62 protein-coding genes (1 of these 62 only partly in view) are annotated in these 55,500 nt (G+C 60.2%); 34 read left to right on the forward strand and 28 right to left on the reverse strand.

The window, feature by feature from the left end:
* Positions 1-75 precede the first annotated feature (75 nt).
* From ACIQJ2_RS33835 to ACIQJ2_RS33845, 3 genes are all read left to right on the forward strand, one after another.
* Entirely contained in the window at positions 76-1,401 is a 1,326-nt protein-coding gene (locus ACIQJ2_RS33835; RefSeq protein WP_006472530.1) for an FAD-binding oxidoreductase, read from the forward strand.
* A gap of 51 nt (positions 1,402-1,452) precedes the next feature.
* Positions 1,453-1,869: a RidA family protein gene (locus tag ACIQJ2_RS33840; protein WP_006472531.1), complete on the forward strand. Its 417-nt coding sequence runs from the start codon at positions 1,453-1,455 to the stop codon at positions 1,867-1,869.
* A gap of 100 nt (positions 1,870-1,969) precedes the next feature.
* A complete protein-coding gene (locus ACIQJ2_RS33845; protein ID WP_113731366.1) occupies positions 1,970-2,191 on the forward strand; it encodes a hypothetical protein in 222 nt (73 codons plus the stop codon).
* Between the two features lie 797 nt (positions 2,192-2,988).
* Here the strand turns inward: ACIQJ2_RS33845 and virB11 are convergent.
* From virB11 to ACIQJ2_RS33910, 13 genes are read right to left on the reverse strand one after another with little or no spacing between them, the layout of a single operon-like run.
* On the reverse strand, positions 2,989-4,008 hold the full coding sequence (gene virB11, locus ACIQJ2_RS33850) for a P-type DNA transfer ATPase VirB11 (RefSeq protein WP_006472532.1): 1,020 nt from the start codon (positions 4,006-4,008) through the stop codon (positions 2,989-2,991).
* Between the two features lie 7 nt (positions 4,009-4,015).
* Entirely contained in the window at positions 4,016-5,188 is a 1,173-nt protein-coding gene (gene virB10 / locus ACIQJ2_RS33855) for a type IV secretion system protein VirB10 (protein ID WP_006472533.1), read from the reverse strand.
* Between the two features lie 13 nt (positions 5,189-5,201).
* Complete coding sequence (gene virB9 / locus ACIQJ2_RS33860; protein ID WP_006472534.1) at positions 5,202-6,056, reverse strand: P-type conjugative transfer protein VirB9; 855 nt, start codon at positions 6,054-6,056, stop codon at positions 5,202-5,204.
* Entirely contained in the window at positions 6,053-6,724 is a 672-nt protein-coding gene (locus ACIQJ2_RS33865; RefSeq protein WP_006472535.1) for a virB8 family protein, read from the reverse strand. The genes virB9 and ACIQJ2_RS33865 overlap by 4 nt, the downstream gene beginning before the upstream one ends.
* Positions 6,725-6,728: 4 nt before the next feature.
* Positions 6,729-6,995, reverse strand: a complete 267-nt coding sequence (locus ACIQJ2_RS33870; protein ID WP_006472536.1) for a hypothetical protein — start codon at positions 6,993-6,995, stop codon at positions 6,729-6,731.
* Between the two features lie 34 nt (positions 6,996-7,029).
* Positions 7,030-7,965 carry a type IV secretion system protein gene (locus tag ACIQJ2_RS33875; RefSeq protein ID WP_006472537.1) on the reverse strand — a complete coding sequence of 312 codons (936 nt, stop codon included), beginning with the start codon at positions 7,963-7,965 and terminating at the stop codon, positions 7,030-7,032.
* Positions 7,966-7,971: 6 nt separating this feature from the next.
* Entirely contained in the window at positions 7,972-8,205 is a 234-nt protein-coding gene (locus ACIQJ2_RS33880) for an EexN family lipoprotein (RefSeq protein WP_006472538.1), read from the reverse strand.
* Complete coding sequence (gene virB5, locus ACIQJ2_RS33885; RefSeq protein WP_151577070.1) at positions 8,202-8,900, reverse strand: P-type DNA transfer protein VirB5; 699 nt, start codon at positions 8,898-8,900, stop codon at positions 8,202-8,204. Before virB5 ends, ACIQJ2_RS33880 begins: the two co-directional genes overlap by 4 nt.
* A complete protein-coding gene (locus ACIQJ2_RS33890; protein WP_151577069.1) occupies positions 8,900-11,281 on the reverse strand; it encodes a VirB4 family type IV secretion/conjugal transfer ATPase in 2,382 nt (793 codons plus the stop codon). The genes virB5 and ACIQJ2_RS33890 overlap by 1 nt, the downstream gene beginning before the upstream one ends.
* A complete protein-coding gene (locus tag ACIQJ2_RS33895; protein WP_151577068.1) occupies positions 11,274-11,615 on the reverse strand; it encodes a type IV secretion system protein VirB3 in 342 nt (113 codons plus the stop codon). Before ACIQJ2_RS33895 ends, ACIQJ2_RS33890 begins: the two co-directional genes overlap by 8 nt.
* A 4-nt stretch (positions 11,616-11,619) precedes the next feature.
* Entirely contained in the window at positions 11,620-11,919 is a 300-nt protein-coding gene (locus ACIQJ2_RS33900) for a TrbC/VirB2 family protein (RefSeq protein WP_006472542.1), read from the reverse strand.
* A complete protein-coding gene (locus ACIQJ2_RS33905; protein WP_006472543.1) occupies positions 11,916-12,602 on the reverse strand; it encodes a hypothetical protein in 687 nt (228 codons plus the stop codon). The genes ACIQJ2_RS33900 and ACIQJ2_RS33905 overlap by 4 nt, the downstream gene beginning before the upstream one ends.
* A 2-nt stretch (positions 12,603-12,604) precedes the next feature.
* A complete protein-coding gene (locus ACIQJ2_RS33910) occupies positions 12,605-13,144 on the reverse strand; it encodes a hypothetical protein (RefSeq protein WP_151577067.1) in 540 nt (179 codons plus the stop codon).
* 95 nt (positions 13,145-13,239) lie between these two features.
* Here ACIQJ2_RS33910 and ACIQJ2_RS33915 point away from each other — a divergent pair, with 95 nt between their 5' ends.
* From ACIQJ2_RS33915 to repC (ACIQJ2_RS33935), 5 genes are all read left to right on the forward strand, one after another.
* Positions 13,240-13,584: a hypothetical protein gene (locus tag ACIQJ2_RS33915; RefSeq protein ID WP_006472545.1), complete on the forward strand. Its 345-nt coding sequence runs from the start codon at positions 13,240-13,242 to the stop codon at positions 13,582-13,584.
* Between the two features lie 616 nt (positions 13,585-14,200).
* The gene (gene repA, locus ACIQJ2_RS33920) at positions 14,201-15,433 is read left to right on the forward strand and encodes a plasmid partitioning protein RepA (protein ID WP_036565655.1); all 1,233 of its coding nucleotides are present in this window, start codon (positions 14,201-14,203) and stop codon (positions 15,431-15,433) included.
* The gene (gene repB, locus ACIQJ2_RS33925; RefSeq protein WP_036565643.1) at positions 15,430-16,425 is read left to right on the forward strand and encodes a plasmid partitioning protein RepB; all 996 of its coding nucleotides are present in this window, start codon (positions 15,430-15,432) and stop codon (positions 16,423-16,425) included. Before repA ends, repB begins: the two co-directional genes overlap by 4 nt.
* 157 nt (positions 16,426-16,582) lie before the next feature.
* Positions 16,583-17,800: a plasmid replication protein RepC gene (repC, locus tag ACIQJ2_RS33930; protein ID WP_151577075.1), complete on the forward strand. Its 1,218-nt coding sequence runs from the start codon at positions 16,583-16,585 to the stop codon at positions 17,798-17,800.
* 150 nt (positions 17,801-17,950) lie between these two features.
* Positions 17,951-18,241, forward strand: a complete 291-nt coding sequence (gene repC / locus ACIQJ2_RS33935) for a replication initiation protein RepC (RefSeq protein ID WP_369523079.1) — start codon at positions 17,951-17,953, stop codon at positions 18,239-18,241.
* Positions 18,242-18,293: 52 nt separating this feature from the next.
* Here the strand turns inward: repC (ACIQJ2_RS33935) and ACIQJ2_RS33940 are convergent, their stop codons facing one another.
* The 3 genes from ACIQJ2_RS33940 to fic are packed head-to-tail and all read right to left on the reverse strand — an operon-like array spanning position 18,294 to position 20,557.
* Complete coding sequence (locus ACIQJ2_RS33940) at positions 18,294-18,503, reverse strand: hypothetical protein (RefSeq protein WP_151577066.1); 210 nt, start codon at positions 18,501-18,503, stop codon at positions 18,294-18,296.
* Between the two features lie 60 nt (positions 18,504-18,563).
* Entirely contained in the window at positions 18,564-19,469 is a 906-nt protein-coding gene (locus tag ACIQJ2_RS33945; protein ID WP_006472549.1) for a recombinase family protein, read from the reverse strand.
* The gene (gene fic / locus ACIQJ2_RS33950; protein WP_400676533.1) at positions 19,466-20,557 is read right to left on the reverse strand and encodes a protein adenylyltransferase Fic; all 1,092 of its coding nucleotides are present in this window, start codon (positions 20,555-20,557) and stop codon (positions 19,466-19,468) included. The genes ACIQJ2_RS33945 and fic overlap by 4 nt, the downstream gene beginning before the upstream one ends.
* A 369-nt stretch (positions 20,558-20,926) precedes the next feature.
* Between fic and ACIQJ2_RS33955 the strand changes: the two genes are divergently transcribed.
* Positions 20,927-22,051 carry an RHE_PE00001 family protein gene (locus tag ACIQJ2_RS33955; protein WP_400676531.1) on the forward strand — a complete coding sequence of 375 codons (1,125 nt, stop codon included), beginning with the start codon at positions 20,927-20,929 and terminating at the stop codon, positions 22,049-22,051.
* A 16-nt stretch (positions 22,052-22,067) separates the two neighbouring features.
* A complete protein-coding gene (locus ACIQJ2_RS33960) occupies positions 22,068-22,310 on the forward strand; it encodes a hypothetical protein (protein ID WP_151577064.1) in 243 nt (80 codons plus the stop codon).
* 51 nt (positions 22,311-22,361) lie between these two features.
* Here ACIQJ2_RS33960 and ACIQJ2_RS33965 read toward each other — a convergent pair whose 3' ends face one another.
* From ACIQJ2_RS33965 to ACIQJ2_RS33995, 7 genes are all read right to left on the reverse strand, one after another.
* Complete coding sequence (locus tag ACIQJ2_RS33965; RefSeq protein ID WP_151577063.1) at positions 22,362-25,340, reverse strand: TrlF family AAA-like ATPase; 2,979 nt, start codon at positions 25,338-25,340, stop codon at positions 22,362-22,364.
* A gap of 81 nt (positions 25,341-25,421) precedes the next feature.
* On the reverse strand, positions 25,422-26,387 hold the full coding sequence (locus ACIQJ2_RS33970; protein WP_151577062.1) for a DUF2971 domain-containing protein: 966 nt from the start codon (positions 26,385-26,387) through the stop codon (positions 25,422-25,424).
* Between the two features lie 20 nt (positions 26,388-26,407).
* Entirely contained in the window at positions 26,408-26,824 is a 417-nt protein-coding gene (locus tag ACIQJ2_RS33975; protein ID WP_192800572.1) for a DUF5615 family PIN-like protein, read from the reverse strand.
* Complete coding sequence (locus ACIQJ2_RS33980) at positions 26,821-27,474, reverse strand: DUF433 domain-containing protein (protein WP_006472561.1); 654 nt, start codon at positions 27,472-27,474, stop codon at positions 26,821-26,823. The genes ACIQJ2_RS33975 and ACIQJ2_RS33980 overlap by 4 nt, the downstream gene beginning before the upstream one ends.
* Positions 27,475-27,665: 191 nt before the next feature.
* Complete coding sequence (locus ACIQJ2_RS33985; RefSeq protein WP_151577061.1) at positions 27,666-30,923, reverse strand: error-prone DNA polymerase; 3,258 nt, start codon at positions 30,921-30,923, stop codon at positions 27,666-27,668.
* Positions 30,920-32,431 carry a DNA polymerase Y family protein gene (locus ACIQJ2_RS33990; RefSeq protein ID WP_192800571.1) on the reverse strand — a complete coding sequence of 504 codons (1,512 nt, stop codon included), beginning with the start codon at positions 32,429-32,431 and terminating at the stop codon, positions 30,920-30,922. The genes ACIQJ2_RS33985 and ACIQJ2_RS33990 overlap by 4 nt, the downstream gene beginning before the upstream one ends.
* Positions 32,352-33,104, reverse strand: coding sequence for an ImuA family protein (locus ACIQJ2_RS33995; protein WP_151577060.1), 753 nt, complete (start codon positions 33,102-33,104; stop codon positions 32,352-32,354). The genes ACIQJ2_RS33990 and ACIQJ2_RS33995 overlap by 80 nt, the downstream gene beginning before the upstream one ends.
* A gap of 283 nt (positions 33,105-33,387) precedes the next feature.
* Between ACIQJ2_RS33995 and ACIQJ2_RS34000 the strand changes: the two genes are divergently transcribed.
* The 3 genes from ACIQJ2_RS34000 to ACIQJ2_RS34010 all read left to right on the forward strand — a co-directional run bounded on the left by ACIQJ2_RS34000 (position 33,388) and on the right by ACIQJ2_RS34010 (position 36,114).
* Positions 33,388-34,053 carry an SOS response-associated peptidase family protein gene (locus ACIQJ2_RS34000; RefSeq protein ID WP_151577059.1) on the forward strand — a complete coding sequence of 222 codons (666 nt, stop codon included), beginning with the start codon at positions 33,388-33,390 and terminating at the stop codon, positions 34,051-34,053.
* A gap of 111 nt (positions 34,054-34,164) precedes the next feature.
* Complete coding sequence (locus ACIQJ2_RS34005; protein WP_400676526.1) at positions 34,165-35,202, forward strand: IS110 family transposase; 1,038 nt, start codon at positions 34,165-34,167, stop codon at positions 35,200-35,202.
* Between the two features lie 222 nt (positions 35,203-35,424).
* Positions 35,425-36,114, forward strand: coding sequence for an SOS response-associated peptidase (locus tag ACIQJ2_RS34010; protein WP_400676524.1), 690 nt, complete (start codon positions 35,425-35,427; stop codon positions 36,112-36,114).
* A gap of 42 nt (positions 36,115-36,156) precedes the next feature.
* Here the strand turns inward: ACIQJ2_RS34010 and ACIQJ2_RS34015 are convergent, their stop codons facing one another.
* Both ACIQJ2_RS34015 and ACIQJ2_RS34020 read right to left on the reverse strand, forming a co-directional pair.
* On the reverse strand, positions 36,157-36,360 hold the full coding sequence (locus tag ACIQJ2_RS34015; RefSeq protein ID WP_006472567.1) for a CsbD family protein: 204 nt from the start codon (positions 36,358-36,360) through the stop codon (positions 36,157-36,159).
* Positions 36,361-36,652: 292 nt separating this feature from the next.
* Entirely contained in the window at positions 36,653-36,910 is a 258-nt protein-coding gene (locus tag ACIQJ2_RS34020) for a hypothetical protein (RefSeq protein ID WP_151577057.1), read from the reverse strand.
* Positions 36,911-37,029: 119 nt separating this feature from the next.
* Here ACIQJ2_RS34020 and ACIQJ2_RS34025 point away from each other — a divergent pair, with 119 nt between their 5' ends.
* On the forward strand, positions 37,030-37,308 hold the full coding sequence (locus ACIQJ2_RS34025) for a hypothetical protein (protein WP_151577056.1): 279 nt from the start codon (positions 37,030-37,032) through the stop codon (positions 37,306-37,308).
* A gap of 57 nt (positions 37,309-37,365) precedes the next feature.
* Here the strand turns inward: ACIQJ2_RS34025 and ACIQJ2_RS34030 are convergent, their stop codons facing one another.
* Positions 37,366-37,677 (reverse strand): hypothetical protein, encoded by a 312-nt coding sequence (locus ACIQJ2_RS34030; protein ID WP_151577055.1) that lies wholly within the window; start codon positions 37,675-37,677, stop codon positions 37,366-37,368.
* A gap of 437 nt (positions 37,678-38,114) precedes the next feature.
* Between ACIQJ2_RS34030 and ACIQJ2_RS34035 the strand changes: the two genes are divergently transcribed.
* The 10 genes from ACIQJ2_RS34035 to ACIQJ2_RS34080 all read left to right on the forward strand — a co-directional run bounded on the left by ACIQJ2_RS34035 (position 38,115) and on the right by ACIQJ2_RS34080 (position 47,950).
* Positions 38,115-39,101, forward strand: coding sequence for a phosphoadenosine phosphosulfate reductase family protein (locus ACIQJ2_RS34035; RefSeq protein ID WP_235924430.1), 987 nt, complete (start codon positions 38,115-38,117; stop codon positions 39,099-39,101).
* Between the two features lie 161 nt (positions 39,102-39,262).
* Complete coding sequence (locus tag ACIQJ2_RS34040) at positions 39,263-39,841, forward strand: hypothetical protein (RefSeq protein ID WP_151577054.1); 579 nt, start codon at positions 39,263-39,265, stop codon at positions 39,839-39,841.
* Positions 39,842-39,941: 100 nt separating this feature from the next.
* Positions 39,942-42,086 carry a ParB/RepB/Spo0J family partition protein gene (locus ACIQJ2_RS34045; protein WP_151577053.1) on the forward strand — a complete coding sequence of 715 codons (2,145 nt, stop codon included), beginning with the start codon at positions 39,942-39,944 and terminating at the stop codon, positions 42,084-42,086.
* A 79-nt stretch (positions 42,087-42,165) separates the two neighbouring features.
* A complete protein-coding gene (locus ACIQJ2_RS34050) occupies positions 42,166-42,639 on the forward strand; it encodes a hypothetical protein (protein ID WP_151577052.1) in 474 nt (157 codons plus the stop codon).
* Entirely contained in the window at positions 42,639-43,052 is a 414-nt protein-coding gene (locus ACIQJ2_RS34055) for an antirestriction protein (protein WP_151577071.1), read from the forward strand. Before ACIQJ2_RS34050 ends, ACIQJ2_RS34055 begins: the two co-directional genes overlap by 1 nt.
* Before the next feature lie 126 nt (positions 43,053-43,178).
* Complete coding sequence (locus ACIQJ2_RS34060) at positions 43,179-43,601, forward strand: hypothetical protein (protein WP_151577051.1); 423 nt, start codon at positions 43,179-43,181, stop codon at positions 43,599-43,601.
* A 107-nt stretch (positions 43,602-43,708) separates the two neighbouring features.
* Entirely contained in the window at positions 43,709-43,870 is a 162-nt protein-coding gene (locus tag ACIQJ2_RS34065; RefSeq protein ID WP_235924429.1) for a hypothetical protein, read from the forward strand.
* Positions 43,871-43,937: 67 nt separating this feature from the next.
* The gene (locus tag ACIQJ2_RS34070) at positions 43,938-45,128 is read left to right on the forward strand and encodes a DUF932 domain-containing protein (protein ID WP_151577050.1); all 1,191 of its coding nucleotides are present in this window, start codon (positions 43,938-43,940) and stop codon (positions 45,126-45,128) included.
* An 84-nt stretch (positions 45,129-45,212) separates the two neighbouring features.
* On the forward strand, positions 45,213-46,892 hold the full coding sequence (locus ACIQJ2_RS34075) for a hypothetical protein (protein WP_151577049.1): 1,680 nt from the start codon (positions 45,213-45,215) through the stop codon (positions 46,890-46,892).
* Positions 46,893-46,972: 80 nt separating this feature from the next.
* Positions 46,973-47,950 carry a hypothetical protein gene (locus ACIQJ2_RS34080; RefSeq protein ID WP_151577048.1) on the forward strand — a complete coding sequence of 326 codons (978 nt, stop codon included), beginning with the start codon at positions 46,973-46,975 and terminating at the stop codon, positions 47,948-47,950.
* 18 nt (positions 47,951-47,968) lie between these two features.
* Here ACIQJ2_RS34080 and ACIQJ2_RS34085 read toward each other — a convergent pair whose 3' ends face one another.
* Both ACIQJ2_RS34085 and ACIQJ2_RS34090 read right to left on the reverse strand, forming a co-directional pair.
* Positions 47,969-48,190 carry a hypothetical protein gene (locus ACIQJ2_RS34085; RefSeq protein ID WP_006472581.1) on the reverse strand — a complete coding sequence of 74 codons (222 nt, stop codon included), beginning with the start codon at positions 48,188-48,190 and terminating at the stop codon, positions 47,969-47,971.
* Between the two features lie 92 nt (positions 48,191-48,282).
* Complete coding sequence (locus ACIQJ2_RS34090; protein ID WP_151577047.1) at positions 48,283-49,473, reverse strand: DUF1173 domain-containing protein; 1,191 nt, start codon at positions 49,471-49,473, stop codon at positions 48,283-48,285.
* A gap of 312 nt (positions 49,474-49,785) precedes the next feature.
* Between ACIQJ2_RS34090 and ACIQJ2_RS34095 the strand changes: the two genes are divergently transcribed.
* The 10 genes from ACIQJ2_RS34095 to ACIQJ2_RS34140 all read left to right on the forward strand — a co-directional run.
* Positions 49,786-50,430, forward strand: a complete 645-nt coding sequence (locus ACIQJ2_RS34095; RefSeq protein WP_151577046.1) for an antitoxin of toxin-antitoxin stability system — start codon at positions 49,786-49,788, stop codon at positions 50,428-50,430.
* A 181-nt stretch (positions 50,431-50,611) separates the two neighbouring features.
* A complete protein-coding gene (locus tag ACIQJ2_RS34100) occupies positions 50,612-50,830 on the forward strand; it encodes a hypothetical protein (RefSeq protein ID WP_400676516.1) in 219 nt (72 codons plus the stop codon).
* 104 nt (positions 50,831-50,934) lie between these two features.
* Positions 50,935-51,981, forward strand: coding sequence for a hypothetical protein (locus tag ACIQJ2_RS34105; protein WP_151577044.1), 1,047 nt, complete (start codon positions 50,935-50,937; stop codon positions 51,979-51,981).
* A 92-nt stretch (positions 51,982-52,073) separates the two neighbouring features.
* Positions 52,074-52,274, forward strand: a complete 201-nt coding sequence (locus ACIQJ2_RS34110) for a hypothetical protein (protein WP_151577043.1) — start codon at positions 52,074-52,076, stop codon at positions 52,272-52,274.
* Between the two features lie 125 nt (positions 52,275-52,399).
* The gene (locus ACIQJ2_RS34115; protein ID WP_151577042.1) at positions 52,400-53,194 is read left to right on the forward strand and encodes a methyltransferase; all 795 of its coding nucleotides are present in this window, start codon (positions 52,400-52,402) and stop codon (positions 53,192-53,194) included.
* Complete coding sequence (locus tag ACIQJ2_RS34120; protein WP_151577041.1) at positions 53,178-53,591, forward strand: hypothetical protein; 414 nt, start codon at positions 53,178-53,180, stop codon at positions 53,589-53,591. Before ACIQJ2_RS34115 ends, ACIQJ2_RS34120 begins: the two co-directional genes overlap by 17 nt.
* Positions 53,578-53,799 (forward strand): hypothetical protein, encoded by a 222-nt coding sequence (locus ACIQJ2_RS34125; RefSeq protein ID WP_151577040.1) that lies wholly within the window; start codon positions 53,578-53,580, stop codon positions 53,797-53,799. Before ACIQJ2_RS34120 ends, ACIQJ2_RS34125 begins: the two co-directional genes overlap by 14 nt.
* Before the next feature lie 196 nt (positions 53,800-53,995).
* A complete protein-coding gene (locus ACIQJ2_RS34130; protein ID WP_400676513.1) occupies positions 53,996-54,766 on the forward strand; it encodes a hypothetical protein in 771 nt (256 codons plus the stop codon).
* 157 nt (positions 54,767-54,923) lie between these two features.
* Positions 54,924-55,235 carry a hypothetical protein gene (locus ACIQJ2_RS34135; RefSeq protein WP_400676511.1) on the forward strand — a complete coding sequence of 104 codons (312 nt, stop codon included), beginning with the start codon at positions 54,924-54,926 and terminating at the stop codon, positions 55,233-55,235.
* Positions 55,236-55,352: 117 nt separating this feature from the next.
* A protein-coding gene (locus ACIQJ2_RS34140) for a strawberry notch family protein (protein WP_151577037.1) crosses the window boundary here: on the forward strand, positions 55,353-55,500 show its start. The gene runs 4,325 nt beyond the window's last position; 148 of the gene's 4,473 nt are visible here — the first part of the coding sequence; it begins with the start codon at positions 55,353-55,355; the stop codon falls past the right edge of the window.

Raw genomic sequence — 55,500 nt, forward strand, 5'->3', positions numbered from 1 at the left:
CCCCCCCCCCCGCCGATAATGCATAAGGCCAAAAGGTCGAATAGGCCGAAGGCTCACTTGATGGAGAGATAACTCATGATGCCCCCCATGGATAGCGTCGCGTCGAACCCTGATCGACCGGCCGAGGTTGATGTCGTTATCATCGGAGGCGGCATTGTGGGTGCTGCGACGGCATTCTTTCTCCGTAGACAAGGTCGTTCCGTCCTGCTGTGCGAAAAGGGGATCATCGGAGGAGAGCAATCGGGGAGAAATCTTGGCTGGTGCAGGACGTTGGGCCGCGATCTTCGTGAGCTTCCGCTCATGCTGGAAGCAATGGAAATCTGGGATCGCTCCGAGGAACTCCTTGGCGCAGACGTCGGATTCCGGCGCAACGGGGTCGTTTACTTGTGCAACAATGAGCAGGAACTGGCCAAGAACTCGGAGTGGTTGAAATCGGCGGAGCCTCTTGGCGCAAAAGCCGAGGTGCTGGATTCCGCCGAGGTTGCCGCGTTGCTGCCAGGTGCCGCGCGCTCTTGGCAAGGCGCCGTCTACGCCAAAGCCGATGGCTGCGCCGAGCCGCAACTGGCTGCGCCGGCATTCGCACGCGCGGCCCAGCGCGCTGGCGCCTTCATCTCGATCGGAGATGCGGTCCGGGGCATCGAGACAAGCGCCGGCCGGGTTTCCGCGGTGGTGACGGAGAAGGGCACGGTGAAATGCGGCGCCGTCGTCGTCGCAGGCGGCGTGTGGAGCAGCCAATTCCTTGGGAACTTGCGGGTGCGGTTTCCGCAGCTGGCAGTCGTCACCTCCGCGCAATGCACGCAGCCCGGCGAGACACCGCTCACGCCATCGCTGACCGGATCGGGTTTCATCACGCGCAAGCGGGTGGATGGCGGCTACAACGTGCTGCGCTATGGCGGCGAAATCCATACAATCACACCCAGCAGCTTCCGCTTCCTGTGGGATTTCCGTCACCTCGCCTTCGCCGATACCGGCGTGAAGCTGCGGGTGTCCGGCGCCTCGTTCAAGGGATTCCAGTGGAAGCGATCGTGGAGAAACGATCAGAAAAGCCCATTTGAGTCGGTCCGCATGTGGGACCCGCCGGTCGACGAGGCCAATCTCGAGGCCGGGCTCAAGATCGCATCGGCGGCCTTGCCGATGTTTGCAAAGGCCAAGGTGGCTCATAAATGGGCGGGCGTCATCGATGTCACCCCCGACGCCGTGCCCGTCATATCGCCCATAGCAGCCATTCCGGGACTCTTCCTGTCATCAGGCTATTCCGGCCATGGTTTCGGTATCGGCCCGGCGGCGGGCCGCCTGACTGCCGACATGGTCGCCGGCACGGCGCGGCCGGACGAACTGGCCCCGTACCGGCTGGAGCGCTTCTCCGACGGCAGCATCAAGCCCGGACCTGCCGTGCGGTAAGACCGACGGCTCGCATTCTGATCAATTTCGGTCAAACCAGTGGAGATCATGATGGAACATACCCGAATCCGTACGTTCAATACCAAGGATACCTATCCCGAGCAGAAGCTCGACAACGATCTGTGCCAGGCGGTCGTTACCCGCGGTGGCAGGACGATCTATCTACGCGGGCAGTGCCCGCAGGATCTGGATACGGCCCGCAACATCGGCAGCCATGACCCCGTCGAACAGACTCGCAAAGTGATGCAGAACATCAGGCAGCTCATCGAGGAATGCGGCGGCACGATGGATCACCTCGTAAAGGTCGTCGTCTACATTACAGATGTCCGGCACCGTGAGGCGGTGTATCGGACCATGGGCGAATATATAAAAGGAGTTCATCCCGTTTCCACAGGCCTGGTTGTGAGCGCCCTGGCCCGTCCAGACTGGCTGGTTGAGATTGACGGCACGGCAGTTATCCCTGATTAAAGTCTCGAGTTCTCGCTCTCCGCAGCAACCGCGGTGATGAAGGCAGCACGAACTGCCAAGGGACCGTGCTACGATCAACTGCTGTAAATGATATCGCTTTGTGGAACTCAACGAAGCTTTCACCGCACAGGATCTCGCCTGCCTACCGGAACTCGGCTTGCCCTACGATGCTCCCCATGTGAACCCGGAGGACGGGCGCCATCCGCTCGGCTTAACCGGTGCGCGGCTCGTCTTTATGGCTTCACAGGAGGAGCAACGGTACGCCCGCCAAACGCTTGCGACGATGTGCATCAGGTTCGGGCAACGCATATCGCTTTGTTAACACCTCGCGGAATCAGTGGTATAAAAAGCTTGGTTTACCAGCGCCTAGTCAGGCTCGTTTGCAATATATTTCTGAGTTACCGTAGATCAAACTAAGTTAGCTGATAATAAAGGCTATGAACATCTAAGGATGTGGAGGATTTAGTATGGAAGCTGGACAAAACAGATATGCGGAGCGATTTATATTAGCGATCGATGGGCAGACATATGTTTCACATGAAGAAAACTATGCATCGCCCTGTAAATTCGTTTTGCCATCATTTCTGTTCAAAAGGCTGAGATTACTTACAAGGTGGTGGGGCGGTCGCATTCCCACTCTTGCATCAGTCTATAATTCGCTAACGCCGAATATAGGATTGGTCCAATTCGGGGACGAATGTATTTCTAAAAGCAAGTAAAATCCTCTGTTTTGCGTCGTAGTTTAGGTGATCTACTGCTTCACTAAGCTGTAGACGTGTCTTCTCAAGTTTGCCATCTCAAACGAGGTGGCTGAACGCAAGACGATCTGTTGTTGGGGGGAATCGCTTTGTGTGTCGGAGCCACCGAGATGCTGTTCCTTCGCTTTCGACAAGCCCCATACGGATTCCCGCCATCTGGCTAAGCGCAGGAGGCAAGGTCATCACTCTAGCCGCCTCAAAGCAGCACAATAGTGACGATCAAAAGGAGGCGATCAAGTGTAATGAGAAACCAGAGGGCTCGAAAGAAAATCCCCTCGGGGACAGAATTCCTCTGATTCATGCTACACAATTCATAGTTTGAAGGCGAACAGCCTTTAGAAGGCGCCGCAAAAATTAGCAACTATTGTGTAGGATGCTGTAAGAGTAAATTGTGCTGGCGGAAATATACCTCGGATGCTCGAAATGCGCCAGCTAGACGTCTGCATTGCACGACTACGTCGATAGAAGCATGAAGCAAATTCAATATTTCAACGCGTCCAAGGTCGCGCGCGGCCTCGGATTCCTTGATTAAGAGCATTAACTGTTCGAATGCGAGAGCGACAGAATCCGCATGAACTGTAGTAATCGAGCCTGGATGACCCGAGTTCACGTTCCTAATGTAGTAGAATGCGGTGCCATCACGTAGCTCCTGCAGAAGAATGCGATCTGGTCGCATTCGCAGGCTCGACTCAAGAAGCTGTTTCGGCCCCGCCTGAGAGAGTCCTTGCCGGTCTTTCGAGTAAAAAAGTCGGACATTGTTTTTTTGGGGAATTACGAGTTCAGCAGTATCCTCTATCGAAATAATCCGCTCGTCGCCAGGAATGTGTTTGATCAGAGCTTTCGAGAGCGTCGTTTTGGCCGATCCAGTCGCTCCCGAAATTATGATGTTCTTCCGGGACAAGACCGCCTGACGCAAGAATTCCTTAATCTGACCGGCGCGATATAGATTACGCAACTCGTCATCGTTGCCTGGTGCGTCGGCCTCAATGGTTCGTGTGCCTTCAAAGAAGAGCCTTTCGTCTAAATCATCGAGCGTAAAATCGACCGATGACGGCTTGCGTATTGTAATGCTCACCGTCTCTTTCAGCGTCGCTGGAGGAATGACGACCTGGATGCGCTCGTCTCCTGGAAGCGTCGCTGAGAGTATCGGGCGCGTCTCATCGATGGACTGGTGCGAAAAGCTGGCAACGGCCCGGGCAAGGCGCATGAGCTTTTCGAAGGTCAGACCCGGAAGATCATGGGTCCGCCACCCGCCGGGTCCTTCCGTCAGCACCTGCCCGGGCCGATTGACGATCACCTCATAGAGTGAGGGATCCTGCAGGAACGCCGAGAACGGCTTCAGCAACTCACGAACAACGGCCGCATCCTGCGCTTCTGTCATCGCCGCGTTACTTCGTTACCAGCTTCGAGTCCGGCGCGAAATCCCCCAGCACCGCTCGATCGAGGATGCGGTTCCGTGGTTCCGTCACACGTAGCCGATAGATCCCCGAAAAATCCAGATCGCGGGCTACGTAGATCGAAACCAGTTCGCCCTGATGCTTGTTCAGCGTCGGTGGGATGTTGATCGATTGCTCGACAGCGATCGCGGCCGCCTGCTGGCCAGCGCTCGTCGTGTTTTGCGCATCAACATCACTATCCTGCAGCCTGCTGTTGGCGTAGCTGGTCGCATCGCCGACAATGGAAAGAAGCAAGGCACTTCCAAACCGCTCCCACCAATGCGTATCAACATAGCCATCGACACCGGCGCGGCCGAGCGCATCGGTCGCCGGAGATGCAAGGGTGACAATTACCCCCTTCGGCGTTTTGGCCCGGTTCCACAAGACGAACAGGCGCTTCTGCCCCCGTTGCAGTCCACCACGATATTCACCAACGACCTGTGTGCCCTTCTCCATGAGGACGACCCTGCCGTTGTCAGAGAGAACGTCTCGATTGATCACGCAGCTGCTGAAGCCGGGCTGGTCCGACGCGAGCGCGGTTTCCAGCACGCAAGGGATCGACGTCCCCATTGCGACGATGAAGTCACGATTGCCAAGGGTCCCGGCCCTTGAACCTTCGAGCTTCGTCGGCCGCAACAGGCCATCGAAACGCTGCTGGTCGCTGTTCTGCTGGTTCTGGCCCATCATGTTGTTGTCGAGCGGCAGGAAATTGCTGTTCACAGCAGTATCTGAACTATCCGCCTCGCGTCGCTGCGTGGCATTCTTCTGCCCACCGCTGAAGGCCATCACCGGTGCCCTGCGTGCGGAATCGAGCAGTTCGTCCTTCTCCTCGGCGATAGGTTCGACCACCGGGGTTGGCAGCTTCACCTCCGGGACCACCTCCTTCGGCTCGACCTTCTCCTTCGCCGCCTCGAATGGGTTGGTCTGGCGAATGACGACGCGCTCCGGCTGTGCGTTCTCATCCTTCGACTTCTTGCCTGTCGTCGACCAGAGAGCAAATCCGATGAACGCCACGACGGCGAGCGCAACCGCTCCTCGTTTCAGGACTGGGCTGTTGTCGATGCGCCGGCCGGTGACGGTTTCGGCGCGCTCGCCGGGAATCCGGGTTTCGTCTTCCTGGGCCATGGTCTCCCCTTCCCTACTGAGCCGCGGCATCGCCCTTGACGATGCGTTCTACCGACGGTGAGGTCGTGTTGGTGTCCGGATTGATGCCGACGCGGTCGTAAGCCTCGTTGAAGACGCACAGCACGTCCTTGCCGCGGCGCAGGATGAACTTGCGGCTGATGGCGTGAACCATCACCAGGTTGCCATCGACGGATTTCGGAACCAGGCTCTCGGAGCCGTCGGAATTCTCGACATAGATGGCGGGCATTTCCTGATTGCCGACAAAAGCGAATGTCGTAACCTTGCCGTTGTCGTAGACGCTCTGCGGTTCCAGCGCCCGCGATCCCTGCGCCGAATAGCGCCAGTTGCGCGGTCCATAGGCTTCGTGAAGCGCCAGCACGTTGTCGGCTTCCTTCGCCTGGTTGGCCAAAGCGCGAGCAGCGGCCTGTTGACGGCGAAGTTCCGCTTCATCACCGGGATAGCGGAATTTCACATAGAAATAGGTGTTCTGCCCGACCGCGACGGAGCCGTCGCGAACGGTGAGCTCCATCTGGTAGCTGCGCGTCGATCCGTCCCGCCGCGTCGTCACCACGGAGATGTTCGTCACCGGCTGGTTCTCGCGCGGCTTCAGGAACAGGATGTTACCGGCCGGGGCCACTTCCCACGCGACGCTGTTGCCGAGCGCGACATGCGCGATCTCCTCGTCGGCCGCGAATTCGACTTGCACCGATGAGCGCAAAGTGCCGACGATCCTGGTGATGTTGAACGGCTGGTAGTTCACGAACCGGACTCGGCTGTCCTGTGACGCGCCGCGTGGAATTTCGAGCGCGGTAGCCGTCGAGGCGGCTCCGGCAAGTAGGGCCGTAGCGAGGATGATCTTTCTTATCAATTGATTGCCTCCGGATCGGCGCGGTACTCGCTGACCGCAAAGCCGAGGGGGTTGACCAGCCGGTCCGTCGACGACATCGGGGCGTTGGCATAGGAGTAGGTAAGGGTCGCAACCCAGTGGCTCGTGCGAACCTCGTCTCCGCGCGTTATCGTCCGCATATAGCGAACCGAGACCACGTTCTGATTGATCAGCGAGATCGAGGCGATGTTGATCCTTGCGGTCGCGGCGCGGCCGTAGGTGTTCTGCGGCGATTCCGGATTGCTTCCGCGATAGATCGCCGAGAACCGCGCCTGCTCGGCCTGGGTCGACAGCAGCGCAATTGATCGGAAGTTCTCCTGCGCCTCGCTCCAAACATAGCCTTCTCGAGCGCGGACATATTTGGCAGCAAAGTACTTGGTCACGGCTTCATCATAGGTGCCCGCCGTGGAGGTCAGCGCCGAGACGACATCGACGATGCCCGTCGAATTATCGACGCGTACGACAAAAGGCTCGACGGTCTTCAATGGGGTCAGGCCTGCGACCGCGAAGACGGAAACGCCGGCGATGACGCTGGCGACGATCGCGATCGACCAGGCGATCCGGTTCGAGCGCTCGATCTGCATCATGCGATCCTGATCGAACCGCCGGGCCTTTTCGAAGTAGCTCTTGAGATTGTCAGTCGAGACCATGCCGTCACTCCGCGCAACGGCGATGCGAGCCGTCGATATCAAGATGGGCGAAAGCGGCCGGTTCCCTGCCCTCCTCGGCATAAGGCGTGGCCGAGGTCGAAGATCGCCGATCCGACGGCTGGCGCTTCAACGTGCTGTCGCCTTCCCATTCCCACATCGCGCGGTTTAGCGGCCGGCGGGAATAGCCGTCACATTTGGGAAGCGGATAGGTCAGCGAAGCGCAGCCTCCGATGGCGATCAGCATGACAAGAGAAACAGTGGTCTTGATCATATGGGAAAGGCCTTTTCTTATTATTGAGATGCGCTCATGCACCGGCGCTTTTCGAGCCGAACGCACTGCCTGCGAAGCGTGCGCCGCGACCGATCATCTGGCCTGTGTATCGGGTTCCCCTGGCAAGCATCCCCTCATGCGCATCCCGCGCCGTGGTGTAGCCGTAGGCGAGGGATGCGCCACCAGACGCCAGCGCCGATGCAATCGTCGGAAGCTGATAGAAGACATAGAGCGCAGCGATACCGATGGCGCAAAGAGCGATCGGGCGCATGAGGACGTCGGTATAGGCGTCGATCGCCGTGAAGGTGGAATCGAGGCACGAGATCAGCAGCGCGCCGACGGCGACGACGAGAACCTGAAGGATGACGAAGTTGGCGAGCTGCCCGATCCAGGCCTCGGTGAAGCGGCGCGTCGATTGGAACATAGCGAGCGCGATGAAGATCGGGCCGATGGCCAGCACGATCGCGAGTGCCAGCCGGGCGTAGAGCGAAACGACATAGCCGATGCCGGCGACCAGAAAGCTGACGCCGATCACCATCATGCCGCCGATACCGGTGACGATATCGACCGGCCAGGAGGCGCGAGACCAGATGTCGGTGGCTGAAGCCTGTCCCTTGTCGAGCAGACTGTCGAACGTGCTGGCGCTGGGCGTCGTGCCGGTGTTAAGTGCCTGGGCAATCTCGCGCGGAAGGATATCGAAAAAGACGTTCGTGACGTAGGTCTGATATTCCCCGGCGTTTTTCACCAGCATGACGATGATCGCCAGCTTCATCGCCCGAAAAGCAAATTCCAGAACCGGATCCTGTACGGAGCCGCGCAGCACAAGGTAGCCATACAACACAACATAAAGCGTCACCGCTGCCGTCAGCGGACCGGTGACCCATTCGGCGATGTTCGAAGTCCCGTCGGAGACGAACATTTCGAGCGGTCGTTTGAATTGGCCGTCGATGAACTCGAACACATTATACATGGCGCCCTACTTCCCCAGCGCCTTGCGCATGTTCTGGAGGCGGAGCTTGCCGTCGGCCGCTTCCGCGTTCTGGCAGTTGACCGTTGCGCGCAGCTCGCCCGGATTGTTCCGGCACTCGGCCAGGATACGAGACAGCAAGCCCTCGTCGGTGGTCAGCTGGTCGACGGTATAGGTCTGGTCTGTCTTCTCGGAGCAGGCCGCGAGGAGAAGGAGCGTCAAAATGAGCAGAGATCGTCTCATTGCAGCGCCGCCTTCATCGCATCCATGCGCTGGCGCCAGTCTTCGGCCTTGCGCTGTTCGTCGACCTGGTTCTGCGCCTGCTGCACCATGCGCAGCCCTTCCATCCGCAGCACGTCGGTCTGCAGAAACGCCTGTTCCGCTTGCAACCGAGCCTGAAGGTCGGCGATTTCCTTGGCATCGCTTGCGGTCGAAATCTTCTCACGAAGCTGGTCGATCCCGTCGATGCGCTTGGTGGCAGCGTCGTAAATCTGCTGCCCGAGGCTCATCTGCCCCGCATTCTTGTTCTGCACGCGTGCGAGTTCCTTTGCGTAGAAATCATCGGCGTCGGTGCGATAGGTGGAATTGCCTTCCAGGAACTTCGACGCGGAATCCTTGAACACGCCGGTTCCCTCGCCCTTCAAAAGCCCCTCGATCGCTGAGAAATCCGATGGTAGCGCCTTGCGGATCGCCGGATCGTTGAGCACGCTCGCCACGTCAGCCATGTCGGTCAGCTTGTTGAGCGAACCGTAGAGCTGCTGGGCCTGCTCGATCTGCTGGTGAAGGGCGTCGAGCTGCGACTTTAGCTGCGCGATGCTTTCGATGTGTTTGAGGATCGCCGTCTGGTCGATCACCGGAATCCCCTGCCCTGCCGCGCCGCCGGCGGACAGGACAATCGCAGCTGCGAGCGCCGCAGCATGAAGTCGATAGGAAGCCATCAGCTTGCACTCCTTCTTTCCTGGAAAACGGGAAGCCAGTCCTTGGGGTCGTTGCCGACTTCGGCGCGGATCGCGTCGAGCAGCTCGACATTGGCCGTTCGGCCGGAGAGGATCGCGAGTTCGTCGTCGAAGCCATTGAGATTCAGTTCGGCGACGACGCTGTTGTGCCCCTGCTTCAACACGAACCGCCGGCTTTCGACGGAGAGTTCGCGGGCGATCAATTCGTATTCGCGCTCCGTGAGCTTGAACCCCTCCACATAGTCGGCATGGTTGCCGCGGGAATTCGGCAGGAATATCTGCGTCGGGCATTGCTCGATGATCGTGTGCGCGATCGGCGAGATCAGCGCGTCGCGCGGGCTCTGCGTGGCAAACAGCATCAGCCCGTTCTGCTTGCGGATCGTCTTCAACTTGTTCTGTGCGAGGTCGCGGAAACCTTCGTCCTGCAGCGCTTTCCAGAATTCGTCGATGACGATGATGATGCGCCGACCGTCGATCAGCTGCTCGACGCGGTGGAAGAGATACGCCATCAATGGGGTGCGGATTTCCTCATTGTCGAGGAAGTCGGTCATGTCGTAGCCGATGAACTTGCCGTTGCCGCCCAGATCGCCGAAGCCGATATCCTCGATGACGTTGTCGAAGACCCAGCCGAGCGGCCCTCCCCTCTCCCAGCGCCGCAACCGGGCCGCAATCCCTTCCAGGTCCGTGTTGTTGAGGAAGGTGCGAAGCGCGCCGATCGTCCGCTGCTCTGTCGGCAGATCGGCAAGCCCGTCGATGGCGCCGGCGATATCGCGAAGTTCGGTGACGCTCAGCTCCCGCGTGCCGGACCCGACAAGCTTGCCGACCCAACGGGTAAGGAAGACCTTGTTCTCCGGTGTGAGGTCGAGGGCCTTGAGGGGAGCGCAGCCGGTGGGCGTGCCATTCTTGAGGGGGAGATAGGTGCCGCCGGCGGCGCGGACATAAAGGTCCGCGCCGCGGTCCTTGTCGAAGAACACGACATGCGGATCGTGTTTTTCAAGCTGCGACAGCATGAAGTTGACGATCACCGTCTTGCCGGCGCCGGAGGGGCCGCACATGAACGTGTTGCCGAGATCGCCATAGTGGAGATTGAAGTAGTAGGGCGAGCCGGATGCCGTCTTGAGCAGGGCGACGGCCGGTCCCCACTCGTTGCCGTCTTTCTGCCCGATCGGATAGGAATGGAATGGCGACAACGCCGCGAAGTTGCGTGAGGTGATTGCTCCCGATCGCGCGCGATAGCGGAAATTGCCCGGCAACTGTGCCCACCAGGCGGCCTCGAGCCCGAGATCCTCGCGCGCAACGACCGCGCCGCCGTTCGTCAGGCTGGCGCGAGCCTTCGCAAGATTATCCGTCAATTCCTTGACGGAAGTGGCGAAGACGGCGAGCGTCAGGTGATGCTCTCCGAGTACGAACCGGTTCGATTCCAGATCGTCCATCGCGTCATCAAGCTCGCCGATCTGCGAGGCGGCCTTGTCGCCGGCGCTGACGAGCTGGTTCTGCTTGCGGCCCATAATGACGCGGGCGTCGGCCTTCGAGGCGAAGCAGAAGGATTGCGAGAGGATCAGTTCGAAGGGACTGGTCAGAACGCCGTCCAACATCCCCGTTCTGGTGCGGGCAGGATATTCCTTGATGCTCAACATGCCGGAAAAGCGGCTTTCCGCTTCATGGCGGATTTCGATCGTCTCGCGGCCGATGATGACACGATCGGAATAGATGGCCGAGGAGATCCGGCCCTCGGTCAATGGGACCGGCTCGCGGCGGCCGCCCACCAACTGGTGAAGCACCTCGCTCGGCTCGGAAAACAGCACCCCGTCATGCTCGTAAAGGGAGAGCACGCGTGGTTCGAAGCGTTTCAAGCCGGCAACGACGTCGACGACCTTGTCCTGAAGGTGCTTCAGTGCCTCCTCGTCCAGTTCGGCGCCTGAACGGTATCGCTGCCGCAAGCGGGATAGCAGCTTCGCGGCCTTGTCGGCCGGATCGCGCGCCGGCGACCAGAGGACGGTAAGGTACAGGTCGTTGCGGAACAGGTCCTCGCGCACCATGCGCTCGCGATACTTTTCGTTGAGCGCGGCCGAGAAGGGCGTTGCGAATATCCCGTCCGGATAGTCGCGATCGCGGCGACGAATAAGATGAGACCACAAGGCGAGCCGCTCGTCTGCGATATTGCGATAGAGCGTATTCAGGTCACGATGCAGTTCGTTGAGGTCGAGAACGTCGGCGGTCTCGAAGGACACGCCCTCGAGCGCCACCATCACCATCAAGGTGCGAGAGTCGAGTGCGACGGTGGTTTCGTCGACATGCCGCACATAGGGGATGAAGGTTTCCGGTGTGAGCTCGCGGGACTTCAGGGTGGCGACACTAGGCATATCCGAGGTCCCTTTCGTCAAAGCGCCGGACAAGTTTCAGCGGCGAAAGCGTGGCTCCGCCCCAGTAGGCGCCGTTCCGAGTCCGGCCGCGCGTCTCCACCCAGGCCACGAGGATCCGGAACATGTTGTGGTCGTGCTTGACCAGCGCCCGGAAGACGAAATGGAAGACGATGCCCACGAGCGCATAGGCGACCGAGCCCGCAGCGAGGTAGAAGATCGTGGTCGCCATGACGTTGATGCCCATGGCCTCCATCGTGACGCCCGCGACCATTGCCGGGCGCGTGCAGGCGATGAACAGCGTGTCTTCCTCAAGCTCGGGTCGCGCGGCTGCCATATGGTCAGCTCCCGATGATCGTGCTGACGAGCTCCGACGAGCCGGCGATCACGCCGATGCCGACGATCCAGTAGCCTGCGCGGCGCAGGTCCATGTAGCCGAACATCCAGGCGAGCGCGATCAGGATCACTGCGATGGTGGCGAAAAGCCTGAAGATGTTGCCCTGCAAAAGGTCGACGACATTCTGCAGGATCGTCTCGATGCCGGCCGCCTGCGCAAACGCCGGCTCGACCAGCATCGCCACCACAGCGAATGCCATTGCAGACGGGGCCGCAAACGCGCGGATACGGGAACTGAAAATCATTCACTCTGCTCCATTTGATTGTTCTGAAACACCAGGACGGAAGACCCGCGCCGGCTGTTGAAAACGTCCCATGTGGGCGCGGAAGCGATCGAGGTGGATTTCGGCTCGGAGTTCTCCGCAACTACTTCTGCGACCACGTCGACCTGGGCGGAGGCGGCACTTTCGTCGTTCCCCCTCCCCTCCCCCGTATCCGTGATCGTCAGCCGGCCGATGGTCGGACCGAGCCGCTTGATCTCCCGGCGGACCTGATCGTCGTAGTTGACCATCGCGCCAACCGAGGGATCATCGCGCCCGTAATAGGACTGGAGCATCACCTGCTCCGCCCTGGCAGTATCCGCGCCCGCCTTGACGGCAAGGCGGTAGTAGCCGTCCAGCAGCGTGGCCGTGGCTTGCAGGTTCAGGCAGGGATCGAAGGCGTCGGAAATTGAGAGCTTCTGCTTTTGGAGCTCCTCCACCCCGATGCCGCCAAGACCGAGCTGGATATCGTGATGCTCGGCCACCAGCGATGTGGCGATCTCGATCGCCTCGGCCTTTGAACCAGGCTGTGTCTTGAGCGGCCGGCTGCTGTTGATGCGAATGTTGAAGGGCGCGAACCGGCTCTCGAGACTGACAACGCCGGCGAGAGTTTCGGACGCAACAAAGGGTGCGCAGGTCTGCGCGAGGTCGACGAAAACGATGGGCATGTTTAGAACCAGACCCTCTGCTTGCCGACGCCGTCGATCGTCACATCGATGTATCGCGGTTTCTCGCGGACCAGGGGACGGCTCAGGGTGTAGGCCATGCACTGGTAGCGGCCATCGGTTTGCTGCCAGCGTGGCGAGATCACGGAGCCATTGCTCCGGCCGGCATTATCCCGGTCGCGACGGCAATGACTGTCGCTCACCGGCTGCATCGACGTCGACACGCAGGTTCCGTCGCGCCCGGTCGGGCCATAGCCCGCTGACAGACGGTAACCGTCGTTGCAATAGTAGGGTTCGTATCGAGGGCGGGAGCTTTGGAAGCCGACGCCGCTGCATGTCGGGAAGGAACGTCCCTTGGCGAGCCATCTCCAGAGTTTCTGGATAGGCGGGCGGCACTCAGCGTATTGTGTCGGGCCACCAGGATTGGATAGGCACAGGATAACCTGGCAACCCCACTCGTCGGCACGCGCGCTTTGCCCGGAACTGAGATATAGTGAACCGAACCCTAACGCCGCTATGACCGTTCGAAAGAAAAGGCTCTTCATGCCCCCTACCCTCCGATTGAAATTTCGTTGGACGGGATACGAAGAATCGTCTCGCCCTAACGCGCATACTATGCAAATAATAGATAGTTAAATCGATGGCAAGCAAATTGAGTGACCGATGGCAAACACAAGCACTGTCTGTCTTCGCCGTGCGTGAAATCCTCGACAAACCCCTTGAGGACGAGAGCGCGCAATCGCGCATCAAACAGATCGGGATGATCAATATCCTCTATATGATGCACCAGGCGCACGAGAAGCTAACGCTCTCAAATATCATACAGTTTACGGGGATGACACGTAGCGGCGTTATCGAAACGATCGACATCCTCGTTAGGCGGGGAATTCTGACGGAGTCTCTCGGCAAGAATTCTCAAGGGCGAGGAGTTGCGAGACAATTCGAGCTTTCGTCGCGTTTGCTCGACAATCTCCGTGCCACGTGACCGTGCGAACGAAGCGATAAACTATAAGAAAGATCGCTAGTATGCTTTCTAGGCACACACACTCGCGTCGCACTTAAGGAGATTGTCTAGTCTGTCGGGGATGGCTTGCTGTTGGCGGAGACCATCCTCCTTGCCGCGGCGTGCAGCGGACATTCCTCGTCACGAATCGCATGGCGAACGGTTCGTAGCCTATCCACTCACCGGGAGAAGGACAGGGACGCCGCATCTTCGGCGCGTATCGTCTACGACGTGATACCACCGAGACTACCCGCTACAATCGCACTGAGGAATGGATGTGATTCCCCTGAAGGCACCTTGAGTCGCATATAGAGGTTGATTTGGCGCCAAACCTGGGGCGAAGAATGTCAACCGGCCCCCTTTATCGACTCTTTTTTGTCTATGTTCGACGGCAGCGGAGAAAGTTGCCAATGGCTTGTTTTGATAGGGGAATTTCGATGGGTTGCTTGAATTAGTTGCTGGACTCAGCAATGCATTAAGGTTCTGTTAACCTTAAATATCTTGCTGATCGATCGAAATCGGGCATTAGTGTTCATCTGCGGAGTTTGGTCAAATGGCGGCCTTCAGCCGCATATCAGACCCGACAGGCGAGAAAACGATGAACACCGCAAAGGCCAAGGCAAGCCGCAGTTACCCGCTCCGTTCGAAAATCCGTGAGCAAGCGGCATCCCTTTCGACCAAGCTGCAAGAGCATCAGACGAATATTTTTCCGCCGCACGCGCGGAAAGGAATTCGTGCGTTCAATCCATCAGAGGCGGCGAAGCTTTTAGGAGTTGCCGAAGGCTATCTACGTACGATCGCAGTTGAACTCGAGCGAAAAGCCTCCGACAGTGGTGAACTGAAGTTTAGCCCAACGATTGCGGGCGGACGACGCATGTATTCTGTCGAGGAGATCTCGGCGATTCGCGCTTACCTCGATAAGCCCACCAGGTCGACAGGACGGTATTTGCCTCATCGTCGGGCGGATGAGGAGCTTCAGATCATCTCGGTGATGAACTTCAAGGGAGGATCCGGTAAGACCACGACTTCGGCCCACCTTGCGCAATACCTTGCCTTGAGGGGCTATAGAGTGCTGGCCATTGACCTGGACCCGCAAGCTAGCCTTTCCGCGCTGTTTGGGAACCAACCAGAAACCGACGTTGGCCCAAATGAGACGATCTACGGTGCCATTCGATACGACGAGGAGCGTCGTCCCATTCAAGAGATCATTCGGGGAACCTACATCCCTGATCTTCATCTCATCCCCGGCAATCTCGAACTCATGGAGTTTGAGCACGATACGCCGAAGGCTCTCCTGCAACGTAAGCCAGACGACGTCCTTTTCTTTGCCCGGCTGCAGGCCGTCATTCAAGAGGTGGAAGACGCGTACGATGTTGTCGTAATAGACTGCCCACCTCAACTAGGCTTTTTAACGCTCTCCGCCCTTACGGCTGCGACGTCGGCACTCATAACGATCCACCCTCAAATGCTTGATGTGATGTCGATGAACCAATTCCTCTCTATGATGAGTGCCCTACTTGACGAGATCGCTGAGGCCGGCGCGGAAGATCGAAGCAATTGGATGCGCTATCTCATCACGCGGTTCGAACCTACTGACGGCCCGCAGAATCAAATGGTCGCATTTCTTCGCTCGATGTTTGGTGAAGACGTGCTTGTCAATCCAATGCTGAAAAGTACGGCCGTTTCAGATGCAGGCATTACAAACCAGACTCTGTTCGAGATCGACCGTAGCCAATTCCACAGGGCGACCTATGACCGCGCGCTGGAATCGATGAATAACGTCAATGCCGAAATCGAATCACTGATTAAGTCGACATGGGGTAGATCATGAGCCGGAAAAACCTCCTCTCATCTCTGCATACCGAGAGCAAGCAAGAAGCAAGCGCCGCGCCGCCCCCTCACCCGAGACCATTTTTGGATGCCGGGAAATCGAAACCAATGGCTGCGGTCACGAAGACGCTTGGCGATCTCAACGATAGGAGTCGCCGCGCAAATGAAATTGAACGGAAGCTGGCAGAGGGCCAGTCTGTCGTTGAGCTGGAGGCCGACCTGATCGAGCCCTCATTTGTTCAAGACCGCATGGAAGGTGATATCGACGGGTTAAAGGCTTCCATCAGAGAGCAAGGACAGCAAGTCCCGATTCTCGTACGACCGCATCCCGATCAGGCCGGACGATATCAGGTCGCGTTCGGTCATCGACGCCATCGCGCACTCCGTGAACTTGAACTGCCAGTGAAGGCTGTGGTGCGCGCTCTTTCCGACGAGGAGTTGGTAATTGCGCAAGGACAGGAAAACAATGAGCGCGAAGATCTCTCATTTATCGAGAAAGCCCGCTTTGCGGGACGCCTGAGGGAGAGGTTTTCACGTGAGATTATCATGTCGTCCCTGTCGATCGACAAGAGTACCCTCTCGATCATGCTACAACTCGTCGACGCTCTTCCGCTTGAACTCATCGAAGCGATTGGCCCGGCGCCAGGCGTCGGGCGGCCCAGTTGGCAACAGCTAAGTGACTTGGTTGCTAAGACGCAAGATGGTGGGGTCGATTTGGTCAATCATGCCCGCTCGCTCGCAGGCTTGTCCTCTGAAGAACGCTTCAAGCAGACTTTGGCCCACCTGAGGCCCCGTCGCGTTGAACGTGGCCTTCCCGATGTCATGTCGACCTCCGATGGTGGCCGACTGGCTCAGGTGAAGAATAGTAAGTCAAAACTCGAGATCACGATCGACAAGAAGGCGACGCCAGCATTCGCGGCCTTCGTGCTCAACCAGTTGCCGGCGCTCTTTGAGGCGCATGAAGCTGCAAATCAGAGGAAGAAGGAAGCTTAAACCGCAAAAGAAAAGAGCCCCAAAACGTCGCCGTCTCGGAAGCCCTGTTCTGTTCTCTAAGCAAGCTCAGAATCGCATTTCCGGGAATCTCCGTCAAGAGTCTTAGGCGCCTTTTTTGGCGAACAAATTTCTTTTGCCTGCTGACAGGTGAAGAATGATGGAAACCGGGAATATTTCAACGCCGTTTGGACGGCGATCGGTATCGCTTGCCGAAATTCGACGACAGCGAGCTGTGTCCGAGAGTAAGGCAGCAGAGAGGTCGGTCGACAAGTGGAAGGTGCTTCGAGACGCGTCGGCAGCAATGACGCTCCTTGGCATTCACTCAAACAGTGTAGCAGTCCTTGATGCACTGATAAGCTTCTATCCGGAGAGTGAATTCCGCCCGGATGCGCAATTGATCGTATTTCCCTCAAACATGCAGCTATCCCTGCGTGCTCACGGTATGCCGAACTCAACAATGCGCCGACATCTGGCTTTGCTTGTGGACGCAGGTTTGATCATTCGGAAAGATAGCGCCAATGGAAAGCGCTACGCTAGGAAGGACAAATCTGGGTCCGTTGAATCGGCGTTTGGCTTCGACCTTTCTCCTTTGCTCGTCCGCGCCGGCGAACTGGCCACAATGGCGCAAGAAGTCATGGCTGAGCGGGCTGCATTGAGGAGAGCCAAGGAAAGCCTGACGATTTGCCGACGCGACGTGAGGAAGCTTATCACAGCAGCATTGGAGGAGGAGGCACCAGGAAATTGGTCGTTGATTGAGGGTACGTACTTAGCGCTGGTCCAGCGAATTCCGAGATCCCCGACGGTGACCGAAGTCAGGGAACTCTTGGAGGAGATGCGAATGCTGAAGGAGGAAGCTCTCAATCTCTTGGAAGATAATGAGAATAACGCGAATCCTAGCATCAATCATGCTCCTATTGAGCAGCACATACAGAATTCAAAAACCGAATCCCTTTTTGAATTTGAACCTCGCTCAGGAAAAGAGCGGGGCGGCAATCTCAGCGATAATATTGAGCCGCAGCGCTCGCAATTGAAGTCGTTTCCACTTGGCTTGGTGTTAAGGGCTTGCCCAGAAATTTGCGACTATGGTCCAAATGGCGCTATTTCCAGCTGGCGTGATCTTATGTCGGCTGCTGTGGTAGTTCGCTCGATGATGGGGGTGAGTCCGTCGGCGTACCAAGATGCGTGCGAGATAATGGGGGCAGAGAACGCGGCAGTAGCTGTCGCGTGCATCTTGGAGCGAAACAACATGATTAATTCCGCGGGTGGATATTTGCGAAATCTGACACATCGGTGTGAGATTGGCGAATTCTCTATCGGTCCGATGCTTATGGCATTGCTGAATGCGAGGAGCGACGGCCAGCGTAGAGCCGGTTAACGGTGTTTGCAGCTGCAAACTGCACTAAACTATTGATCGTAAAGAATTATTCTCTCGCGACCTTTGGGGAACCGTCAAAGTGATCGGACTTGACGACGGGGAACGATATCTCGGCTTGCTTGGTTTTGGCGCGATAGCTCGGCCTATTTGGTGGAGTTGGCGGCCAGATGGAGCTGCGGGAATGTCATAGACGCGACGGTCGTGGTGCGGGCGACGCTTTGCGCTAATCCCTCAGGATTTCAGGACGTCTGCGTTCTGTTGAAGTTGAGAACATCGCCACTGCTGTCTCGTGCATCCTTAAAAAGTGTAGGGCACATCACACCCTCCGGCGGCGACCTCCGTGATTTTACGCGCAAGGCGACGTCCGGCGAATTCAACCTCGGGCCGATGATCATGGCGTCGACGCGTGCGAATGCTGGCCCGGACATGAAAACGGCGTAGCGTGAAGTTCGGAGTGAGAACCACGCCGAATGCCGAAGACCCCGTTGCTGATTTACTCCTGCGGAACGAGGCCGTCGAAGACTTCAAGCAGAGCATAGACGATTGCCTGGCCGAGCGCGTTGGCGCTTTCCGCGACCCTGCTATCATCGCCCCCGCGAGCAGCCATAGCAAGATTGCCGCCTTGTTCAGCTATGATGGCGGTGGCGCGTTCGATCGCCCATTGCGCGAAATCGGAGCGGCTTTCGATCGTGACGGTTTCCACGGTTTCATCTTCCCTTGGACGGCGCTTGCGGTTGACCAGTGTGAGGCCGAGCTTTGCCCGCTACTCAATGCCAGTGTCAACGAGGCCAATCCGCTTTGCGCGGTCGAGAAGATTTTTTACGGAGGATGGCGCCCATCTCGTCCCGCCGCGGGGCGTCCGCTCATGGAGCCGTTCAAGCTGGGTGGCGATCTCTCTAATCGTCAGGTCTGGATTTGACGAATGGATTCCGGCGACGAGGCTCATCAAGCGATCTTCTGGCGGCCGGGCAGGGGACTTCTTGAGCAGCCCTGGATCAGCAAGGTGCTCCGTGACCAACCATTTCACCGCGCGACGGAGGCGCTCAGCTGTCCAGTCGCTCCCTCGCTGCTTCAGCACGCGGGCGATCTCGTCCCAGGTATGATCCGGCCGCATACGCTTTACCGTCGGAAGCCACTGGTTGAGCGACACTTGGATACGTTTTCCGTAGGCCTCCTTCTGGGCCGCGGTCACCTTGGCGAGCATCTCGGGCTGGCGTTCACGAATGCCGGGGTTGCCCGGCCGCTTGCCCTTCGATTTCGCCGCACGGATGCCCGCCTTGGTTCGCTCGGAAATCAAAGCGCGTTCGAGCTGCGCGACAGCGCCGAGGACCTGGAGAGAAAACATGCCTTGCGGCGTGGTCGTGTCGATAGGGTCGCGTAAAGAACGGAAATGCGCATTCCGCTCGCCCAGCTCCTCTATCACCGCGAGAAGATGGCTGACGGAGCGAGCTAGACGGTCGAGGCGGACGACGACGAGCGTGTCGTCGGCGGAGATCTCGCGGAGGAGCTTCGCCAGCGCCGGCCGAGCGCGCGATGCGCCGGATCCATGCTCCTGAACGATGATGCTGCAGCCGGCCGAACGCAATTCGATTTCCTGCGCTTCTGTCGCCTGCTCGTCCGTCGAAACGCGGGCATATCCAATCAGGCGACCGGAGGGAGAGCGGGTCATTGCCTACGATCCGCCGTCAGCAGGTCGATCAGCGCGGGATTGATGTAGAGATTCTCCCGCCCGGCCTTTACCTCTCTCAGAAGACCGTCATCGACGAGAGCCTTGAGATAGACCGACGCGGCCTGGCGCTTTGCGATGCCGGCCGAGACGAGGTCGCCAATCCGGCAATAGGGGTTGACGAAAATCACCTCGGCGAGTTCCCGCGAATAGATCTTGGGGAGATCGCGCCGGATACGAGCGCCGGTTTCATCGAGAAGGTCACGGATCGCGTGGATCTTCGCGCTCGACCACAAAGCGGTCTCGCGGATGCCCTCAAGCATATAGAGGATCCAGTCCTCCCACGCGGCGCCGGTCGTAACCCGCAGCAGCCGGTCATAGTAGGCGCGCTTGTTGCCGATGATGTATCGGCTCAGATAGAGGACCGGAATGTCGAGGAGCCCCTTGTCGACGAGATAGAGTAGGTTGAGCACCCTGCCGGTGCGGCCGTTGCCATCGGTGAATGGATGGATCGCCTCGAACTGGTAATGCATGACGGCGAGCCGGACGTGCGGATCGATGTCCTCGGCCTCGTGAATGTATCGCTCCCAGTTGGAAAGCTTGTCGAGGAGCACAGCGCGGCCTTCCGGCGGCGTGTAGATGACCTCTCCGGTCGCGTCGTTGAGCAGGGCGGTCCCAGGCGTTGCCCTGATGTCGAGATCGACGCCCTTGATGGTCCGGCAGACTGCCACGGCCATCGCGGTCGACACCGGCCGCTCGTTCAGCATTGCGAAACCCTGGTGGAGGGCGGTTCGATAGCGCAGCGCCTCCTTCGTCGCTGAGTCCGGAGAATTCCCGGCCTCGTTGGCGAACCGGAACAGACGATCGGTCGTCGTGACGATGTTCTCGATCTCCGAGCTCGCCTGCGCCTCGAGGAGCGGGATCGAGTTGATCAGCACCGATTGGTTCGGAATAAGCCGACCGGAGGCCTTCAATTCGGCCAGCGCCGCGCGTGCCTCGATGCAGGCTTTCAGGACAGCCTTGGTTTCGATATCCTGCGCGGGCGGGAGTGCCGGCAGATCGTTAAAAGCGCGATCAGGTTGAAACGCCATGCGGAAACAGCCTTTTCCGGCTGATCTTGGCGCCGGATATGTCGATGGCGACGACATGTCGCCGGAATGTGTCGATGGAATCGGAATCTATCGACATATGAGGCCGCCGGCAAGACCTCTGTTCAAGTCCACCGCGCGAGGATAACCGATCGTTTGTAAACGTCTCTAGGCCTCAATTTTTCTGTGGCGGCGAAGCGAACGCCCCGGAAATCCAATGGTTTCGGCCATCATAGGCAGCGCCGTCCGCGCTCTGTTCAATCGCGAATGCCATTGAAACCCATATCGCACGCGCGCTCCGAAAGATTGCCTCTGTAACGGAAGCGAAAAGCGTGTTAGCTTCCGTATCAACAGAAAATTAACTATAACACAATGACTTATGAAATTGGCGATTTGCCTCTGGCAGACCTGTTGGAGGCCATAGGGAGGGCGGAAGACCGCCTTGCCCGACTTGATGAAGCTGTCCGACGAAGCCAAGTCGGCCCGGGGTTTGTCGAACGAGGCCATTTCTTCGATTCCGCGGCCAGTATGTGGATCTCGGGCGAGCTTGTCCATGTCGAGGACCTGGTTCTCCACGATGCACACACGGGTGTGAGGACCCCTACGCACGAATTGACTATCGCGCACGCCGTTTTGCGTTCTCGACGTCGTATAGCCGGGGCAGATCCCGACTGGGCTGTAAGCGCTGCAGGGATTTCCAAACTTGCGGGCATAAAGGCCGAAGGCACTGACGATGGCTTTGGCGATGGGGCGTCGAACGGGGAAGGGGAGGGCGCCCCATGCGCCGAGGAAGTGGGCGATGGTGATCAGCGAGATGATTTTGCCGCGATTGATGCGCTGCTCGACCGGTCAGAACGCCTGCTGGATCAGGTCGCGCAGAGGCGTGAGCCGGTCTCGGCGAAGACGACGTCGCTCATGGTCGGCGAACTCGTCGTTCGCGATGCCGATTGGGATGAACGCGACAGGGTAAGATCCTGGAGTGAGCTATTGCCGAAAGTCGAGCGGTTCCCGCCGGCTCTTGGCGCAGCGCTACTATACGATGCCTGGGAGGCAATCGAGCCGATGCAGCGGCAGAACTGGCTGGGCGGCCAGCTTGCCAGCGCCTATCTCCGCACACGGGGCAAGATGACCTCGCATCTCCCAGCCTTCAATATCGGATTAAAGGCGATTCCGCGCGAGCGCCGGCGTGCCTCGTCACGCGCAACCAGATTGGTCGCATTCCTCGATGCTATGTCCGCGGCGGCAGATGCTGGTACAAAAGAACTCGCCCGGCTTGGGCTTGCCCGAGAGCAGATGGAGCGCACTCTGCGGGGACGACGATCTTCCAGCAATCTGTCCGTCGTCATCGATCTGGTTCTTTCCCAGCCGATGGTCTCGACGGAGATGATCGCCAGGGCCGCAGGTGTCACGCCCCGCGGCGCGCTGAACCTCATAGCTGAGCTTCGCGTGCGCGAGATGACAGGGAGAGGGCGTTATCGGGCATGGGGCGTGCTCTAATTGAAGAGGGTTGCTGATGCCAGTTGGAAAAATCGAACGGATTGAGCATGGGGCCGTGATCGGACGGGTGGAAAGAGGAGGCAGGCACGGTCAATTCGCCTGTCATGATTTCGGATCGAATGTCGCGCCGCGTCTCTTCGCCAACCTCGACGACGTCGCGGACTTCCTTCGTACTCACCCGCGCAGCGGGGTCCGAATGAACCCGGATTGGAAAAAGATCGTGTGCAATATTTACATCGACGGCGTCTTATTGCGATGACCGTAACGGTAGCGTGAAAATCGAGACAGCCGTCCAGCCGAGTGGCGATCGCTATCGCTCGAGCCTCACACGCAAACGCCGTGCTCGCTCGCGGAATGCCTCCTCGCCACCCTCCAGAATATCGCAGACTGCTTTCCGGATTTCCGCGTTCTCCAAGCCTCCTGCCTTGTAGGTGATCGGGGGAAGTCCACCGGAGGGATGCGGTCCTGCATCGGCTACGATTATTTGGTCAGCATCGGTGTTGATGACGAGGTTTGCGTTATGTGTGACCATGATGACCTGTCGCTTCGATTTCGCAGCGATGAACAGCGCGACCAATTCCTCGAATACCGATTTGGGGTCGAGATTCTCCTCCGGCTGGTCGATGATGAGAGGCCTGTCATCCGCATCGTCGAGCGCCAGATACAGTAGAAGCAACACGATTCCCCGCGTCCCGGGCGATAGCTTTCGGATGTCTATGCCGTCGTACACAATCTCGTAGCGAACCGAGATGTGGCTCGTGTCGAACAGCCAGTGCGCGAATTGCTTCAGCCAGCCTCGAAACTCCGCCTGCTGGTTCTGACCGTAGGGTGCTTGGCTGATGAGGTCGCGCATATATTGCGCGATAAAGGTTCCCATTGCGGCCTGAACGTCAGCCGCCGATCCCGTTTCCCACGCCGGGCGTAGAGTTGTTTCCGCTAGAGCGATGAGCGCGCCACGGCCTTGGAAAGGACCGGCTTTGCGTCGATCGAGAAGATTTTCCTCGGCGATCGTTCCCCAAGCGGCCACATCGACGACGCGCCTCACAGAAAAGCCGAGCTTTCGAAGTGTTCCGCTTGAGGCAGCCAAACGCGCCAATAGCGGCGCGTACAGTTCGGCCAATGCCGTCTGCTCGTTTACAATAGCCTGGAACACACGGCCATAGGCCCCGTCGCGCTCTGTTTGCAGGTCTTTTCTGCGTCCAGCGGCTCCTTGAGCATCGTTCAGACGGGTTTGAAGGGTCTGCAGCGCAGCGTTTTCTTGAGCGATACGCTGAGAGAGGGTGGCGTATTGGTTCCGAACGATATTGTCCGCACTGACCAACGCCTCCAGTCGCGTCATCTCAGCTACCAGTGTGTTCAGCGTCAACTTGGTCAGATCGGCGTTGTCAGCGAAGAGGGGTGTGTTCGGGTCTGCTGGGACAACAGCCGTCCCGGTTAGGGCGGCGATTTGCTGGTCGGCCCAGGTAACATAGCCGATAAGGCTGGTATCGACCGGCCCCTTGTAGGTTAACAGGAACTCGTCCCATTGCTGTGAATTGAGGCCACTTAACTGATGCCGCTCCATAGCTTGGCGCAGCAACTCCGGCGCCTTGGTGGCACGAGTGCTTGCCACCTCGTCCTGGAGCGCGAGAAACGTTCGGCGCTGGTTTCCGTAGGCCTGAATCGTGCCTCGAAGCGATTGGACAGCCTGACCGAGTTGTGTGTGCCGATTAGCCTGGGCCTCCGTACCCTTCACGACGAGTTTCGCAAGATCCTCGCCATAGCTTTTGATTTGCCCCGACTTTTGCGTGACCTGAAGCGTAAGGCCGACGACCGAAGCTTCTTTCTCGATTTCGGTTGCAATGCGCTCGGATATGTCAGCGATCGCATCGGCCTCTCGCTCACGCGCCTGTTGAAAACGCGCAGTGCGGAAACCTCGCAACTCATGGAAATCGATCGCGCCGCCTCGACTGTCCTGAGTATGAGCATCGAAGATTACGCGCTCGATCTCTGCGATAAGGCCGTCCGACACGCCGGCGGACGAACAAAGCTCCTCCACGAACTGCTGGGAGAGGTATCGCGCGCGAGGAAACGCCAAGTGTCCGTTCGCGTCTCGGCCGTCGAGAAACCGCGTCACTGTCGCCCCGCCGCCCCAAGTTAGGGTCGTCGTCGCGCTTCCTAGAAGCCTGCGCGCTCGCACGAGAAAGGAGGGGCTGATACTTTCGCTGGCTTTCCAAGCCGCCGGCGTGATCGCATCGCACCCCGCGGCAATCACGTCGGCAAGCGCGGTCTTTCCCGACCCCCGCGCTCCTATGATCGCAACGAGGCCAGGATTGAGCGGTATCACGGGCGTCGCCAACCATTCGCCGTTCTCAACTTCTACTCGCGAGATCACCTGGGACGGCATCGCAGTGCGGGGCGGCTCGCTGCCAACGTAGGCGCGACCCTCCGGGTCTATGCAAGCCTGACGTAGAGCATCAAATTCCAGTCCACCCTTGATCCACGAGAAGCGATCCTCAACCGGTTGGCCAACGCTCTTCTGATCGTGAGCATCACTGCCATGAAGGCAAGGCTTGCAACCTTCGTAACGCTCCTTGAGCTCTTCGAGCGTCACTCCACGGCGCCCGGCCCAAAACTCCCGCTGTGCCGGGCTGCTCGAGAAGATGATGTGGGCAAACTTTTCTATCTCCTGACGCATGGTCGCATCCGCAGCCTGCCGCAGACCAGAAGTGCCGTCGCCAGCTGCACCAGCGACCGCAATGAGGATGTTGTTCTTCGCCCAAATACTTTCTCGGATGACGCGGCGGAGCTGGTCGAAGTTCACCTTGAATTGCGTAGCACCATGAGCAAGGGCCGCGCGATCGTCGATGATGGTGGTATCGGCTTTCTTGCCGAGCGAAATCAGGTCTGTGCGCGTGCAATTGAATGTGTCGCCATGCGCCTGAAATTGAAGGCGTTGTAGGATACGGTGCAACTCAGGGATGTGGTTCGGATCCTCGGGACTTACAAGCAGGTGGAGATTGACGAAACCGGTCTTCGCGGCGACATCCAATCGCAGTTCGACGTTGGGGAAGATCAGTTGGACGCCGGGTAGTCGCCCGATCGCCTTGTGCTTCAGAACCGCCTCATAGGTATCGGTCAGGTAGTAGTCCGTAACGGCGAAGGCCTCGATCGTCGGCGACGCTGCCTCAAGCGAAGACAGATAAGCGTTCCACGCTACATCACCTCCACCGAATTGGTTGTTCAAGATGGTGCCAGGCGCATGCATATGCGGTTCCCAACGTCGCCACTGTGAGCCTCTGCCGATCATTGCCCCTCGCTCCCCGCCGACGGATTGAATCTTCCGCTTTCTGGCGAATGTGCCTACTGAACGTAGTTTATTGCCAGTTGATTATTGCTTCGGCAACACCTCGGCGCCCGTCTCATCGAGGTCTTCGAACATCTCGAAGACCGTGCGAGACCTGCGCGGCAATGACGCTGATAATTCATCTGTGTTGAGCGCGTACTTCTTGAGACGAAAGGTCCCGAACAGTTCGCGCATCTCGTAAAATCGGACAGGGCGACTTCTGTTTGCCAAGGCCTGCACGATGGAGAACTTAACGGTTGCCCTGCAGCGGATACCGAAAATCACCTCTTCCAGTTCGAGCGGAGAATCTTGAACTCCTCTTTTGCCGATAAGCCGCCATTCGCGTTCGTAGCGCCAGCTGGCGGCCTTGCGAAGCAGCACCGCTTCGTCGACTCTCTGTCTCGCAGCAACATCATTTTCCATCACCGCAACGTCACTGGCCAAAACTTTGCGGCTGCCGCCATAGGCGATTTTATGCAAGTGCGGCACGGCGTCAGGTGGAACTGAGTAGGCGGCGCAGATTCCGTGATGCTGGTCGCCATAGTGGCTCCACATCAACGGGCATGTCGCCCGCACTCCGAAGGAAACGATTCCACGATCATAGCGACGCAAAAGCTCTCCCTCGAGATATCCTCGCAAGATCGATTTCAACGGATCGTCGACCTCATAGCTGGGATCAGTCGCATGGTAGCGGATATCCTCGAGGAGGCGCGCGGCCTCCTTATGACTATGCCTTGCGATATGCTCGATCGTCTTCGGACCACGATACTTGAGCGATTTCGCCGCCGCCTGCATTTCGGCGAGCGCTCGCTGCTCGCGCATACGGCTGAGGATAGATTCCAGTTCATGGTTCGGCAGATTTGCGTCGAAGGAAGGTCGGCAATCAAGAGGATCGTTGAAATCGCCGGGGTCCGAATAATACAGTTCATCGGCGACGAGCATGTCAAGAAGGCGAGGGCTGAAAGCTCGGTACTTATAGAGGAGCTTTGGAGGTTTGTTCGCATCGGCCATTCTCGTCCCACCCCTTCAATTTATTCCGTTGGAAGGGCGTAGCGAAGCACGCGCAATTCGTCTTCATCCTCAAGTGAAACCTCCAGCACCTGGTTGATCAAATCCGGCTCCGCTTCCAACTCCACAAGTGCCTGCTCGAAGAGTTCCATTTGCATCTCCAGATCCATGCCGGGCGGGCCGTTCAGGCAGATCAGCCCGGCATGGATGGCTACGTCCGCATACTGGCCCCTGGAACCAGGGGTTTCCTTCGGACCCCGAAAATCCACGGAGTTCTTGGTTACGAATGTCCAGTCACCCTGGAGGATGATCGGCTTCAGCTCCCAATCCTTGCGGCCGGCCAAACCTATCCAGACGATGTGGGTCGTTTCCCCATGCCCCTTGTCTATGGCGAGTTTCGCAAGTGCGGGACTGAGGCATTCATCGATCAGAAATTTCATCCCGCCTTCCTGCGACGGGCGACACGGCGGTCGACGATGATAGTTGCGCCCTCGGGCAGATCGGACGAGACGCGCGGCCGCCCGCGAAGGGGGTTTGCCTCCGCATAGATCGCAGCGAGACGCACCTTCTCCGCGTCAAGGCTTGGCCAAGCGTCAAGGATCTGCTCGATCGGGAGGCCAGCCGCGACGGAAGCGGCGACATCATAGACAGGAACACGCGTGCCATTGATGACCGGCGTGCCCCCCAAGATATCCGGCGATACCGCGACGAGTTCGCGAGCGGCCGCAAGATCGTCCAACCGCTTGCTTGTCTCCCGGACAAATGGAAGCAGGTCGATGGTCAGGAATTCGTCGCGCACAGTCCAATCCTCGCGCAGCAGCGCCGCCCAGGCGAGCGCCCGCGAGCGCGTGAGGCGCGGACCGACGGTCTTGATCGCAAAGAGCCGCTCCTCTGAGGTCAGGCGTCTGGCGCTCTCGAAGTAAAAGGCTATGAATGAGCACGCGCCGGCGAGAACGTGCCGGCCATTGTCAAGCGAGACGAACGCCTCTGGCAGGATATGTTCGTCGATGGCGCGGTTAACGTCGCGCAGGCTCACGCGCGAAACGACAGCGGCCTCGCTCGCCTTCAGCATTTCCGCAACTGCGGGCATGTGGGCCTCCTGATTAATTCTTCCGATCGGTCGGAATATATATTCTTGGCGTTCCAATTGCAAGATTGCGGCACTGGCGCCAGCTGAAATCCTTTCCGACGGAGGAGAACCAGAGTCACTGAGGCGCAAGCAAAATGAATCTGTCGGCCTGGTGGCCCAACTCCATCACCTCAGCAGACCGCATCCTCTACCTAATGGAAATTCCTTGATCGCACTTTCAGCGTGTCGATATGAAGATCGGGCGTGAACATGTCCCGAGGGCGCACGCCTTGCGCTTGCCGAACACGCGGGTCCGGTCCGCCGCCATGCGTGAACTCATCGCCCCGCCCGGAAGGAAGCCGGAAAGCAGTGTCGCGCTCCGACAGGCTCGATAGGTCGACGGAGAGATCGAACACCTGCTGGGCGATGAGGTGCACGACCTCGCCTTCCCGCTGAATCCGGCCGTTAATCGCCATCATCGACGAGCCGAGCACCACGCGCCGCCGGCGCTCAAAGAGCTTCGGCCAGACGACGATGTTCGCAGGGCCGGTCTCGTCCTCTATGGTGATGAACATCACCCCCTTCGCGCTACCCGGCATTTGCCGGACAAGAACGAGGCCCGCTGTCATCAGCCAACGGCCGTCACGCGCGGACATCGCCTCCTGGCAGGTGACGATGCTCCGCTCCGCGAGATCACGCCGGAGGAAAGAAACGGGGTGCTCGCGCAGGGTCAATCCCGTGTGGCTATAGTCCTCGACGACATTGTGCCCTTCCGACATCTGCCGCAGTTCGACATCCGGCTCCTGTTGCTCGGCGATAGCGCGCGCCTCGCGTTCGGCTGCGGCGGCAAACAGCGGGAGAGGTTCGTCGCGCAGCGCTTTGATCGCCCAGAGCGCGTCGCGCCGCTCAAGCTGAAGGGAAGGCAGAAAGGCATCGGCTTCAGCCAGTTCCACAAGCGAAGCCGCTGGCACGCCGGAGCGGCGCCACATATCGTCGACACTCTCGAACGGTTGATCGGCACGCGCTGCGACGATCTTCGCCGCGTCGGCAGTTGCCAGTCCCCGGACCAGACGCATGCCGAGACGGACGGCATGGCGCTCGCCATCACCGACCGGTTCCAATGTGCAGTCCCAGCGCGAATGGTTGACGCAGACCGGCCGTACCTCCACGCCGTGCCGGCGACAATCACCAACGATCTGGGCGGGCGCATAAAATCCCATCGGCTGGGAATTCAGCAATGCCGCGCAAAAAGCATCCGGATAGTGGCATTTCACGAAGCTGCTGGCATAGGCAACGAGCGCGAACGACGCCGCGTGCGATTCCGGGAAACCGTAGGAGCCGAAGCCCTCAAGCTGGCTGAAGGTCTTCTCGGAGAATTCCGCGGAATATCCGTTGGCGACCATCCCGTTGATGAGCTTGTCCTTGAAACGACTGACCCCTCCGGTGAACTTGAAAGTGGCCATGCTCTTCCTGAGTTGGTCCGCCTCACCCCCGGTAAAGCCGGCGCAGACCATTGCGACCCGCATCGCCGACTCCTGAAACAGCGGCACGCCGAGCGTCTTGCTCAACACCGCCTCCAGCTCAGGTGTCGGATATTCCGGCTGCTCCTTGCCTTCGCGCCTGCGCAAATAGGGATGGACCATGTCGCCCTGGATCGGCCCGGGCCGGACAATCGCCACCTGGATGACCAGATCATAAAACGTCCGCGGCTTCATCCGTGGCAGCATGGACATCTGCGCGCGGCTTTCGATCTGGAACGTGCCGAGCGTATCAGCCCGCCGGATCATCTCATAGGTCTTCGCGTCCTCCGGCTCTATCTTCGCGAGATCGAGATCGCGGCCCTTGTGCTCACGGATCAGGTCGAAGGCTTTGCTCATGCAGGTCAACATGCCGAGCGCCAGCACATCGACCTTCATCATTTTGAGCGCCTCGACGTCATCCTTGTCCCATTCGATTATGCGGCGGCCTTGCATGGCCGCGGGCTCGATCGGCACGAGGTCATCGAGCCGATCATGCGTCAACACGAAGCCGCCGGGGTGTTGACCGAGGTGTCGCGGCGCGCCCATCAGCTGCTGCGCGAGCTTCAACGTCAGGACCAGGCGCCGATCCTCGGGATTGAGATTGAGTTCGCGAACGTTGCGATCGCTGACTTCTTCCGACCATGACCACATGCCGGAGGAGAGCGCCTTGATCACGTCCTCGGGCAGGCCCAGCGCCTTGCCCACGTCCCGGATAGCGCCCTTGGCGCGGTATCGCGTTACGGTCGCGCATAGCGCCGCCTTGTCATGCCCGTATGTCCGGTAGATCCATTGGATGACCTCTTCGCGCCGAGCGTGTTCAAAATCGACATCGATGTCCGGTGGCTCATCGCGCTCCCGGCTCACGAAGCGCTCGAACAGCAGGTCATTGGTTTCCGGGTCGATCGAGGTGATGCCGAGAATATAGCAGACCGCGGAATTGGCGGCCGAGCCGCGCCCCTGGCACAGGATGCCTTGCGAGCGGGCGTGGCGGACGATGGAAAACACCGTGAGAAAGTAGGGCGCATATTGCATCGCCTTGATCAGGTCGAGTTCGTGCCGAACACTCTGCAGCGTCTTGGGCGGCAGTCCCTCCGGATAGCGGTCGGGTACGCTTTCCCAGACATAGTGCTCGAGCGAGGCCTGCGCATCCTTGCCGGCAACGATGGCTTCCTCGGGATACTGGTAGCTCAACTCCTCCAAGCTGAACCGGCAACGCGCGACGATTTCCATCGTCCGCGCCAGCGCCTCGCGGTAGCGGGGGAAAAGGCGTTCCATTTCCTCAGGCGGTTTCAAGAACCGATCCGCGTGGCGCTCCCGCGAAAACCCCACATCATCGATAGTGGTGTGTGTCCTGATGCAGCTCACGACATCCTGCAGCTGGCGGCGCTCGGGATCGTGAAACAGCACGTCGTTCGTGACAACCGGGCGCACGCCAAAGCGGATGGCGAGGTTCGACAGATTGTGCAGGCGCAGCTGGTCGCGCGGCCGCCGGCGCAGGGTGAGCGCCATATAGGCCCGGTCGCCAAAGATATCCGCCATCTTGCGCAGCTGCACGGCGCAGGTCCCGTCCGGCAGGTCCGGGACGAGCACCCCGATCAGCCCTTCCGCATACTGGGCAACATCATCGAGATGGAGGATGCAGGCCGCCTTGCCGCCTCGGCTCTTGCCGAGGGTGAGGAGGCGGGTCAACCGCGAATAGGCGGCGCGGTCGGTCGGATAGACGAGGATCGACATGCCGTCCTGAAGATCGAGGCGACAGCCGACCACGAGACGGAGTTTTGTTTCGCGCGCCGCCTCCAATGCCCGAACGATGCCGGCCAGTGAGTTGCGGTCGACAACGCCCAGCGCCGAGATTCCGAGCGCCTTGGCCGTCGCAAACAGTTCGGCGGCCGACGAGGCGCCGCGCAAAAACGAGAAATGTGTCGTGACCTGAAGCTCGGCGTAGCTCATGCGAATATCCCGTGCATGAACCAGCGATGCGATCCGGTCGCCGGGTCGACCCCGTCGCCGCTACGATAGATCCAGAGACGCTCGCCGGCATCATCCTCGACGACAAAATAGTCGCGCACCGCCGCATACTCGGCATCGCGCGTCCACCATTCGCCGAAGATCCGCTCAGGCCCGTCCGCACGCTTCACGCGCCGTCGCTTTCCGCGCCAGGTGATCGACACCGGAGGGTGGTCCGGCATGAGTGCGATCACCTCGATCAACTCCGGCCGAGCGAGAAGGCGGACCGGCCGCGGCCAATGCTGCGTCCAGGTCGCGCCGACTGCGGCCGCCGCCGGATCGATCCGGCGCACGCTGCGCTCCGGAACGTCGCTGGCAACCGGCGTCACGCGGTAAACCTTCTGGCCGCGGTTCATAAAGACATCGATCAGCGGCACGACGTCCGTCACCTGATCTTCCACTAGCGAAGAGGCTTTTTGCAGCTCTTCCAGCGGCTCGCTCATCACCGCGACCAGCGTCAGCCGCTCGATGCCGAAGCCTGGTTCGATTTTCTCGGTGCGATCACGGAACAGCTTGGTGAGCCAGGCGACATCCCGCGATGGTTTGGCCGTGCCAGCGCGGATGGCCTGCCGGGTGCCATCGACCTTTTCAATAAGGAGGTCCGTCCTCCGGACGCCATGACCGCGGCGCTGCAGCTCGCCGACAAGGTTGGTCACGAGACCGGCCACATACCGGTTGATCGTCTCGGCCGCACCGATCGGCTCAGCAAAAGCCTTGGTGACCTCGACGATATCGGGCGTGCGGATCGGATCGATGGGCTCGGCCATGCGCCCATATATCTGATCGAGCCGGCGCCCGATCTCTGGTCCGAAGCGAAGGGCGAGGGGCGCGCGTGCCGTCGCCGACAGCTGCCCGATGGTCTGAAAGCCGAGTGTTCTTAGATCGGCAACGACCTGGTCGGGGAGGCGCAGCAGGGAAATCGGCAGACGATCGACAGCACGGGCCGTTTCGCCCGCCGGCACGATGACGGTTTCGCGCGCAATCGCGCGGGCGCAGGCGTGCGCCGCGCCCCAGGTGTCGGCGATGGCGACGCGGGCGGCGAGGGATTTGGCGCGGAACCGGTTCGCGGTCGCGGTCAGCATGATCTGCTCTCCGCCCTGCAGGTGGTCGGCACCCTCCGTATCCATGACGATTCCGTCAGGAAGATCCATGGCGACGATCGGCGAATATTGCGTCAGTGCCCAGAGCGTGATGCGTTCCAGCGCCGCGGCGTCGGCCGCCGGATCGGCGTCGACGAGCATCAGGTCGCGGAAGAGCGCCTGTGCTTTCGCCGCCGGCATGCCGACCTTCACCCCAACCTTCCGGGCCGCTGCATCGGCGGCCGCGACCCAGCGCCGGGAACCGCTCCGTGCGATGACGGCGATCGGCTGCTCAGCCGGCAGCGAGGGATCGGCCCGTCTGATCCTGTCGGTCGGCAGGTCCGGTAGATAGATCGATACGACCCGAGGCATCACAGGCTCCAACGATAAACTCAGCGCACTCGCCCGCTTTCACGCGCATCAATTCCAACAGCCAGTTAGCCCGACCGACAGTGGCGACCGGCAACTCCTCCGAGGGGAGGACGCTCACCCGCCATCGGGTGGTCGAGGCGGTCGGCTGGCCATAGTCGGAGGCTTCCGTCGGCCGACGCCATCGCCGGACGACGATTGCCATCGCGCCCGTCTTTTCCGCGGCGAGCTGCAGCCGGCGGCTCGCCACCATTGGCAACCGCACCAGTTCGGCGACGACGGCGCCGAGCCCGCCATAGGCAAGCGCTTCCTCGGCATTCGCGAGAACATCCTCCTCCTTGTCGCTCTCGACGAAATAGACGCGGTCGGGGTGCAGCCCTGCCTGCGCGAGCGCCGGAAAAAACAGGTCGGGCCGCGTCAGGCACCAGACGATCGGCCCCGTCGTTCGTGCGGCGATGCCGGCGACGAACAGCGCGGCCGCCGTGCCATCGACGGCTCCGGTCCCTCCGCCCGACACTTCATGAAGCGCGCCGTAGGCAAGGCCGCCACCCGGAAGCGCCGCGTCTATCGCCGCCACCTGAAACGGCAACGAACCAGCCTTCCGCGACGCAGGGCTCTCCAGGGAGGCGATGCGTTCGCGCAGGTCGGTTATCACCCTGTTTCGGGCAGCATTCATCGTTCACGGACTCCTGAGCGTTCGTGTTGGCGGGCGACGTCATGTCGTTTCGGGCTTGTTTGTTCTGTATCTGTTCCTCTAGCGAAAAAGAGTCAAGCCACCCGAAAATAGGAAAATTGTCTCCGATTCTTTCCAGCAGGGAATTTCTGCTTGCGAATCATTGAGATGACGGCGCCCGGCGGACCGCAAAAAAGATTCGTCCCAATACGGCCAGACGCGGCCGATTGTTCCTAATTTGTTCTTGTGATAGCTTGCGAGCACCAAACTGGACCGGAGGCTGGACTTGTCCCGGCTATATGCAATTTCCCGCACGGCTGAAGAGATTGTTGAGCATTTCGGCGTCGACGTCTCCTCGGTGACGAGCGTCCCACCCGAGACCGTCGAGGGGACGCCCGGCCTGATCGTGCTCGAAAAGGACGGTCTGCGCCTCCTGAAATCCCTGACCTGGGGCTTCCCCCGGCAAACCGGGGAGATGCGCCATAGCGGAGAACCGCCAGGCCGCATCGGTCTCGTCGCAGATCTTACGAATCCGCTCTGGGATCGCATCATTGTCGATCAGAGATATCGGTGCCTGATACCGCTGACGCATTTTGCCAATCCTGACGGGGTCAAGGGCTCAAAGACGAGGACATGGTTCTCCCTCGGGCGCCAGCCGCTGATTGCCTGGGCCGGTATCTGCCGCAACACCCCCGAGTTCGGGCCGGTCTTCGCCGGCCTGACTATGGACGCGAACGACAGGATCAGACCGTTGAACGATCGCATGCCGCTCCTGCTGAAGCCGGAAGAATATGATCGGTGGCTGCATGGATCGATTGAGGACGTCATCGCGTTCCAGTTTCGCGAGCCTCCTGCTTCGGATGATTTCGAGGTTCTGCAAACGCGCGATCGATGGCAGAGCGGCACGCCGCCTTCCAAGGCTTCACGCCACCGGGGCGACGTGTTTATCTAGACCGATGTCCGAGTTGAAAGGTTCGTCGCATGTGTTGGTGTGGACGGCTCTGAGACCTCGGAGATCCGTGGCATGATGGCCATGGATCTATGAGCGAGAGGAGCGCTTACCATGAAGACCGTAATACGGATTGGAATGGACACATCGAAGAACGTGTTTCAGTTGCACGGTGTCGACCAAACTGAGGGCGTCGTACTACGCCGCCAGTTACGGCGTCGGGAAATGATCAAGTTTTTCGAGAACACGCCGCCCACTTTGATCGCCATCGAGGCCTGCGGCAGCTCGCATCACTGGGGGCGTTTACTGAGTGCCTTCGGACACGAAGTGCGGCTGATCCCACCGCAATACGTCAAGCCGTACGTGAAACGAGGAAAGAATGATGCAGCGGATGCTGAAGCTCTATGCGAAGCGGTCAGCCGCCCGTCGATGCGGTTCGTTCCTACAAAATCAAAGGAGCAGCAGGCCGCCTGCATGTTGATGAGCGTTCGGGAACGGATGGTTGGCATGAAGACGCAGCTATCGAACGCGATCCGTAGCTATGCGGCTGAATTCGGAATCATTGGGCCATGTGGTCGCCAGAACGTCAGCGCATTGATCAAGCGGACACTCGAGGATGATACGCTTCCTCAGCTTGCGAGAGAGCTATTCAATCTTCAGGCGAAAGAATATCAGGCAGTGGAGGCTAGGCTTGAAGAAGTGGAAGCCAAGCTGATGAAGTGGCACCGAACCGATGATGTCAGTAGGCGGATTGCGACAATCCCAGGCATAGGACCGATTGGGTCAACGATGTTGAGCGTTAAGGCACCCCCGGCCGAAAACTTCAGCTCCGGCCGCCACTTTGCCGCTTGGCTTGGTTTGACCCCTAAAGACCACTCGACAGGTGGTCGGGTTAGATTGGGTGGCATCACCAAGGCGGGCGATCCGTCGATCCGATCAACGCTGATTGTCGGTGCAACCGCCCTACTAAGACATGTGAGGAAGGGACGAACGAAACCCTCAAGGTGGCTTGCTGCAATGCTGGAGCGTAAGCCGCCGAAATTAGTCGCGGTCGCGCTTGCCAACAGGTTCGCCCGCATCGCTTGGCGACTTATGATCTCCGGCGGCGTCTATGAAAGGCTGGAAGATCCTGAACTATCCGCTGCGGTGTAGCCTGAACAATCCGGCCAACTTTCTAGAGCAAACGGCCGAGCAACCGAACTTGCAGGAACGAGTAGATGGAACGACCGATTGGTCGGTACCCGCGACAGTCCGAAGGTTACACTGGCGAAAAAAACGTCGCGCATGTGTTTGGAGCGTGGGTAGCGAACACCATCTTGGCCAGCAGAACAAATCTGCATCAACAGGCCGGACATCTGATTGCAAGCAATCGCGTTGTCCGTATACTCAGATCCTGACGAGGGAGGAGCCGTCCACATCTGTAACCTTTATACCGTCCGCGTCACGGCCGCCGAGGTGGCCGCTCATTTTGGCGTTCCGAATCCGATGCAATCCAACGCGCCTGATGAAGTCTATCCCGGAACGCCCGGCATGGTCGTCACCGAACAGGATGGCGTTCGCGAGCTGCGCTCGATGATCTGGGGTTTTCCCCTCCGGTTAAAAGGCATGAAGCCCGACGCCAAACCAAAACCGGTCAACAATGTTCGTGAACTCAACAAGGGTATGTGGGTCGGCCTGGCGCGAAAGCCGCAGTGGCGGTGCCTGATCCCCGTCACGCATTTTGCGGAAGCGGAAGGCGAGAAAGGCAAGATGACCCGGACCTGGTTTAGCGTGCGCAATGAACCGATCTTTGCCTGGGGCGGCCTATGGCGCGTCAGCGACGAATGGGGGCCAGTTTATTCGGGGGTCATGACCGAGGCCAATGAGGCAGTTTCGCCGGTTCACGTCCGCATGCCGGTGCTGCTTCATCGCGACGACTATCAGCAATGGCTTCACGGCAGCTCCGATGACATCCTTGCATTCCAACAGCGGGTCTTCCCGTCTGATCTCATCGAGATGGAGCGTACCACGGACCTTTGGGTGAAGAAAAAAGGTGCCGCTGCGCAGGAAACGCTCTCCCTGTAGAAGCGAAAAGGGCCGGGAGAAACCCGGCCCCCTGGGCTACGCCTACCAGGACTGGCGCCCATACCAGTCATCGATGTCGGTCTTGGCGCGATCCTTTTCGATTCCGTAACGCTCCTGGATCTTGCCTTCCAGTTGGTCGCGCTTGCCGGCGATCTGGTCGAGATCGTCGTCGGTGAGTTTGCCCCACTGTTCCTTGATCTTGCCTTTGACCTGCTTCCAGTTTCCTTCGACACGATTCCAGTCCATGGATGTTTCTCCTTTCAAGGTCTGGACAGGAAACGGTGACTGCCGTGAATTGTTTCCTCGGGCCGAAGTGGACTCTCTTCGTCGCGCGTGCTTTTCTCGCCGTCGGAGGGACAGGTATGGCGTATGAATGGGATCCCCGGCGCGCGCGGCGCGCTCGCTTGATCAGGTTCGCGACCGCTTTTGCAATCGGTGCTTCGGCGCTGACCGTGCCCGTCGCCGTGCTTTTGGCAGCTGCGCCCGTTTGATCTCCTTCGGGAAGCAGGTTGGCGTCCCGACGTGCCCTGCCGGGAAATCAACCACCGCGCTGCGATCGCCACTCGCCTTGTTCATTGCGCACAAGGCGCCAGCTTTGCGCCGCCACATCAGTCCCTTTGACTGTGCGATAGGCCGGGATGCTAAGGAGGATATCGGCGTCTTCAGGGTGCCATTCGCCAATCATGGCGCTGCCGTCGGCAAACTCGACGACGCACGTCCCTTCGGTCGCCTCGGCATCTTCGATAGCGACGCGGCCGCCGGGAAAAGCATGGCTATGAGAAAACGAGAAGCGCATTCTTCCAGACCTCGTCACCGGATTCTATCCGGACAGCATATAGCGCCAGGGTTGGATTTTTTGAGGGTCTTTGGTAGGTTTTCGAAGTACCCTTGCGGCGCTGTGGAGGAGCGGACCTGATGCCGACGTGGCCGAAAGAGAAGTTATTGAAGCACGGTCCGGACCTTCCGATGGAAGAACGAATCCGCCGCTACCAACACAATATCCGCACCATCCGGGACTCTGGTTGTGCGGTTCCGACGACCGCAATGGTCGATACACTCGATCCGGCCGAGATCGAGATATGGTTTGCGGATAATGCGTTCAATATCGACCGCCTCAAGGAGGTGATGAAGCGCGTGTCGGATTTGCCAGACGACACGTTACTGCCGTCCCCGTTCATCAAGCCGGATCGGTAGCTCTTACTGGAAGGCGGCAACCGTGCATGAAAATCGTAGCTGCCACGCGGGCGAAAATCAGCTTTCGTGCTTTCGCCCGATCGTCTCCACAACCTCATAACGGTCGACAAACGCACCGGGTCCATCGTTCAGCAGCGCCAAGATGCTGGACTGAGAAATCGGGATTGTCTCAACCTTCTCGATATTCGTCGTTTCCCATTCCATGTCGCGATCGGCGGCGATGTCGTCGCGCATCGCAAGAACGGTGTTTTTTACGTCGTCGTAATTGTCGAAGAAAATATCGCGCAGCCCTGTCGGTTTCCAGCGCTCTTCGCGCGAAATCCGGGCATCGGCGTAGGTATAGAAAGTGAAGACGAGACCTTCAGCCAACGGTTTCTCCTGAAGCAACTTTGGCGGTACGTCCCCGCCGTTCAATGCTCAATGACCCCATGATCGGGGGGTTGGAAACCGTGTGAAACGGCCCTGAGCTTTTAGTTCGGAGAACCTGGACATAGCGTCAGGCCCCCCGACCCAAAGGTCAAGGAGGTGATGCTGTATCGGCCAGCACCAACCGTTCACAGGGGTTTCCACGCCCCAAAGCGGCACGTACCGCTTCGGCGCGGAGGATAGGACATCCCGTTGAATTTGTCCTGAAATTTCTTCGAGCGCCCCCGCGTGACGCACCACTTTCCGCACCGGGCCGAGGGCGCGGGCGGCCGGGAATGGGGAGAGGGGATCGGCTACGGAGGAGGGAGAGGGGGGCGGAACGGCGGCGGCGGGTTGAGAGGCTGGAGAGAGGCTCCGGCTGCTCGCCATGGAGCCGCACCATGCGTCACAATCCGAATGTGGATCCCGCGCACCAGCGAATTGCCACCCATAAGACGCGGCCGGCGATATCGATTTCCCGCGCTTTCCCGTCGATTTCCATCCTTCCGCCGATTGCAGGTCTGCTCGAGCAAGGCGCGGCCGTCGCCATCGGCGTTTCGGGCGGCAAGGACAGCCAGGCCGCAGCCATGGCGACCTTCGAGTATCTCGATCGGATCGGACATTCCGGCCCGCGTCTGCTGATCCATGCCGATCTCGGTTCGGTGGAATGGGCGGCTTCGCTGCCGACCTGCGAGCAATTGGCCGATCGCCTCGGCACCGAGCTCATTGTCGTCCGCCGCAAGCAAGGTGGGCTGATGGACCGCTGGGAAAGCCGCTGGCGATCGAACGTCGCGCGCTACGAAAACCTCAGCACCGTGACGCTCGTCCCATGCTGGAGCACGCCGGCGATGCGGTTTTGCACCTCCGAGATGAAGACCTCGAAAATCCATGCCGAGCTTAAACGCAGATTCTCCAAATTGCCGATCATCAGCGTGACCGGCGTCCGGCGCGAGGAAAGCCCGCAGCGCGCCCGCGCCGAAATCTTCGATCACAAACCGGGCGAGCGGATATGGACCTGGCGGCCGATCCTTGACTGGTCCGAGGAAGAGGTCTTTTCATCGCTCGATTTCTGGGGCATCGAACCCCATCCCGCCTATCGCCGGTTTGGCCTCACGCGTGTGTCCTGCCGTTTCTGTATCATGTCGGGCCTTCCCGATCTGGTAGCCGCGGCGGCACAGCCCGAAGCTCAGGATCTCTATCGCCAGATAGTCAGCCTGGAATGCCGCAGCACGTTCGCGTTTCATAGCACCCGCTGGTTGGGCGATATCGCTCCTCATCTGCTTGATCCGAGGATCCGTGATCTCTTCGCCATGGTCAAGGAAAAGGCGGGCCGCCGTCGCGAGGCGGAACGCCGGCTGACGAAGCCGATGCTCTATGTGAAAGGCTGACCGGTCCGGATGCTGTCTGACGGGGAAGCCGACCTCCTCGCCGAGGTGCGCTCGGAGGTTAGCGCAATGCTGGGATTTCGTGCCCGCTACCGTGATCGGGCATCGATCCATGCGCGCTATGCCGAGCTGCTCGACATGCATGCAAGCAGGGGGAGGGCCGCATGACCGACACATCGCCCTCCCGCCGCCTGCTCATCCTGTCCTGCTCGATGACCAAGCGCGACGGGCCGCAATGTATGCCGGCGCGCGACCGATACGATGGGCCGCTCTGGCGCACGCTGCGTCATGTCGATCCCGACGAGCAGAAGGCACGGGTTGCCTTCTTGTCGGCCGAGTACGGTTTTCGTGAAGCGAGGACCACTATCGAAAACTATGACCGGCGAATGACGCCGGAGATCGCGGCCACGATGAAGGCCGGCGGCCTCGGCACGCGATGGCCGCTACCGAAAACCCAGCGGCGCGTGATGCCATCGGGCGAGCATCCGGGCATGCACATCGCCTCGATGACGGAGCATGGCCGGAAACCGTTCGTCGATGTCTGCCTGGTTGGTGGCGCCCCCTATCTCGACGTCATGCGGCACTTCATCGACCTGTTTCACGAGGATGGCTTTGTCGCGGGGAGCGCGGCGATCACGGAAATCTGCGCGCCGATCGGCATCATGCGGCAGCAGATGGCGATCTGGCTGAACAGTTGCCCGCGCGACGCCAGCGGCGACGCGGGCGCTGGCGGCAGGCGGTGAGGCCGGCGGCCGGCAAAAGAGGGAGAGGGGGGATGGGGCGTTCGTGGCGGATTGAGGTGGCTGGAGAGAGGCTCCGGCCGGTCCGCCGCGGAGAAATGACATGGCACAGGCCATTCAGAAGATCGCGCTCAACGTCGGGCGCGATATCCCCTTCAACAAGCTGATCCCCAGCCTTAAGAATGTGCGTACCATCAAGGCGGGCGTCTCGATCGAGGACCTTGCCGACGACATTGCTCGCCGCGGGCTGCTGACCAGCCTCAACGTGCGTCCGGAACTCGACGCCGAGGGCAAGGAGACCGGCATCTATCGCATCCCGGCCGGCGGTCGCCGCTATCTCGCGCTGAGACTATTGGTGGACCGCAAGCAGCTCTCGAAAACCACGAACATCCCGTGCCTTGTCAGCGAAGGCAACACCCTGGAGACCGAGGACTCGCTCGCTGAAAACCTCAAGCGGGTCGACCTCCATCCGCTGGATGAATTCCGCGCGATGATGGCCCTCCGCGAACAGGGGCTCGATGAGGAGGAAATCGCCGCCCGCTTCCACCTCTCGGTCGCGACGGTGAAACAGCGCCTCCGGCTGGCGTCCGTGTCGCCTCGCCTGCTCGAACTCTATGGCGATGATCAGATGAAGCTCGGCCAGGTGATGGCATTCTCGATCACCAAGGATCATGCCCGGCAGGAGCAGGTCTGGGAGACGATTTCGCGCACGCAAAGCACCGATCCCTACTATATCCGCCGGTTGCTGACCGAGACGGCGATCCGGGCGAGCGACCGCCGTGCGGTCTATGTCGGCATCGAAGCCTATGAGGCCGTCGGCGGCATTGTCATGCGGGATCTCTTCGAGCAGGACAACGGCGGGTGGCTCCAGGATCCGGCGCTGCTCGAACAGCTCGTGCTGGAAAAGCTGACGGCTGATGCCGAGGCGCTGAAGGCCGACGAGGGCTGGAAGTGGGTCGACTCCGCCATCGACTTCCACTTCGGCCACGCTTCCGGCCTTCGCCGCTTTTACGGAAAGCAGCCGGAGCTCACCGAAGAGGAGCTGGCGCGTCATGATGCCCTGACGGCGGAGTTCGAAAAGCTCAATGCGGAGTACCAAGCTGCGGACGACTATTCGGAGGAGACGGAAGCGCATCTCGACGATCTCGACGCTCAGCTGACGGCGCTGAATGAGCGACCCTTTATCCTCGATCCCGAGGACGTCGCTCGCGGCGGCGCCTTCATCTCGCTGGCCGGCAACGGCGAACTCAGAATCGAGCGCGGCTTCGTCCGGCCAGAAGACGAACCTGTTATCGATCCTGACGGCGGCAATGGCGTCGAGCAGAACGGTGACGATGGCGACGACACCGCCGCCGCGGAAGGTGGTGGTGTGACGATCAACGGCAAGCCCGTTGGTGTCGAGGAGCCGGATGAGGACGACGGCAAGATCCGGCCGCTATCGGAACGGCTCATCGAGGACCTGACCGCTGCCCGCACGCTTGCGCTCAGGAATGCGCTCGCCAATGAGCCGATGGTAGCCTTCATCGCTGTGCTGCACCTGCTCGTGTTGAACACCTTCTATCACTTCCGCACGACTTCGTGCCTGGAAATCACGGTGCAGCATTCGGTCTCGACCAAGACGCAGGGCCTTTCCGACACGGTCTGGGCGAAGGAGATCGAACAGCGCCAGGAGAACTGGGGGCACGATCTTCCCGGCGACGCAGATGCGGTTTGGGCCTACCTGATCGCGCTCGATCATGACAGCCAGATGGCGCTGTTTGCTCATTGCGCGTCGATGTCGCTGAACGCCACGATCCAGCAATGGAACCGCCGGTCCAAGGAAAACCAGCATGCCGTGCAGCTGGCCCAGACGATCGGGTTCGGCATGGTCGGAGCGGGCTGGACGCCGACGGTCGACAACTATCTGGGTCGCGTGACCAAGGCGCACATCCTGCAGGCCGTTCGCGAAGCAAAGGGCGATCAGTCGGCCCAGCTTATTGATCACCTGAAGAAGCAGGACATGGCGCGCGAAGCCGCTCGGCTGCTCGACGGCAGCGGGTGGCTCCCTGAAGTGCTGCGCTATCCTGCCGGTGAAATCTCCGAGGAGGTCGGGATTTCGGAGACGAACGATGCGGTGACCATCGACGGTGAGGATGTCGAAGCTGGCGACGTCGTGCTGCCGGCCTTCCTCACTGAGGATCTGGATGACGAGCAGACGGCGTCCAATGCTGATGACGATCAGGGCGGGCACCTCGAAGCCGCGGAATAATTCCTCAGACCACCAACAATCAATCCAAGGCCCGGCCGTCGCGCCGGGCCTTTCTGTTTCTCGAATATCGGAGACGAACATGTCCGTCATGACCATCTACGAACGCGCGCCGATCGGCGCAATGATCGCCTTTCGCAGCTCCGTCCCGCGACCATCCGAGGAAGACGCCGATGCCCTGGCTGCGTGGAGGAAATGCAATGGAACGGGCTGGCTCGTGCGATGCACGCCGCCTCGTTCCAGCATAATCTGGTCGACGCCCGGTGCGATCACGCTTCTACAGCGCGAGTTTCAAATGGACCTCGATGCTGCGATCGCCGCCCGCGAAGCCTTCCCACTCGATAGCGATCTCTCGTTCGAAGTTGTCTATCGCCCGGAAGCTGGCCAAGTCCGCGTCCTTCAGGAATACGGCGCCCACAGCATCCTGTTCTACCTTGCCGCAAACATGGCTGACGCCCGTCGCTGGGTCGAGCAGAGCGGACACATTAACACGCGCCTGGAGGAGGTTTGCGTCGAGGAGATCTGCGCGGACGCTGTCGAAGGGAGGATAGCGTGATGCTAAACGATACACCTCGCGCCATGATCGTCCCTGACAACGCCCGTCAGGATTTTCTGCCCGTTCTCTTCGGACGTTCGCATCTGATCGTCGCCGAGAATGCTGTCTATGCCTTGATGGAAAGGCTTAGCCCTCTCGATTATCGTGGCGGTTCCTGGGATTTCTACGAGTATCAGGGCAAGCCGCTTTTCCTCGCGCCCAAATCCAAGGCTCGGTTCCGCATTACAGGTGATGTTACCTGCTTCCAGGGCGAGGTCACCGCGGAGGCCGCCGGCATCATCGCCACGATGTTCGCCTTTTCACACCTGTCATTCCAGTTTCAGTCCGATCGACTCGTCGAAGGCTATGAGCACCTCTACGCTTATTCGGCGGATCATCCCGAGGCCTCGGAGATCTTCCAGGCAATCGATTGAAGCTCACTCGCACGACTGCGGGGCGCGGGTGTCCGCAGTGAGCTGCGACCCACCGATCCATTCCCACTTCACCAGCCCGGTTGGCGCGATAGCGGCGACCGGGCTCTTCCGCTTCAGGAGCTTGAGATGCCCGACTACACCATTGAGACAAGCTATCGCGTGCCAGCCTTCCGTCATCGCACCTACCAGGCCGACACCGTTGCGCTCGCCTGCCGGCAGGCCATCGAGGACGATGACTGGTCCGGCGAAAAGCTGAGCTACGAAGACGCCGGCGAGAATTACATTTCTGGAATATGGAACGGGGTCGATGCCGCCTATTCCGGTCAGGCGATCCCTATTCCCTCGCACTTTTCGGAAACGATCGAGCGGAAGGTCAGGCACTTCGAAATCCTGCTTGGCCTGCTGAAGCTGCTCCTCGCGGATGTCCAGGCCGGCCGGGCGGCATCGGACGACTGGATCGAGCGTGCCGTCTCCGCCGTCGCCCGTGGCGAGGCGATCCTCGCAGGCGCTCGCGATCCCGACGAACTCGCCGAGGGAGAGCGCCTATGACGCAATACAATGTCAAAATCGGATTCTGGCTGAGTGCCTAGGACGGTTTCGCCCTCGAGGCCGACAGCGATGCTGAGGCGATCGAGAAGGCCAAGGCGACCGCCACGGTGGCCATGGAGACATCCGATCAGCCGGAACACATCGAGATCGATCAACGGCGTGAAGGCACCATCATCTACATCGATCGCGTCACAGCGGAAGGGACGGAACCCGTCATAGAAAATGTCGAGTTTGACGATGACCGCATCCACCCCGCGCCAGCGCGCTGAGCTTCATCCCTTTTCTTTCCACCAACCCGGCCCTCGCGCCGGGCTTTCACGTTTCAGGAGACGACTTATGAATACCATGATTTCCAGCCCGCCCGCCGTGTCCTCCGGCTTCAAGGTCGACATCTCGCGCGGCGAGCACATCGGCCGTGTATCGTCCGAATGGTTCTCTCGCCCGAATGACGAGCGTTATCTCTCGCTCTCCGACCTCCATCGCGCCGTCAGCGAGCGGACGGAACGCGCCCGTGTCCGCACTGTCGAGAGCGCGGACATCCGCGTCGAGGCGACGCGCGACAACGCCGAACGTCTTTCGCTTGTCGTTCCCGGCAGCCGCGTGCCGCTGGCGCCGACCCACTGGAGCTACGGGCAGCTTTGTAGCCTTGTCGGCGCGCCGGCGAGCTACATGCGCCAGCTTCCCGCGCCGCTTGCCGCGATCAATCTTCAGCATGGGCTGCTGAACCACAGCGCCGAACTGGTCAAGACCCTGGAGATGGACGACGGCCGCGTGGAGTTGCGCGCGGTGACCGGGCCCGAATACGGCCGTATCTGGGATAAAGAACTTGTTGCCGCGGTGATGAGCATCGCCGGGAATGGAACGGGCGATACGATCTGGAAGGTGCCTGGCGTCCTCGACTGGTCGACCATGACCCACAATCCTTTCGTCGACGTGACCAAAGACACGACGACGCTCTACGCCAGCGACAGAGACGTCTTCCTGTTTTTGGTGGATGACACGCATCCGATCGAGGCCGGACGACTGCCGAATGGCGACCCGGATCTCTATTTCCGCGGGTTCTATGCGTGGAACTCGGAGGTCGGCTCGAAAACGCTTGGCATTGCGAGCTTCTACCTGCGCGCCGTGTGCATGAATCGCAACCTTTGGGGCTGCGAAAATTTCGAGGAAATCACCATTCGGCACTCGAAATTCGCGGCCAAACGCTTCGCGCACGAGGCCGCCCCGGCGCTGATGAATTTCGCGAACTCATCGCCCGCGCCGTTCATCGCCGGCATCCGAGGTGCGCGCGAGAAGATCGTCGCCCGCAACGAAGAGGACCGGTCCAGTTTCCTGCGCAAGCGTGGTTTCTCGAAGGCGGAAACCGGCAAGATCATCGACACGGTGCTTGCCGAGGAGGGCCGCCCGCCGGAATCGATTTTCGATTTCGTTCAGGGCATCACTGCCCTCGCGCGCGGAAAAGCGCATCAGGACACGCGCCTGGAACTGGAGGGGAAAGCGCGCAAGCTGCTCGAAAGTGCGGCCTGACCAGATTCCGCTCCCCCAAATGCCTCTTGATCTCATCAGCGCCCGGCCATTGTGCCGGGTGTTCGCCATTATGGAGAACTCAGAATGACCAGCTTTTCCTTTCACGCACAGGTCGCCGCGGAGGCGATCGAAAAGGTCGGCCGCCTTTTCAACGCCTCGATCGACGATATCCTCAACGAACTGCTCCAGAACGCACGGCGCGCCGGGGCCGCGAAGGTTTTGATCGACCAGATCGACGATCCACGGTTTGGCCCGGCAATCCGCATCGCCGATGACGGCGCGGGCCTCGACGACCCCCGCTCGCTCTTTTCGCTCGGAAGGAGCGAATGGTCGAAGTCTCTGGCCCTGTCTGAGGACGCCGCCGGCATGGGCTTCTTTTCCCTCGCCAATCGCGGAGCGATGATCGTCGCCGGCCAGAAGGGCACGGACCAGGCCTGGGCCATCGCGGCTACGCCCGATGCCTTTCACGGCAAGGAACCGGTCACGGTCGACGTCGGTCCGGAGGGGCATCAAGGCTTGACCGTGATCTTCCCGGAGAAGAAGGGCGAGCATTTTGCGACTGCGGTCCGCCGTGCTGCTCGCTTTTTCCCTGTTCCTGTCATCTTCAATGGCGAGCAAATGCCGTCCTCGGACTTCCTCGACGGCGCGGATCATATCGAGGAATGGCAAGGAATCCGGATCGGCGTGTTTGGTCGGGACCTCTCCCGCTACCACGACGACAACGTCAACTTCCATGGCGTGACGCTGAAGGTTGGCTTGCCGGACCTTCAGCAATCCTGGCATCGCGGCTATTTCGCGCGCATCGATGTAGTCGATTGTGCTCACCTGAAGCTCGTGCTTCCGGCCCGCAAGGATGTCGTGCGCGATGCGATGTATGCCGCGCTCATGCGAGAGATCACGCGCCTTTATTTTCGCATGGTCGCGGCCGGCGGTGCGCACAGCTTGAAGTTCAAGGACTACCACTTCGGCCGGACGCTTGGCATCGACCTGAAAGAGGCCGTCCCGCTCCTGCGACCATTTACGCCTTCGTGCGCGGACACGGACAGGATTGTTGTTCTCGCGCCCGAGCCGGTCGAGAGCGAGGCGTTTATCTTCGAAGGCGAAGGTCCGCTCGAGGAGCAGACGTTTGCCCGTGCAATCGCGCGACTGGACCGTGCTCCGGCGCACTTCGAACCGCATGACGCGTTTACCGGATACGGCTGGTACGACGCGCTGCCCTGCATCCAGATCAGTTCCTACAGGATGGAGATTGACGGCGCGACCGAAGAAAAAGAACCCTTCGATCTCTTCGGCGCAAACGCGCGGCCGGATCGCCTGGAAGTCGTTCTGGACGTTTCGGGCTCGGAAGAGACGGAATGGGTGCTGGAGACCGACCTGATTGTCCAGGGACCTGATCATGGTGCTTTGGACGAGGTGGAGATCCTCGTCACCAAGCGGTCGGCTATCACCCCGTCGGGGCTGACGGCCTTCCTTGTCGATGCGCTTTATTCTCCCTCGGACGATGCGGAAGCCGGCTCCTACGAGCAGCAGGAGCGGTGGTTTTCCGACGAGGCAGAGGATCTGAGCATCGCCTTGCTGGAAACGGCCCACGCCGCCGATTTGAACGCGATCGTGCGCGTCGTCGAGCGCGAGCTGGTTTGGCGCGTGCCTCGCGAAGGGGCGTTTTTGATCAGGATCGACCATCGAAAGATCTCGGTCGAAGGAATCTCCCCGCCCGACGGCGCGCCGGCATCGGCAGCCGCCACGTCGCACGCAGCGACGTAGCCCTCATCAACGAAGCGCGCGTTCTTCCCATCGACCCGGCCACCGTGCCGGATTTTTTGTATCGACTGAAAGGCAGTCCCATGGCCAATCTCGAAACCCGAATCTACGCCTATCCGCCAATCCCGCTTGCCGATATCACGCCGCTCGAAAAGCTCGTGCTGACCCACGTTTTCGAATGCAGCGAGAGCGAAGCCGGGCTTGTCCTGTACACCGACGTCGGCCCGGTCAACCCGATCAATGTGAAACGGCGGGCGCTGCTAGACGCCTTTGGCGCCTCGGCGCCACAGGCAGACAGCGCACTCAATGCCTTCATTGGCGGCCGCATTCTCGCGCTATTGCCGACGTCGCCAGACGGTGATGACGTCGGTGCGGATATTGATCTGAGCGAATTCCCGTGGCCGTTCATCGTGCATGATATTGTTGCGCGCTCGCCGAGCCTGGCGGAGGTCACGGTGATCCAATGGAGGAATCATCCTTCGCAGCGGCTGGAGACCTATGGCGCCAGCGTGTCCCTCATCACCGGCAAGGGCATCCACCACGCGACCAGCGCGGATCTGCTGAACCGGTTCCGTTTGCAGGATCGTGCGCTGATGCCCCCGGTCTCGCCGCCTTCGTTGCTAGACGGTGCCCCGGTTGTCGCCCCTCGGTCTTTCACCGTCGGCGAGATGGAGACGGCTCTCTGCATCTGGGAGTCCATGCTTTACTTCCGCGGACTTCACGAGGATCGCCGTCCGGTTCCCGATGGCGTTATCCGCATGTCCGAATTGTGGGATGCGGCCGGCTGGCAGGCGATGCGGAATCATGTCCTGGCGATCGTACCTCTTGCAGAGCACGCTTACACCGATCTCTCCGACGCTTTGGAGGAAGGCGGATTTACCTTCGATTTCGATTTCATTCCCGCTGTCGTCGGTGCGTTGGACTGGTCCGAATACGGGCCGGATCGGCATGGTGAACCCGAGGAATTCCTCGAAACCGTCATGGCGTCGGTTGCCGGCCGCCGACGGGACGTTGCGGCCGAAGCACTCGCCAGCGAGAACCTGATCGCCCGAAAATCCTGATGGACGGTTTTCGTCAGTCTATGACGCGATCAGGCACTGATCCGGGCCGGGGTCGGTGTCGCATCGGAATTCCGGCGACTGGCCGTGGGTCATCGACGCAGCTTCGTTGCCTATCTGCTCGACCTCGACCACGTCGCTGGCGGCCTTCAGGTCGATGCGCCCCCAGATCGACGTTTCTTTCCGGGGGAGGCGTCGCCGATTCTTGAACTCGACGACGAACGGCTTTTTCTCAGGCTTCATGATGCTCCGGCTGAATGTGGCAGATGACTGTCTCCCGGCAGCTGTTCTTATTCGCGGCAACCTGTCAACGGCCTACGCCGGGAAGTCCACGATCAGGGAAGTCGGGGGATCTCGCCATCGCCGACCCGCCAGATCCAAGGTGTGATCTCCGGTCTCGTCTCGATCATGTCGGCAAGCGCATGCTCGTATTCGTCGCCGGCACTCGCCGGCACGATGAACATCGCCACCGGCGCGGGCTTCTGCTCGGGTAGCGTCACCGACACGATCGGCGCGTCGCGCGGAAGGTTGAAGCGCAGGCCCTTCACGCTCTTCCGCTTCAGGTGGCTGAGCTTTTCCAGCAGGCGCAATTCGTTGATGTCCTCGAAGGGTAGCCAGTGCTCGTTTACCACCATCAAAGCGACTTCTTCGACCGATGCGATGCCGGAGGTCGAGATGCCGAAGGTGGCGATGACGATCAGATGGAACGCCTCGCTGGAACGCCACAGTTCGAGTTCGGTTTCGTAGCGGGCCGCCAGCCGCCGCCATGCTCCATCTTCGATCATCAGGGGGAAAGGCATATGCCGCACAACGATCCTCTGTCCCTCGCGGGCCGGAGAGAACTCTTTCACCTCCGCGACAATCATCATCAGCTTGCGCGGTCCCGAACCTGTCGCCTGCACGCCTTTCAGCGCGGTCGCGCGCCTTGCGGCGATGCCGTCCTTGTCCTCCGTCTGGTAGACCTCCGGCACATAGAGCATGTCGCTGAGCGGTCCGCCTCTCGCCGTCATCTGCGAGGCTGCGTTGATCAGGCTGGTGCGGACGCGTCCCCAGCCGCGCCGCCCGGCCCAGACGGAACGCCATTCCGTCAGTTCGCCGGCCTCCCAGAGATAGTGGAGCATAGCCTTCAGCGACAGTTTCCGCGGCTCGCTGCGAATCCCCGGTTCCGACTGTTCCGTCGGCGTGCTGGCCGCAGCGCGCGGACCCCGCTTCGTCAGGGAAAAGTCGAGCTTCAGATCGGCCTTGCCGCTGGCGTCGATCTGGATGGCGCTGCCGATGAGCGGTCCGAGACCGGAAAGCTCATATGGCGGCTCATAGGAAGGGCAGGCCGGGTCGTGCTCGCGTCCCGATAGCGGCATGCGTTTGACAACATACTGGTCGTCCAACCTGGCGATGTACATGGCGACCGCCGGCTGCCTGCACATGCACATCGGGCGAAGCCGCTCTTCATAGGCATGCGGAAGAAGCGCCCGGAATTCCGGAGAGTTTTCCGGAAGCACCCTGTCGCCGATCGTGAATGTTCGCACTGTCGCTCTCCCCTTCTCAAGCCAAACCCTACACGGCGCGGCCGCGTTATACTATTAAAAATATGCATAGTAAAACGCAGCGACGACGGCTCATCTGACCGGCCGAGCGATTGGCTCAGCGCGACCTTTCCACGAGCGGAAGCGGGCCGCTGATGAAGCTGTCCATGTGGCGTGCGGCTGCTCGTGGCCGAAGGAGGTTTCTTCGCCAAGCCTCACGAGACACCATCCAATCCAGCCGCCGGCTTTAGCCGGCATTGTCTATCCCCGACGAGCCCGGCCCTGCGCCGGGCTTTCGCTTTCCAGGAGGCTCGTATGCCCGCAGTTATTGAAACCACCGTCTATCAGTTCGAGGAGTTGTCAGAAGGAGCGAAGGAGAGTGCTCGTGCGTGGTATCGCGAGGGCGGCTTTGATTACGACTGGTATGAGTTTGTCTTTGAGGATTTCGGTCGGATATGCGAGTGCCTCGGCGTTCGCCTCAAGACGTCACCTGTCCGACTCATGGGCGGCGGCACACGAGATGAGCCGCGAATCCACTTCACCGGCTTCTGGTCTCAAGGTGACGGTGCATGCTTCCAGGCTCATTATTCCTATCGAAAGGGTGCGCCTCGCGCGATCCGTGACCATGCGCCGAACGATACCGCGCTGCATGGGATTGCGGATGGCCTGCAAGCGATCCAGCGCCGCAACTTCTATCGGCTTCGAGCCGATGTCAGCCATCGCGGGCACTATTATCACGAGTATTGCATGGCGATCTCCGTCGAGAGGGGAAGTCCCACATACCAGGACATGACCGCTGACGCAGAAGAGACGGTCATCGAAGCGCTGCGCGATCTCGCCCGATGGCTCTACCGCCAGCTCGAGAACGAATACAACGCGCTGACCTCCGACGAAATGGTCGACGAGACCATCCTGGCCAATGCCTACACCTTCACTGCGTCCGGTCGTCGGTTCGGCTAATCCGACGCCGGGGTTCCTCCCCCTAGATCCGGCCGCGAGGGAGAGGGCGGCTGCGGGCCGGGCGGCCCGGCTGAGTTGGAGAGAGCGCGCCTTCCCGCGACCAAGTCGGTGGCATCTGCCACCAGCGTCACGTCCGCGACCGGATATCCAGCCGCTCATACTTTCATGAAAGGATTCAATGATGACCGACATCACGGTTTTCCCGATGCGAAATCTACCGGACGGTTCAGCGGAAATCGCCGAGCATCCGTTTTTCCCGGAATTCTGGGACGTATCCGTTCAGGCGGAGGATGGGGACCTTCTCGACGAGGCCGTGGATCTGGCTACCACCGAGGAGGCTGAAGCAGCTGTCGATGCGTTCCTCCTGAAATACCCGGAAGCAAACGTCAGCTACGCCTGACGGACTCCGCCGTATCGGCTGTGCCCGTGGTGCACGCTGGCCGACGCTCCCGTCGCCCGAACAAGGCGCCCCGGACCCCACTAAACTTTGAACGGACTCCCACAATGTTGACCCACGAAACCCCGCGGCTCCGAGCCGCCGGGCGGCAACGCCTTTTGCGCGCACTGAGCGGACGCCTGCTCGCAGTATGCTTCGGGGCTGGGGTGGACTCGACGGCGATGCTGATCGCTCTGCGTCTCGCCGACCTCCGACCGGACGTCATCACCTTCGCAGACGTTGCCGCCGAAAAACCCGAGACGATGGCCCATCTCGACCGGATCGGCGCAATCCTGGTCGAATGGGGCTGGCCGCCAATCATCGTCTGCCGGAAGGTGCCGCTCGCATCGACCGGCTACGACGACCTTTACGGCAACTGCATCGTCAACGAGACCCTGCCGTCGTTGGCCTTCGGAATGAAAAGCTGCTCGATCAAGTGGAAGCAGAAGCCGCAGGACCAGGTTCTTAAGGGGTCACGCTCCGGCCCGAACGCGGCGCCTCCTCACCCGGTCTGGATCGAAGCGCAGCAGACAGGGCAGCGGATCGTCAAGCTGATCGGCTACGATTGCGGCCGTGCCGACATGCGCCGTTCGCGCAGTCTCCCGGCAGCGGATGCCGATTTCGACTATGCCTATCCTCTCCAGATTCTCGGTTGGTCGCGCGAGACCTGTGTCGAAATCATCACCGAGGTTCTCGGGCCTGACTTTGTCCCGATCAAGTCTGCCTGCTACTTTTGCCCGGCGAGCAAAATCTGGGAGCTGTTCTGGCTTGCCGCCCACCACCCGGGCCTTTTGGAGCGGGCGCTATATCTGGAGCGCAATGCGCTGACCGGCAAGCACAGCCGCTTCGACGAAATCGAATTCGGCGCGTCCTGGGAAGACCTTGTGCGCAATGCCGACCGCTTCCCCAGCTCCAATACGACGGTCGGGCTAGGGCGGAACTTCTCGTGGAACCAATGGGCGCGGGTCAACGGTGTCGTCGACGATGCCTTCCGCGTCCGGCGTGACGCAGCCAGCCGCGCTCGCTTTCTGGCGTCCGCCGGCGCGGCTTGCGGGGCCGGCAATCCGGATGACAGTCGCCGAGGCGGCAGGCGCAGCGGCAGGACGGGCGGGTGAGAGGGGGGCTGCGGGCCGGGCGGCCCGGCTGAAGGTTGGAGAGAGTGCACAGCCGCCCGGGCTTAGCCCCTCGCGCTCCACGGAATATCGCCATGAATGATCCCGTCTACCTGAGCCTTCGCATCCGTGCGGACGCGAACTGGCGCGCCGTCGTGCGCGCCGCGGCCTGCCAATTCGATCGCCGAATCCGGCACGATCCTGCCTTCCGCTTCGCGCGCAAGCGCTTCTACCGCTCGATGCTCGCAGAGCATCGGCTCGACCGGCGCGAGCTCGTCAATGCCTTCCGACTTTGACGCCTCATAGCCCGCGACATGCTTCGCATCGCCGGTCCAGCGGTCTCACCTGTCCGGCTGCCGGATTTTGCACCGATGCATTGCGGGCCTTCTCACTTTCCCCTCCCTGAAAAAGGAATTCAACAATGCCGCAGATCGCGACAAACGTACTCAGGATTCTCGGCGCTGCCGTCGTCGAAGGATCGAAGGTCTCCCTGGTCGGCCAGCTCGATCGCAAGCTTTATGCCGAAACCGACAAGGTTCTTCAGGCTGCCGGTGGGATCTGGAACCGCTCGGCAAAAGCCCATGTTTTCGAAGGGGATGCTGCCGAAGCGCTGGAGTCGATCCTGCTTACCGGCGAGTATTCCCGTACCAAACAGGACTTCGGCCAATTCGATACGCCGCAGTCCCTTGCCGGCGACGTGGTCGACCGTGCCGACATCAGGCCTGAGATGCGGGTTCTCGAACCGAGCGCCGGGCTCGGGAACATCGCCGTGGAAGCAATTGCCGCCGGCGGCCATGTCCATTCGATCGAGATAGACGCGGCGCGATGCGCTCGCCTGGCGCTCAGGATTGCCCGTCTCGACAGCATGCCCGCCGCCTCGTTCTGCACCGGGCAACAGGCCGACTTCCTCGATATCCAGCCCGATGCATCCTACGATCGCATCGTGATGAACCCGCCCTTCGCCGGGCAGGACGACATCCGTCACGTCATGCATGCCTTCGGCTTTCTCAGGCGCAACGGCCGGCTGGTCGCAATCATGTCCGCCGGCATTCTGTTCAGGACCAACAAGCTGACGACAACGTTTCGCGACTTCGTCGCGGACCATTACGGTGCCATAGAACCGCTTCCTGAAGGGTCTTTCCGATCGTCGGGGACTGCGGTCAATACCTGCGTCGTTACGATCACGGTAGGAGGTGGCCATGCAGATTCGGCGTAAACTTCAGCCCGACAGACCTCGTCTGCATCTAGCCCATTCCCTCTTCTCGGCCAGCCTCGGCGCGCATGATCCGGGACGCTATCGCATCACGCCGGCTTGCGCGCCAGACGTTCCGGCGCTGGTCGGTCCCGGAATGACCATCCGTACATCATACCGCACGGGCGGTGTTGTCGTCGCGATCGACGGTACTGTTGTTCATCTTGCGCCAGACGGTCGCGAGTATCCGCATTTCACGATCGTGTATGTCACGTCTGATCGGTTCAGCCGGCATTCGGCGGCCGATCACCGTTGGATCAATGAATGCGTCGCCGTCGACGGCCGCATTCTGATGCTGCTTGAGGCCAACGAGGACGAAGTCTTTGTTGAGGCGGGTGGAGGGTGCGATGCCGGAGTATGAAGTCCAGGTGACGGCCCAGTTGACCGTCACTCGCCGCGTAACCGTGGATGCGGCCGATCTCGATGAGGCCAAGCGGCTTGCAATCGAAGAAGCCCGTGATCTTCCCGATTATTGGGAGGTGCCGGGAGAAGACGATTACACCACCGCACTTCTCGATCCGCAGGAACTGCAAGGCTTCGATATTGACGAAATCGAGGTCGTCGGATGACCGCGCGCAGTTTGAACATCGTGGGCGCGGATGCCCGCACAGGAAAGGAGCGTATCAGATGATCCCCATCACGAAAGAGCGAGCCCGCGCCATTCATCGGAAATTGCAAGAAGCCGATCAGGGCCTTGCCCAAGCAAAGTCAGAGGACCCTCGTGACAGTGCGAAAGCTCGCCCTCGCTTCACCATCGAGGAGCATATGCACAGTTCGAGGGGCATCCCAATCTTCATTTGCGCTATTGACGACCGAGTCGACCGACCCGAATTCGACGCACTCCGAAATCAGGCGCGCAGGCAGGGTGGATGGTACTCCCGTCCCTGGAAAGGCATACCGGGCGGTTTCGCATTCAAGAATCGTGCCGCGGCCGAACGCTTTGCCGAGCCCGCAGGTCCGGACGATGATGAAGAAACCGATACCGCCCCCGAGCCGGTCCCCTCCATTGCCACGAAACTACGCGGTTTGGCGGACGAAATGGAGTGCGAGATCGAAGCCAGCTTGGCAGAACGCGCGACCAACACGCCGAAGCAGCAGTTCCACGCAGCCCTTGCCTGGATCCGCGGCCACCGCCTCTTGCGCAGCCAGGCCGCTTTGCGTGCGCTCGCCGACGCTCACATCGCGAAGACGGTTCCAACCGAGCTCGCCGATATCGCAAGGAAATCGCAGGTCTATGATCGCTTGGGCACTTTGTTTGATCGATCCTCGGCCGGATACTTTGACGTCGGAATCGACACTGGCGCGCCGCAGTGCGACGACGCCGTGGCGCGCGCTCTTTGGCGTCTGATCGGGACCGAAGATTCCGTCGATCCCTTAACGGAACTCAAGCAGGATGGCATATCGACATCCGCAGACCGCGCCTCAGAAGGTCCCGCAGGGCGTGCGCGGATGGGCCGGCCGACAGTTTCGGCCGACACTCCAAGCTCGACCGGAACTGGATCAACAAGCGTGTGGCCGTTGACGGCCGAATTCTGACGCTTCTCTACGCCAATACCGACGAGTTCTTCGTCGAGGCGGTTTTCGTCGGCTCGCCCTGACTGCCGCAGGTGGCGCCAGCATTTCAATTTCCATCCTCCCAATCAGGCCGGTGCTCCGAAAGGAGCATCGGCCTTTCTGCATTCAGGAGAGCAACATGAGCCTGTCCATCATCGCCTCACCCCACGCCGCAACGCCAGTCTTCCTGAACTTTCGTTCGGAAGTCGTCGAGCCGACCCGCTTCGCGATCGTCTTCTGGGATGGTCCTGGGGATACGCTCTACGCTTTTGAAGACCGTGAAGCCTTCGAACGGCAGCGCGCCGCCGCCGAGCGCAACCTCGTCCCTGTACATGAGCTATCGGCCGGGGAAGCGGCCGCATGGATCGCTGCCGGCGGCAAGGCGGTCCTGCACGAAGTCTCGGTTGCCGGCGTCGCTGCATTCGGAAACCTCAAGCTCGCGCCCGGCTGAAAGCCGGGCGCCGCCGCCAGCCCCGCCCAGAGGGAGAGAGGGGCCGGAAAGGGGTGGCCTGGCGGGCTTGGAGAGCGCCCGGCGGCCGGCTCCTTTCCGCTCTCGATGAGGTTTCCCATGAACGCTCGGTCCTCCTTTGCCACGAACCCGTTTGCCAGCAAGCCCCGTTTGCTCGAACAACGCAGCCGCGCCAGCAACATCTTTGCAGCCGGGGGTTTGCTCCTGCCGCTTCTCGAAGCTGGCCAGTCCATCACATCGGCCCACC

This window comes from Rhizobium sp. NPDC092011, from assembly GCF_044756305.1.
Classification (GTDB): domain Bacteria; phylum Pseudomonadota; class Alphaproteobacteria; order Rhizobiales; family Rhizobiaceae; genus Rhizobium.

Coding starts and splice junctions, on each gene's coding strand:
- ACIQJ2_RS34100 (WP_400676516.1), top strand. CDS start 50,612: ATGACCGACATCACGGTTTTCCCGATGCGAAATCTACCGGACGGTTCA.
- ACIQJ2_RS34070 (WP_151577050.1), top strand. CDS start 43,938: ATGAATACCATGATTTCCAGCCCGCCCGCCGTGTCCTCCGGCTTCAAG.
- ACIQJ2_RS33840 (WP_006472531.1), top strand. CDS start 1,453: ATGGAACATACCCGAATCCGTACGTTCAATACCAAGGATACCTATCCC.
- fic (WP_400676533.1), bottom strand. CDS start 20,557: ATGGCGTTTCAACCTGATCGCGCTTTTAACGATCTGCCGGCACTCCCG.
- ACIQJ2_RS33955 (WP_400676531.1), top strand. CDS start 20,927: ATGACTTATGAAATTGGCGATTTGCCTCTGGCAGACCTGTTGGAGGCC.
- ACIQJ2_RS34060 (WP_151577051.1), top strand. CDS start 43,179: ATGCCCGACTACACCATTGAGACAAGCTATCGCGTGCCAGCCTTCCGT.
- ACIQJ2_RS33880 (WP_006472538.1), bottom strand. CDS start 8,205: ATGAGACGATCTCTGCTCATTTTGACGCTCCTTCTCCTCGCGGCCTGC.
- ACIQJ2_RS34105 (WP_151577044.1), top strand. CDS start 50,935: ATGTTGACCCACGAAACCCCGCGGCTCCGAGCCGCCGGGCGGCAACGC.
- ACIQJ2_RS34045 (WP_151577053.1), top strand. CDS start 39,942: ATGGCACAGGCCATTCAGAAGATCGCGCTCAACGTCGGGCGCGATATC.
- ACIQJ2_RS33890 (WP_151577069.1), bottom strand. CDS start 11,281: ATGCCTAGTGTCGCCACCCTGAAGTCCCGCGAGCTCACACCGGAAACC.
- ACIQJ2_RS34035 (WP_235924430.1), top strand. CDS start 38,115: ATGCGTCACAATCCGAATGTGGATCCCGCGCACCAGCGAATTGCCACC.
- ACIQJ2_RS34040 (WP_151577054.1), top strand. CDS start 39,263: ATGACCGACACATCGCCCTCCCGCCGCCTGCTCATCCTGTCCTGCTCG.
- ACIQJ2_RS34130 (WP_400676513.1), top strand. CDS start 53,996: ATGCACAGTTCGAGGGGCATCCCAATCTTCATTTGCGCTATTGACGAC.
- ACIQJ2_RS33995 (WP_151577060.1), bottom strand. CDS start 33,104: ATGAATGCTGCCCGAAACAGGGTGATAACCGACCTGCGCGAACGCATC.
- ACIQJ2_RS34050 (WP_151577052.1), top strand. CDS start 42,166: ATGTCCGTCATGACCATCTACGAACGCGCGCCGATCGGCGCAATGATC.
- ACIQJ2_RS33960 (WP_151577064.1), top strand. CDS start 22,068: ATGCCAGTTGGAAAAATCGAACGGATTGAGCATGGGGCCGTGATCGGA.
- ACIQJ2_RS34005 (WP_400676526.1), top strand. CDS start 34,165: ATGAAGACCGTAATACGGATTGGAATGGACACATCGAAGAACGTGTTT.
- ACIQJ2_RS33895 (WP_151577068.1), bottom strand. CDS start 11,615: ATGGCAGCCGCGCGACCCGAGCTTGAGGAAGACACGCTGTTCATCGCC.
- ACIQJ2_RS33870 (WP_006472536.1), bottom strand. CDS start 6,995: ATGATCAAGACCACTGTTTCTCTTGTCATGCTGATCGCCATCGGAGGC.
- ACIQJ2_RS33875 (WP_006472537.1), bottom strand. CDS start 7,965: ATGTATAATGTGTTCGAGTTCATCGACGGCCAATTCAAACGACCGCTC.
- ACIQJ2_RS33945 (WP_006472549.1), bottom strand. CDS start 19,469: ATGACCCGCTCTCCCTCCGGTCGCCTGATTGGATATGCCCGCGTTTCG.
- ACIQJ2_RS34135 (WP_400676511.1), top strand. CDS start 54,924: ATGAGCCTGTCCATCATCGCCTCACCCCACGCCGCAACGCCAGTCTTC.
- ACIQJ2_RS34095 (WP_151577046.1), top strand. CDS start 49,786: ATGCCCGCAGTTATTGAAACCACCGTCTATCAGTTCGAGGAGTTGTCA.
- virB10 (WP_006472533.1), bottom strand. CDS start 5,188: ATGGCCCAGGAAGACGAAACCCGGATTCCCGGCGAGCGCGCCGAAACC.
- ACIQJ2_RS33990 (WP_192800571.1), bottom strand. CDS start 32,431: ATGCCTCGGGTCGTATCGATCTATCTACCGGACCTGCCGACCGACAGG.
- ACIQJ2_RS33910 (WP_151577067.1), bottom strand. CDS start 13,144: ATGAAGAGCCTTTTCTTTCGAACGGTCATAGCGGCGTTAGGGTTCGGT.
- ACIQJ2_RS33865 (WP_006472535.1), bottom strand. CDS start 6,724: ATGGTCTCGACTGACAATCTCAAGAGCTACTTCGAAAAGGCCCGGCGG.
- ACIQJ2_RS33915 (WP_006472545.1), top strand. CDS start 13,240: ATGGCAAGCAAATTGAGTGACCGATGGCAAACACAAGCACTGTCTGTC.
- ACIQJ2_RS33980 (WP_006472561.1), bottom strand. CDS start 27,474: ATGCCCGCAGTTGCGGAAATGCTGAAGGCGAGCGAGGCCGCTGTCGTT.
- ACIQJ2_RS34080 (WP_151577048.1), top strand. CDS start 46,973: ATGGCCAATCTCGAAACCCGAATCTACGCCTATCCGCCAATCCCGCTT.
- virB5 (WP_151577070.1), bottom strand. CDS start 8,900: ATGGCTTCCTATCGACTTCATGCTGCGGCGCTCGCAGCTGCGATTGTC.
- ACIQJ2_RS33905 (WP_006472543.1), bottom strand. CDS start 12,602: ATGCCCATCGTTTTCGTCGACCTCGCGCAGACCTGCGCACCCTTTGTT.
- ACIQJ2_RS34015 (WP_006472567.1), bottom strand. CDS start 36,360: ATGGACTGGAATCGTGTCGAAGGAAACTGGAAGCAGGTCAAAGGCAAG.
- ACIQJ2_RS33965 (WP_151577063.1), bottom strand. CDS start 25,340: ATGATCGGCAGAGGCTCACAGTGGCGACGTTGGGAACCGCATATGCAT.
- ACIQJ2_RS34075 (WP_151577049.1), top strand. CDS start 45,213: ATGACCAGCTTTTCCTTTCACGCACAGGTCGCCGCGGAGGCGATCGAA.
- ACIQJ2_RS34110 (WP_151577043.1), top strand. CDS start 52,074: ATGAATGATCCCGTCTACCTGAGCCTTCGCATCCGTGCGGACGCGAAC.
- ACIQJ2_RS34115 (WP_151577042.1), top strand. CDS start 52,400: ATGCCGCAGATCGCGACAAACGTACTCAGGATTCTCGGCGCTGCCGTC.
- repA (WP_036565655.1), top strand. CDS start 14,201: ATGAACACCGCAAAGGCCAAGGCAAGCCGCAGTTACCCGCTCCGTTCG.
- ACIQJ2_RS34125 (WP_151577040.1), top strand. CDS start 53,578: ATGCCGGAGTATGAAGTCCAGGTGACGGCCCAGTTGACCGTCACTCGC.
- ACIQJ2_RS34085 (WP_006472581.1), bottom strand. CDS start 48,190: ATGAAGCCTGAGAAAAAGCCGTTCGTCGTCGAGTTCAAGAATCGGCGA.
- ACIQJ2_RS34025 (WP_151577056.1), top strand. CDS start 37,030: ATGCCGACGTGGCCGAAAGAGAAGTTATTGAAGCACGGTCCGGACCTT.
- ACIQJ2_RS34120 (WP_151577041.1), top strand. CDS start 53,178: ATGCAGATTCGGCGTAAACTTCAGCCCGACAGACCTCGTCTGCATCTA.
- virB11 (WP_006472532.1), bottom strand. CDS start 4,008: ATGACAGAAGCGCAGGATGCGGCCGTTGTTCGTGAGTTGCTGAAGCCG.
- ACIQJ2_RS33975 (WP_192800572.1), bottom strand. CDS start 26,824: ATGAAATTTCTGATCGATGAATGCCTCAGTCCCGCACTTGCGAAACTC.
- ACIQJ2_RS33970 (WP_151577062.1), bottom strand. CDS start 26,387: ATGGCCGATGCGAACAAACCTCCAAAGCTCCTCTATAAGTACCGAGCT.
- repB (WP_036565643.1), top strand. CDS start 15,430: ATGAGCCGGAAAAACCTCCTCTCATCTCTGCATACCGAGAGCAAGCAA.
- ACIQJ2_RS34020 (WP_151577057.1), bottom strand. CDS start 36,910: ATGCGCTTCTCGTTTTCTCATAGCCATGCTTTTCCCGGCGGCCGCGTC.
- ACIQJ2_RS33900 (WP_006472542.1), bottom strand. CDS start 11,919: ATGATTTTCAGTTCCCGTATCCGCGCGTTTGCGGCCCCGTCTGCAATG.
- ACIQJ2_RS33985 (WP_151577061.1), bottom strand. CDS start 30,923: ATGAGCTACGCCGAGCTTCAGGTCACGACACATTTCTCGTTTTTGCGC.
- repC (WP_151577075.1), top strand. CDS start 16,583: ATGGAAACCGGGAATATTTCAACGCCGTTTGGACGGCGATCGGTATCG.
- ACIQJ2_RS33835 (WP_006472530.1), top strand. CDS start 76: ATGATGCCCCCCATGGATAGCGTCGCGTCGAACCCTGATCGACCGGCC.
- ACIQJ2_RS34055 (WP_151577071.1), top strand. CDS start 42,639: ATGCTAAACGATACACCTCGCGCCATGATCGTCCCTGACAACGCCCGT.